Here is a 57,671-nt window from a genome sequence, read left to right on the forward strand (position 1 = left end):
TTAGCTATAGCAATTATTGATGGCATGGAAGCTAGAAGTTTAAAGGGTGGATATGACCTTGAGCGTCTTATATTTAATTGCGCCTAGCTACTTATCAGATGTTTCGGACAATAACTCAGATGCGATCGCCGACGGTAGGCAGAATGCCATTGCCGGAGAGTGCATTGTAGGCGATCGCTCTTATAAAATAATAAATTGACGAGCGGGATTTTCTCTTCTTCAAGCTTCTTGGAATAAAAATGATGAATCTCAATTAAAGATGAATTTTTGTAAATTATTTTTGAGAAAATTTTAATAGTTAATCGTTCTTAAGTATGTTTTTGATTAGTACAGGGTTGCAGGCTCAATGATATCTGATGTTACGTAAAAAATATGAACTTGATCAAGAATTTAGAATTTTGATTCAGTTAATAGGAGAGATGGATGATTTTATTTTTAAAACGGTGGCTTCATCCTCAACGGCTCTTTGGATATCGTAAATATCAATATAGTCACCAAATACTGCTGGTGTATTAATATCAGTTGATTCTATGGGAGTGCCAGTAAAGCCAATAAATGAGGTATTCGGTAAAGCATTTCTCAAGTGTTTAGCAAAGCCGTAAGCAATATAAGTGTCACTTTCATCTTGACTGGTGATTACTCGCGCTTCTAATCCATATTGGCTACACCCAAAGGTAAACCGTTGATAAATACCACAACATCAGGACGGCGGTCTTTTTTATTTTCAATAACAGTAAATTGATTGACTACCAGCCAGTCGTTATTATCTGGGTTAGTAAAATCAATTAATTGAACTTGGTCATAGACAATTATTTCTGATGTTTGATATTCGACATTTATGCCAACCAGCCACAGTAGCAGCAACAGCTTGAGTAAGAGTGTCACGATTAATAATATGGGTTAGCTCGTGGGCGATAACGCCTTCGAGTTCATCCTCTGGCAATATATTTAGAATACCTTCGGTGACAGCCACAGCAGCGTGTTCTGGATCGCGCCCTGTAGCGAAGGCGTTAGCACCTTGGCTGGGAACGATATAAACTTTAGGCATGGGAATGTTAGCGCGATCGCTCAATCTCTGCACCATCCGATAAAGTCCTGGTGCTTCCCTTTCACTCACGGGTTGCGCCTGGTATACTGCTAGGGCAATTTTATCTGATTGATACCAGGAAAACAGGTTGGTTGCTGCTGCCAAGCCAATCCCGATAATCAAGCCACTATAACCGCCAATTACCCAGTAACTAATTGCAATCAAAAGACCACTTAGTGCAGCTAGCAAAGCAGCCGTTTTCAATTGATTTGTCATATTTTTGCTCTCCTGCTAATGCTGTATAAATTTTCTAGAAAACAGCATTAATATAAGCCACGCTTTGATTGTATCCAGCTAAACTTAGATATATGGTACAGAAAACCTATCAGATAAGTACGGTTTTCCCACTTAACTTTTATCAATGATAATTTAGTTGTTTTTGATACTTTGTTTATTCAAAAATATGCTTATCTTTAATATATAAAAAATGCATCTATCTCTAGCAGTAAATTTGTAAAAGAATTGTTGATGCAGGCGGAACTCCACTCTTAGGAGCGTCACTTTTCAAGACAGGCATCGCTACTGTGTAATTGCTGATAACTCAGCGGAATAAATAGTAAAACTTTTAAAGCAATACAAAAGCAAAAATGGTATTGTTGAATTAATTAAATAGTATTTATGGCGATGGAGCTCGCCAAAACCGCCTTTCCAGTACAGGTTAAATTAATAATTGGAAGGCTGATGGCTCCTACTTTCCTGACTTACTGCGGGAGAGTAGGGCTTGGCTAAATGCATTACCTGACTCCCCTGTAGAAAGTGTAAGTCTACAAATCGCACCTCAAGGAGTCACGGTATGAAACACTTTCGTCAGTCTGAACCGTTTATAGCCTTACCCCACCTAATTAAGTGGTTGCCCATTTCCTTTGTAGTTGGCATTCTTGCTGGAACTGCCTCCGCATCTCTTTTAGCATCATTAGAATGGGCAACTGATTGGCGGGAATCGCATCGATGGATTATCGCTTTGCTTCCTCTTGGTGGCTTCTTGAGTGGCTGGATTTATCATCAATTTGGTCGGACTGTAGAAGCCGGAAATAATCTTTTACTGGAAGAAATTCATAACCCCAAAAAGGTTATTCCTTTTCGTATGGCTCCTCTTGTTTTACTAGGAACAGACCTTACCCATTTTTTTGGTGGTTCAGCCGGTCGTGAAGGTACAGCATTACAAATGGGTGCTTCTCTAGCAGACCAGTTAACTAAAATATTACATTTTCAAGAGGCTAATCGGCGAATTTTGTTAACGGCAGGTATCAGTGGGGGATTCGCTTCAGTTTTCGGTACTCCCCTAGCTGGAACTATATTTGGTTTGGAAGTTTTAGCGATTGGTAAAATTCATTATGATGCTCTTTTGCCTTCTTTAATTGCTGCGATCGTTGGAAATCAAGTAACTTTGTTATTGGGTTTGCATCATACTGCATACCGACACGCTCCCTCGATACCAACGCTGACAATTTGGGGGCTGATTTCTGCCATTATTGCAGGTGCAATTTTTGGAATTGTAGCGAGATTCTTTGCTCAAGTAACTCATAAAATTAGTCACTTCTTTAAAGCCAAGATATCTTATCCTCCAATGCGTCCTTTGATAGGTGGTGCGCTGATAGCAGCAATTGTTGGGTTGAGTGGAACAACCAAGTATATTGGGCTTGGTATCCCTACTATCATTGATTCTTTCTTTACTCAGCTACCTCCTTGGGATTTTGCAGCAAAATTTGGTCTGACTGCTCTAACTCTAGGAGCAGGTTTTAAAGGAGGAGAAGTTACCCCTTTGTTTTTTATTGGTGCAACTTTAGGTAATGCTTTATCGTTACTTTTAGCATTACCTGCACCACTATTAGCAGGAATGGGATTTGTGGGTGTGTTTGCAGGTGCAGCAAATACACCTTTGGCATCTACTTTAATGGGAGTTGAACTATTTGGTCTGGAATCAGGGGTATTTATTGGTATTAGCTGTGTAGTAAGCTATTTATTTTCAGGTCATTCAGGAATTTATACTTCACAACGTATTGGGTTGAGTAAATACTCTGCTGTATATCTAGAAGAAAGGGAAACTTTAGCTAATTATGGACGACCAAAAGTTGAGCCAAAAATTGATTTACCAGATGATAGCGAACAAGGAAGAAGTAATTCTCATGAGTAGTTTTTTGATGCAATTCATGGATAATTTGGAAAGTGCGTAGTTTATTGCCGTAGGCATCGCATAGTCAGAGTAGTCATGTATGTGCGATCGCTATTGTATAAAGGGAAGTAGCCACTCAATCAAAAAGAGAGGAGGAAATCGTACATAAATTTGCTGGGCAAAAGGTGTCTGAAATCGTAAAGTACAAGAAGGGTAGTATAAAACAGGCTCCACTCCCGGAAGAATCGCCCAGTTGGGATGAGTTTTGTGAAATGTTATGGGAAGAGATTGAAGCGGGAGCAGAAGTAAATCAACCGGGTTTTAAAGTTGTTCGCAAGTTATTAAGCGATAAGAGGTTTGACAAATGAAGAATCATGGATTTGGCAAACTAGTTACCTTTCTAAATCAATTAGAACAAGAGAAAATTAGTTATACTTTAGCTCATCATCGGGATGAAACAATTATGGTGAATGTGGCGGTGGCTGGGGAACGATGGGAAGTAGAATTTTTTGAGGATGGTTCGATTGAGGTAGAACGATTTGTTAGTAGTGGAGAGATTAATGGGGAAGAGGTTTTTAGTGAGTTATTTGCTATGTATTCAGAGCTAGAAACTAATTCTGCAAAATTTGCCCAAAATGCTAAGTTGACAACCACGACATGAAGGCGATAGCTCATGCCAAAATTGTGGATAAGTTAATTCAAGGCTATACTATACGATACTGGTATCCACAGCAGTACTGCTGCTGCAGTTTTGTTTTTAATCTAAGAGTGTAGCCACTTCGAGTTTGAAGCAGACAACTAAAAAAATATTTAGAGATAAAATTTATACATGAATAAGCTAAGGCAAATACTCAAAGAGCGAAACTTGTCTCACGCTTCTCTAGCTGAAATGCTCAAAATAACACAAGAGACAATTCAGCTTTGGGAAAAAGGTAAAATGGAAATTCCCTCTGCGGCACTGAAAGACCTCGCAATTATTTTTAATTGCTCAATTGACGAAATTATAGGAGTCTCTAAACAAAAGCGTTCTAGTTATCCTGGCTCATTTTTTGCTAAATCAGATAGAAATATAATTTATCATTTCGGAGGTATAAAATTTAATCTCCAAGGACTTCAAGAAGAACTTGATTATCCAATTGATAAGCAGGCAGCAAAGTCTGTTTATTGGTGTTTACAAAAGCCAGAAGATGAGCCAGTCCATCAGTTTCAGTGGATGGATATTGAGACAATGAATAACTATATAATTTTTGTTAATTTAAAAGCTTTAAAAAGATGTGATTTATATACTGATGCTAAAGAAGAATCTCCTATATTCTACCATCCTGAAATTTATCGAGTATTGACTGATTGGGATATTCTTGATGAGCCAAATGCAACTGTTGAAGATATTGCTGCAACATTTAATATTTCTGAGACTTTAGCTAAGGTAATTCAGTCTATTGAAAAGGAGTTACAAGCAAAATCTGATAATTGTGATTCATGGGAAGAATTTAGCTACCTTAAAGTCTACTGGCTCGATGGAACTCAAACATTTCATTATTTAAATGAAGACCTTTATTCAAACTTAGAAACTTTGCGAAATATTGCTGGAGATCCGAGTATATATCCTGAGGCACATCAAGGTACAAGATTTATACAAGAGTATGATGAGGAAGGTAGCACTATGTTTCTGAATCTTGAACATATAGCACTAATTGAAGTACCTGCTATTAAATTTTGGCAGATAGCTTGCGCGTCTGAACCTGAACTTTTGAATTTGAGAGACATTTCTCCTTATCTCCCTGTCAAAGAGTGACATACTTCCACATAACCTGGTATTTATCTAATTTTTATAGAAATGCGTAGACTAAAGCGGCTTGTTGTAAACATCACACTTTCCACCAGATGGAATGCTAATGCATATTTTACCAAAATTTATAGACCCAAATGTAGGAATAACTATGTACAATTTGTTTATATGCTTTACTGTGAAGTAAGTAAGTTTGCACTTAATTACTTGATCATTTACTAAATCATCGCTTGCAATTCTTCCAAAGCTTGAAAACTTCCTACTTGCCAACTACGTTCCACAGCAGCAGGGATAATCTGAGTAATAGCTATATCCTCAAAATTAGGACTGCTATTAGATTTTATGTATTTCCCATCTTTCAACAAATAAATGGAGAGACTCCCACTATCGTAAACCCATAGTTCTGGAACTCCAATCGCTTGATAAGCATCAAGAGTAGTTTTTGATGTGACATCAATCTCAATCGCTAAATCTGGCGATGGATCATCAGCTTGCAAGCGGCGACGACCAATCATTTGTTGATAATTCTGAATATAAAAGCAAGCATCAGGTTCAACTCCTGCAACACCAAGCCGTTTAAAGGTGGTGGAACCAAAAGGTTGATATCTAATACCTTTAGCCTTCAGCAATATTTTGACAATATCAGAAATTAAATCTTTAGGAATTTCATGTTCTGGTAAAGGAGCCATAATTTCTAAAGTACTCTGGCTGTAGGCAATTCGTGTAGTTCTTTTTTCTCCCAATTCTTCTAAAATAGATTCAAATTCTTCCCAGTTAACATTTGGAATAGTCACTGTGCTACCAGGTGCTAACTGCATCTGGCTAACAGGTTTGAAAATGGGAATAGCAGCAGTCATAACCAAAATATAAGTAAGCTGTATCTCAATAATTATCTATCAGGTTGCGGTGGATAATACAGCCCACCGTAACCTTTAGATTAATAGATTGAGTTTAACAAAAGCGGCAAAAAGCGATCGCTCTACACCTTAAACTTCTCGGTAATCCGTTTCATCGCCTCTTCCACATTCTCCCGGCTGTTAAACGCCGAAATGCGGAAGTAACCTTCACCCGCAGCACCAAAGCCAGAACCAGGTGTCCCGACAACGTTGACAGTTTGCAGCAGCTTATCAAAGAATTCCCAACTAGATAAATTATTAGGAGTTTTCACCCAGACGTAAGGTGCATTCACGCCACCATAAACTGATAATCCGGCGGCTGTGAGTTTCTCGCGGATAATTTTGGCATTCTCTAGATAGAAATTCACCAATCCCTTGATTTGTGCTTGTCCTTCTTCAGAGTAAACCGCTTCGGCTCCCCGTTGGACGATGTAAGAAACGCCGTTAAATTTGGTAGACTGGCGGCGATTCCATAGTTTCCACAGTTCCACATCGGAACCATCGGCGGCTTTTGCTGTGAGTGTCTTCGGGACTACAGTTAACGCGCAACGGGTTCCTGTAAAACCTGCATTCTTGGAGAAAGAACGAAATTCGATCGCAACTTCTCTTGCACCTTCAATTTCATAAATTGAGTGCGGAATCGACGGATCGGTAATGTAAGCTTCGTAGGCTGCATCAAAGAAAATAATCGAGTTATTAGCTTTGGCATAGTCCACCCATGCTTTGAGATATTCTTTGGTAGCAGTTGCGCCAGTGGGGTTATTGGGAAAGCAGAGATAAATTAAATCGACTTTCTTTGAGGGAATCTCAGCAGTAAAGTTGTTATCAGCTGTAATTGGCAGATAGACTAAACCCTCAAATTCGCCTTTATCGTTGGCATCCCCAGTATTTCCCACCATAACGTTAGTGTCTACATACACAGGGTAAACTGGGTCAGTAACGGCAATTAGATTGTCATGACCAAAGATTTCGAGAATGTTGCCTGTGTCGCACTTGGAACCGTCGGAGATAAAGATTTCTGAGGCATCTATCTCGGCTCCCCGTGCTTGGAAATCTTGAGTAGCAATTTTTTCCCGCAACCAAGCGTAGCCTTGCTCTGGGCCATAGCCTTTGAAGGTATTGCGATCGCCCATTTCTTCCACAGCTTTAATCATCGCTGTGCGGCAAGCCTCCGGCAGAGGTTCGGTAACATCGCCAATGCCCAGCCGGATGATTTTAGCATTACTGTTCGCTTCTGCAAAGGCATTCACCCGCCGAGCAATTTCTGGAAACAGATAACCCGCTTTCAACTTCAGGTAGTTGTCGTTAATAGTTGCCATAGTAAATATAAAAAACGCCCTCAAACAGCTTACTGCGTTACGGGGATTGGGGATTGGGGACTGGGGAATGGGAGAATAACTATACTAATGCCCAATGCCCCATGTCCAATTCCCAATTTAGACATTTACTGGTTGTTTATTATCGGCTGATGTGTAACTGTTGCGATCGCTAATTCCGAACTGCGTGATTGATTCTTGTCCTGTAATCAATCTTGCTCCACGATTACGGGTGAAATAGTTCCATGCCCACTGAATCATTACTACTAATTTGTTGTTAAATTCAATTAAGAAGTAGATGTGAATAAATAGCCAAAACAGCCATGCAACGAAACCTTTCAGCTTGATAAAGCCGAAATCGACCACAGCAGAATTGTGCCCAATCATTGCCAAACTACCATAATCGGTATAAGCAAAGGGTGGCAAATTGCTACCTACAAGCCGCTTTTGGACTAGTTCTGCTACATATTCACCTTCTTGCTTCGCTACAGGTGCAACACCAGGTAGCGGTTTACCATTTTGATGAGAAAAATTTGCTAAGTCACCAACTACAAAAATATTCGGATGTCCCTTAATACTCAAGTCAGGTTCAACGATAATCCGTCCAGCGCGATCGCATTCTGCACCTGTGCGTTCTGCTAGGACTTTTCCCATTGCGGAAGCTTTCACACCTGCTGCCCATAATACCGTTTTTGAGGCAATTTCTTTAACTTCATCGCCTTGTTTGAGGGTAACAATATCATTTTCAATATTTGTTACCAATGTTTTTGTCTGCACAACCACACCCAAGCGTCTTAGAGATGCTTCCGCTTCTTGTGATAACTCTGGTGCAAAGGGTGGCAAAATCCGCTCCAAACCTTCTAATAGCAAAATCTTGGCTTCTGATGTGTCGATGTTGCGGAAATCTTCTTTGAGAGTTTGATTTGCCAATTCTGCGATCGCGCCCGCTAACTCTACACCAGTTGGGCCACCACCCACAATTACAAAAGTTAACCAAGCGCGGCGTTTTTCTGGATCGGTTTCTTTTTCTGCGGCTTCAAACGCCGAAAAAATCCGGCTACGCATTTCTATAGCATCTTCTACTGTTTTCAAGCCTGGGGCGAATTCTTCCCAGTTGTCTTTGCCAAAGTAGGAATGCTTCGCACCTGTGGCGACAATTAACGTATCGTAAAGTATTGCTTCGTCGCCCACAATCACTTTTTGTGCTTCTGGATCGATATTATTCACCTCTCCCAGCAGCACTTTCGTATTCTTGCTCCTGCTGAGTACAGAACGCAACGGTGAAGAAATATCAGCGGGAGATAGCGCACCTGTGGCGACTTGATATAAAAGGGGTTGAAATAGATGAAAGTTACGTTTATCAATCAGAGTAACGTTTACTGCCGCTTTGGCCAGTGTTTTTGCTGCATAAAGTCCACCAAAACCACCGCCAACAATAACTACTTTATGGGGTGGATTATTGTCAAGTGAATTTACCATAAGAAATATTATCGTGTACGCCGACTATTGTAACTATTCTTAACAAATTTGTATCAAAATTGTCATCAGATATTTTGTATTGCTCTTTACATTTAAAAAAGTATTAAAGTAATCAAGACTACAGGATAAAGAAAATTTTTAGGTGAAAGGTATAGACAATAAGAGTTTGGAATATTTCAATCCCTCTTTATCTGTGTAGATTTATCAAAGGTAGATGTAGATTTATACAAGTTTAGTCAGAACTAGTTGACTCTGGTGTTTGTGTCAAACGTGGTGAATGAGTTCGCCGCCAACGGCTAAAGCCATAGACAAGAGCAGCAAAAATTAACAAATAGGGACTGTAAACAATTAACCAAATACCCAGCTTGAGTAAGCCAACAGAAAATGCCCTCAAAGAATGGGTAGAGTTGTTCCAAGTTTCCTGAACTTGCAAACCCAAGGCAGGTTGGGGACTGGTGCTAGAAACTGCTGCTTCTAGGTTGAGCGTAATAGTGGAATAAGCAACTTGATTTTGTAAGCTTTTGAGTCGGGCATCAATTTGTTCTATTGTTTGTCGGACATTACTCAGTTCTTGGGCAACACTAAGCACATCTCTAACAGAACCTGCCCGATCCATAATTTTTTGCAAATTGGCTTCAGTTTTTTGCAAATTAGTTAATCTGGCTTGAAAATCCACCAGGCGATCGCCCACATCTTCGGCAGTGATATTACGACTACCGACAGTGCCCAATTTAGCTAGTTGTTCTAGAGTAGGTTCTAGCCGATTCTCTGGTATCCGCAATTGGATTGTTGCTGTGTAACGCGGGTTATCGTTTTTGGGTTGTTGTTGTTTCAACCCGATTAAATCCCCTTGCTGTTGATTGATAATTTGCGAAACGGCATCAATAGTCCGATCTACAGAGTTGACAGTCAAAGAGATTGCTGCCTTTTTGATGAGTTGAGGACGAGAACGCGCTATTGGTGCAGCTTCTGCCTTTTGAGAAATACTGTTTTCACGAGCAGGTGCAGATGCTGGATTTACCGCGTCATTGGCTACAATTTGAGGTGCAGATTGAGGTGCAGACTTATTTGCCGTCTGTTCGGAAGAGGCGCAACTAGTGAAAATCACCCCTCCCAATAACGCACTTATAAATAAAGCAGATGTACGCGGTAATTTAGTCGAAGTATACATAATCTATCCCTAGATGGATGAAGTTAACCCCAGTATTACTGAAGAAAAACTCAAAATCTGGATTGTTGCGATTTATGTAACAGGGATAAAGTTTTGTCCAAAGTCTAATTATTCTTCAATTGATGTTTGTTGCTGAGAGAAACTTGCTAATTCGGATGCTAAAGTCTCTTCTAATACATCTATAATTGCGTGCGGATCAGTAGGGGACTTCATCATTTCAGCCTCCCGGTCAGAGCGATTTTTGACATTAGGAATATCCTGGCGTAATTCCTCAAGCAAATCGATGAGTTTAGCGATTTTCTGCTCAGAGAGCAGGTTAAGTTGAAGACTAAGCTGCGCCCGTTGCTCTGCTAACTTTTCTTGTCGCTCTTGTTTAATCAATACCCCAGCTGTCACCAACAATGAACCCGCAGTCAGTGAAAATTGTAACCAAGGAAATGGAAGAGGATCAAATCTTGGTATGCCCAAACGTCGTGGTAACACATTGGGTGTTACCCACAGAATAATCCCAAGCAGGATGCTATACAGGAATAGAGGACGACCAAAAAAGGCAGTTACCGTTTCTACAAACCGCTGGTGTTGTGGTACGTCTTTTTCAGAACGTCTGTGCAATGCGATGATAGTCTCAATATTTTTACTAATAGATTCCGGTAATGGGGCAGTGGGCAGAATGTTTTGACGACGTGTTTCGCACGATCCTTGCGGTGAATCTTTTGGATTTGGTTTATCTTGGGAGAGCATTGGTAGTCTGACTTGATTAATGATGACTTCAATTTACTAACTCAATTTAAACCGCAATTCAACTCTTATATGCTTAATTAATCAATCAAGTTTGAACTAAAATTGGAGGTAATAAGGTTATAGTGTCTACTGAAACCGTTAACGCAGGTAAGTTTCAAGGTGACATGCCAACCAGGATCGCACTCTCGCTAGGTCGAACATCTTAGAATGCTTTGCCTCTCAAGGAATCACCAGCTTTACTAACCCTATATTAGTGACATTATACTAGGGTAAAACTTCCGAATAATAGTCCTTAATAACGAAGCTTACCTGATGGGAAACACTATTATGACTGTGGGGGACGGTGCTGATGATTTTGGGTAATTTAAGTAAATTATCGCGCAACCTGTCAAATTGACTACTAAATTATTGCGTTGCCGTATACGTCCAGTTTTTTGAATATATTCCCGATTTGAAAATTAGCGATCGCATTAGGAATTTCCAACAAATAAATTATTCAATCTTGTGAGGTGGACACCGCCCATAGCCAAAGGGCGTGTCCACCTTACAAGAAGTAGTTGAGTATTTTTTTATTTGTCAGTCCCTTATTCATAACTTTTACTCAGAGTAACTTTTGGACATTTCTGACGGCTAAAAATTTTCATGCAGTCTGAAACTTATGAATCTAGGTTTTATAACGCTTTGAGCAATATTGTGAGAAATCCGGGTCAGAGTTCATCTGTGGTTACTCAATTTGGGGTACAATCGTAAGCCTGCCAATAAATGACGATGCTTGCTGACAGGAGATGCTTCTATGGCCCGGATGTATTATGACGAAGATGCCAATTTAGACCTTTTGGTTGGAAAAACTATTGCTATTATCGGCTATGGTTCCCAAGGTCATGCCCACGCTCTCAATCTCAAAGATAGTGGTTTGAATGTGATTGTGGGACTATATCCGGGTAGTAAGTCAGTCGCAAAAGCTGAAGCAGCTGGGTTAACTGTGAAGAATGTTGCAGATGCTGCCAATGCTGCTGACTTTATCATGATTTTGTTACCTGATGAAGTTCAAAAAACGATTTACAAAAACGAGATTGAACCCAATCTAGAAGAAGGGAATGTGTTAGCTTTTGCCCACGGCTTCAATATTCACTTTGGGCAAGTTGTACCACCGGCTAATGTAGATGTGGTGATGGTAGCACCAAAAGGGCCGGGGCATTTGGTACGCCGGACTTATGAAAGTGGGGAAGGCGTACCAGCGTTGTTTGCAGTTTATCAAGATGCTAGTGGTCAAGCACGCGATCGCGCCATGTCTTATGCTAAAGGTATTGGTGGTACTCGCGCTGGTGTTCTCGAAACGACTTTCCGTGAAGAAACCGAAACAGATTTATTTGGCGAACAAGCAGTATTGTGCGGTGGTTTGAGTGCTTTAATCAAAGCCGGATTTGAAACTTTGGTAGAAGCTGGTTATCAACCAGAATTGGCTTATTTTGAATGTCTGCATGAAGTTAAGCTGATTGTAGACTTGGTTGTAGAAGGTGGTTTAGCCAAAATGCGCGACAGCATTTCTAACACGGCTGAATATGGCGATTATACCCGTGGCCCGCGGATTGTCACCGAACAAACCAAAGCTGAAATGCAGAAGATTCTCAGCGAAATTCAATCTGGGCAATTTGCGCGGGAATTTGTTTTGGAAAACCAATCTGGTAAACCAGGATTTACCGCCATGCGTCGCAAAGAAGCTGAACACAAAATTGAGGAAGTTGGTAAAGATTTACGCGCTATGTTTAGCTGGTTGAAAAAGGCTTAAGCACTGAAGTTGTGCCTTTACTAGTCTAAACATAACAATGGCTTAGACTTCTTGTAAAAGTCGGGAAAAGGTTAAGGGGGAAAGGTGAAAATAATAAAATTTTCCCTTACCCTTTAATTACAAATTACGAATTACTTTAACCGTTTTCCGACCTCTTGCAAAATTGATTTTTGCAAGAGACTCAATGCACAGACAAATGCATTACCAAACATCATCTGCTTTAGGTTTTGAGATAATCTGCAATATACTCTCCATAAGTATCACGCAACATTTGTTCCCGGAATTTGAATCCTAATGTTTTCTCACGACAAGATAGAGATCCGCACAAGCAACGGTGGACAGAAATTGATTCATATTCTGAGAAATGCCTAACCCGCTGTGAGTATCCCACCGTTTGTCTTTTTTCGATTGAGCAGATTTTAGATGAGGATTTTTACGGGCTGTAGACGATTGCTCCTTGTCATATTGCTTTACATCTAGATGGATAGACAGCTTGACCAAAAGGTTCTACAATCTGACTGATTGTGGTAAATTTACCTATTGCCCAATCCATATAAACATAGTAAAGATTTTCTAGTGATTCCGTTTGATAGCGGAAGCACTAAATTAATATAGGAAGGTCTTTGATTAAAGGGCAGCAAACAAATGGATGTAAAGCTGATTCTAGCTGGATTAACAGTTATATTTACGCTTTCGTGCTTATTTTTTGGCACGAAGAATGGATTCTATGATTCAGATAACTATCATGGCAATGGCTCCGCACATTGAGATAAATCTGTAGACGCTCGATCGACTTCCCGGAGGGTGAGTTGGCTAAGAGCGCTCAAAACTTGTAAAGGGAAAAGAAACCAGAGGCAAACTCCTTGAATTAAGCTAATGCGCTTATATATTGCACAAACTCCGTATAGATCGTCATTAGTCATTAGTCATTAGTCATTTGTATTTCTAAGGACAAAGAACTTTTGACAAAGGACAACCCTGACTAGTTAATGTGCAATTTTCTTTGCGTAACAGCTTACTAGTTTGATAGCTTCTCGTTAGCCCACCTTTCCGAACAGTGCGGGTTCGGTGCAGGCGTCCTCCCCAATCAAAAATCCGTCCGTATTCTCAGGGTGTAGGGGCGCACGATAAAACTTACCCCTAAGTCACAAAAGCAAAATTTGTGTAACTTTTGGCTTTTGAGATATGTCCATGATGATGAGGTTTGAGGGGAGGAGAGCATGAGGGATAATCTATCGGCATCCTCTCGCGTAGATGCTGCAGAAGCGGGTAGTGAATTAGAATGTTTGCCCTATAGTGTCCAGCATGACAATGAGGGCGTGTGTTTATTGGTGAAAATGGGGCCACACCGCATTCTCTTAGACTGTGGTTTGGAGGATATTTCATCGCTGGCTAAGGGGCTTACTAAGTCGGTACGTGGAAGTAGTTCGCCCCTACCAGCAGATTTAGTTTTGATTAGTCATGCCCACCCAGATCACGCTAAAGGCTTACTGGCGCTGCATGAAGCTTTTCCAAAGTTACCTATTTATGGTAGTGAGGTAACTAGCAAGTTACTACCACTGAACTGGGTAGATGAAGACCCGAAAAAAATTTCCCAATTTTGTCATGCCTTGCCATTGCGATCGCCTGTGGAATTCCAAGATGGTTTGGTGGCAGAATTATTTCCCGCAGGGCATTTACCAGGAGCAGTAGCAATTCTCCTCACCTACACCACCCAGCAACGGACTTACAAGCTACTGTATACAGGGGACTTTTTCTTATCGAACTCTCGACTAGTAGAAGGTTTGCGTTTAGAGGAACTGCGGGGCTTAGACTTGGATGTCCTAATCATTGAAGGTAGTTATGGCACATCCCGTCATCCCCATCGCCGCAACCAAGAAAATCAATTAGCCGAGCGAATTAATCGAGCGATCGCTGACCATTGTTCTGTAATCCTTCCCACCCCGGCTTTAGGATTAGGTCAAGAATTATTAATGCTTTTGCGATCGCATCACCACTTCACCGGACGAGATTTAGATATCTGGGTAGATGGTACTGTCGCTACTGGGTGTGATGCATATCTTGAACTGCTACCCCATCTCCCCCCATCGGTGCAGAACTTCGCCCGCCATCAACCCTTGTTTTGGGATGAACGGGTACGTCCCCGCGTGCGTCGTCTACAACCAGAACATCGTCCCAGTGTAGGTAAGTCACCTTGTATTGTCCTCACCGACTCGACATCTGATTTAGGCGAACACTGCCAATTAGACACCGGGCCTTGGCTGATTCTCCTACCAGAAAAAATTGATATAAAAGTTAACAAAGAATATTTAGCACCCACCACTCTTGAAACTTATCTCTTAGCTCAACATAGCGATGGCCCTGGTACTACGCAGCTAATTCATAATTTGCGACCCCAGCACGTGATTTTTGTCCACGGTTCCCCTGCCTACTTGGCAGACCTGACTAGCTTAGAGGAGTTGCAAAACCGCTACCACGTACATTCCCCGGCGGCTGATACCTTAGTAGAACTGCCCATCGGCGACACATTTTTACAACCGGCAGCACCAGAGACTAACTATGAAGGCGAACTGACAGAGTTAGGAACAGTAATCACAATCACCCTACCCAATGTGATTACTGCCGATCAGCGTTGGCGACAATTTGCCGATACTGGTTTAATCGAAGCTCGTTGGCAAGGGGAAGAATTAGTATTAAGGGGATTGTCTCAACGAGAACTGCTCAACCAAAACAGCGATCGCTATACATGGGCAGATGTAGACTGTTGTGGTACTTGCCGACATCAAAGGGGGCAGCGGTGTTGGAACCCAGCTTCCCCGTTGTATAACTTTAAAGTAACTCTCGAAGGTTACTGTCCTGCTTTTGAAGGTTTATCTAGTCCTGAGTCCTGAGTTCTGAGTCCTGAGTTAGGATTTATTACTCAGCACTCGATACTCAGCACTCAGCACTGATTATTTATTCTGGATTCGAGTCAGTGTAACGGTTGTGAATGCGCTCTGCTTCGGGACAATCTTCAGTCATCAGAGGTTCTACATTACCGCGTGGTACTGAAGCCAATTTTTGCGTTACAGCACCAATGCTCTCGAGGCGAACCATTTCTTCCCAAGAACAAACTTCGTCCTCTTCTTCTGTTTCATAGCGTAGGGTCACTAAATCTCCCTCTATGTCTATGATGCGGGCGCGTTCAATCCAGCGTTGCTGGTCCCGCAAGAAAACACATACCTCGCGCCCATCGCAACACAGTTGATAAATCTTGCGGTGTAGCATGTACTGTTTCTGCCTTTTTAAACAACGTAGTTAAACCTGTCAAAATCTGGGTTCTACCCCATTACATTACACCTTTAAGAGGTTAATTTCACTGTTCAGAACAAGTACGCTTCATCACCCAATCCCAAGATTTGCTTCTAGTTGTCAAAATATCAGGATAATATTGGGTCATAAATCAGATGCTCTAACAATAAACTCAATCTCCCTCCGGCTTATTCTAGGGAATGTCTACTTCTATAGAAGTCAAACAATTCGGTACCTGTCCTAACCAGGTTTATATTTGTTGGTGAGTCATTCTTGCCATTATGTAATAAAGAATACTCGAAAACAATCGTTGATTGCGGTTGTTTAACTTGCCTACTTTTAATCATTGGCATTATTGGGAAGTCCGGGGACTTGGCTTTACTTTTACCCACTTGTATCTGATCTTAACTCATTCTCTTGCTGACCTTGATGCTTTTCAACAACAACACCCAAATAGTTTTGAGTTTTTCAGGTTTTTGCCTAAAAAAAGGCAACAGCGTAAGGGAAGAGGTAGAGGGAAAAGACCATGAGAAAATTCTACTCCAGAAGTCTCAAGAGGATTTATATGGTAAAGGAAATTCTATAAGCACGTTCGATGAGGATGCTTCTCGTTTAATTTTTCCGGCGCGAACTGCATCGTATAGGGCTGCAAGGTCTGGCAAATCCTCTGACTGATAGCATTTAGTGGCTAGCACCTGCTGGAGTAAACCCTCAGATTCAACACTAAGATATCCAGTTTGGAAAGCAGATGCAATAATTGTGCGAATCATCTTGATTAGGGCAGAGTGAGCAAATTATTAGGTCTAGTGTGGAACATTTTCCTCTTTTGCTAATTGATATGAAACATTAATACTGTGTGATTAGTATTACGCTCAATTAGTGATTTACATCACAAGATGATTTTTCGATACTCTAATATACACAGATAAAATAACACAGGAATTTTCAGCACCAATGTTGAAAAGCTGATACCTTAACAAAATTAAAATACAACAATTTTTTCAAAAAGTATCGACAAAATAGAATCAAACATCAGCAATCAAGCAAAAAACTGGCGGAAATCTTCATCTTTTTGACTTAATTGCACCCAGTCTAAGTTTAAAGACTGGAATTTTTGCACCAAGCGATCGCAAGCCGGACGTTCGGTAGCGTAATGTCCAGCATCGATTAAAATGAGATTGCGATCGCGGCTTTCTTGAAACTGATGGAATTTACAATCAGAAGTCAGATAAGCTTGCGCACCTGTTTTGGCGACGGCTGAAATGTAACTAGCCCCCGAACCACCCAAAACAGCAACTCGTGAAATTGTTTGCTGTAAATCAGCAGTTGGAGAAAAAATCAAATTAGGGGGAGAAAGTCGGGTTTGAATGATTGCGAGTAATTCCTGTAATGTCAGAAATGGCTCTAGTAAACCAACACGACCATATCCTAATCCTGCTTGTGTAACTTCTATGGGAGTAACTTCTTTGAGTTCTAAAATCTGAGCTAACACGTCAGCAGTCCCATCTTGCACTTGGTCAAAATTCGTGTGAGCAGTGTAAATACCAATATTGTGGGTAAAGGCTAACCGTACCATTTCGGCGATCGCTTCACCAGTGCGTAAAGATTTAAGAGGATTAAAAATCAAGGGGTGATGGGCGAATATCAGATTAGCATTTTCTGCGATCGCTTCCTGCATCACTGCCAAAGTCGGTGTCAAACACACCAAAACTCGTGTTTTTTCCTGCAAAATACCTGGCTCAATTTGCCAGCCACAATTATCCCAGCTTTCACACCAAGCGGGATTCGCCCATGCTTCAAACCAAGTAATTAAATCAGCAATTTTCATAATTATTTTCTTCAGCAATTTTTAATTGCTAATCAGCGTTTCTGTGGTTGAATATTTAATTTTAATGCTAATTGCTGGCGCATTTCCTGAAAAGGTTTGTTCCATACAGGGCTAGCATTCCAGTTCCATACTGCTACTGGAATTAGTTGCTCCTCAGCAAGATAAGTTAAGAGACGGTATTCATCTTCTGGTTCACGAGAAAAGGTGAAGGGGTTGCGGTAGCCCGTATCACACAGTTTATAAGATACGATCTGACCATGATTAATACGTTGTAAAAGTTCCTTACCTTTGGCGAGCAAATAATCCAAAAATAACAGACTAAAAGGCTCTATATGTGCGCGTTTTTGTGGCTCTTTTTGTACCCATCTTGCCCAGTCAAATCCATATATAAAATCATGAACATAACGGAAGCGTATTTCTGTTTTATTTCCGAACATCTCTGTTAGACAAACCATTTTTTCACCAAAAACCTTTAAGAAAGGAATAGCGCCCTCATCTGCGTTTAAAGCCTGCCGAAGCATACTACTTACCAGAAAATCAAAATCCCAGAAGATGTTTTCTGGGAAATTTTGCAACTGAGTACGGACTATGTTTTCGATAGTTGCTTGAATGGTTGTAATAATTTGAATGTCGGTGTTTTGTTCTGCAATCAAATTTTCTAATTCTGCAAAGCTGGTAATTAATGTTTTTTGGGGATTAAGTGACAATAAATTAACAGACTGCTGGGCAAGTATTTCATCAATAACTTGAAAAGTATGAGTTGGTGTTAGTTTTTGCTTCATAGTAATAGAAGTAGCCCAGACAGCTTACACAAAATATTAGTGTATATCGGCATAAGTAGATTATTTAATAATCACAAATAAACTTAACTTTTTGGTTTACAAATTTACATGAACTTTTGCTTGTGTATCTAGTTAGTTTTTAGCTCAATAATTTTGATAAAATTATCACAACCAAATTTATTTAATCCATCTCAATCAGCGCAAGTTTAAGAGATTATACCCAAAATGTAGGCGTATAACCAGAGTATTTAAACTCTACAAAACTGCACTTCAAATAAAACTTGAGAATCTGCTATCCAGATATGTGAACAACCAATTCTCTGGAATGACTGCGTTGGCGGTGTTCCCAAATATAAATTCCCTGCCAAGTTCCCAGTACCAAGTGACCGCGATTAATGGGGATATGTTCAGAAGTGTGAGTGAGTGCAGTACGGATGTGTGCCGGCATATCATCGGAACCTTCGGCATCATGAATGTATTTGCCTGATTCTGGCACAAGTTTTGCCATAAAGTTAGCTAAATCTACAAGTACATCAGGATCAGCATTTTCTTGGATTACTAAACTAGCTGAAGTGTGGCGCAAAAATAAAGTACAAAGGCCAGTTTCTACTGCCGATTCTGCAACTATAGCTTCAATTTTTGCGGTGATGTTTTGAAAAGATTTGCCAGTAGTAGAAATTCTGAGTAACTTTTGGTAGTGAGTCATGTGGAATACTGAAATTAAGGTATTATAAACATATTAAACAAATTGTTCTTGCGATCGCCTCCGGTAGTCGAGTACGCCATTGCATTCTGGCACTACGAAAACAGCGTCAATTGCCTACTATCCTTTAATGACAGCACTGTACTGAATGTGATTGACTTTAGTCTAAAGTCCAGTATAATTAATATCTACCTATAAGATTTATTCGCTTCAAATGCCGACTTTTACGAGGTTTATATGAATATATATGCCGACAGAGCAAACTATTATGATTTATTATTTCAATATATTTGCACTGACTACCACGATGAGGTCGTTAAATCTCTGTTTCCTATAATTAGAGACTCTAATAACATACTAGAGATAGGAGTAGGCACAGGTCTAGTAGCAGAAAGAGTCTTAAAACTAAAACCGAATTGTAACTTTACAGGAATTGACATTTCTAAACAAATGTTAGATTTAGCAAAAAAGCGACTAGAAAATAAAATTAAATTAGTCGAATCTGATGTTCTTGATATGCAACTAGAAGAGAGTTTTGATCTAGCTTATTCAAATAGCGGTGTTTGGTATTTTCTAGATACAAATACTGACAATGATACTGACAATGAATACTTACTATGTAGTCATATTAATAGTATTGAGAATAATGTAATAGCATTAAGGCGTGTTGCTGAACATCTCAAAATGAATGGTCTATTGGTTCTGAGTGCTCAAGGTATGCATATAGACAAGGTAGACAAATTGCCAGGAGACATAATCTATCAGGTCAAAGTTTCAAAAACAGATACAGGCATTAAGAGGCAGTATACAGTCATTGGGGAAAACAATGGTGAAATAATTAGCGATACAACTGCTGATTATTTAATTCTTGATAGCAATAAAACAAAACAATTGATGGAAGAGTCTGGATTTGAACAGATTGGTATAGAAGGGAATAAAAAACTTGGCAAAAACTTTTTTCTGTCAAAATTTCATGTTTACCAGAAACGTTAACAAATAATTGTTTTGTCCAAAATCTGCTTTTAGTTTTTATTAGTAAATTAAAATGCGTTTGCCCTGGGGGTAAGTCCTGTTAGTAATTCGCCAATCTCATCTATTCTGAGGAATATTATCTACTATCTTTAGTCTGGCAATAATTGAAAACAGCTTGAGCTATAGTTTCATTACCATCCTTAGCAATTGGTTGAGATTGCTTTGGTAGTTGAGGTAACTCATGGAGAAAATTCCAAGTCCCTTGAAAAAACTCAGATGGGGTGATAATTTGATGCTGATTATAATTAGTTATACCTTCTACTATAAAAGTTGCTTCGGCAAAGTCTTCACGCGGTATGGTGACAATTGGTACTCCTAATATCGTGGCTTCAGAAAAAGTACTGTAACCAGGTTTAGAAACGACTCGCCCACAAATAGGCATAAAATCTACAGGGCGGTATTTGTGGTCATTAATTTTCACTAAATTAGGTAAATCAGGGGCAGATTGATCGAATACGATAAATTGCCAATCTGGAAATCGCTGTAGGTTATCATAAGGAATTTGCTGTAAACCCAACCCGCCAAAGGTCAACAAAATGGTTTTTTCGACTGGTGCAGTTATTCCCCAAAGAGAACGTAAATCATCAGCAGAGTAACGGGGGGAACCGCCTGTTAAGCCGACATCTGTGATATTATTAAAAGCTGGCATTGGTTCGTGGAAAGGAAGACGAAACAGGCGATCGCACTTTGAATACCAATCACTAATCCAATCTGCAACTGCGGTAAATTCACCTCCCCAATCTCGGTAGATAAAGTCCCAGCCAAAGTTACTCATCATCCAGCAGGGAATATTTGCAGCTTTGGCAAACCCAGGAGCGAGGAAGGGAATATCTGCCAAAATAAGATTAACGCGATTTTGGCGGATAAAATTTACTTCTGAAGCAATCAGCGAATTTTGATGCTTCTTAATATACAGCAACTTTTCTAAAGTCGCTGCTTTATCCATTGTCAAACTATCCGTTTGCACCACACCCAAATCAAATGCACGGGGACGATAAATAAAATCGCCTTCTATATAGCACTCTAGCAACCAGCGTGGGGCAGTACTCACCAGAATTAGCAGAACTTCTGGACATAATTTTTGAATAGTTGCGGCTACAGAAGCCGTGCGGGTAGCATGACCAAAGCCGTGGTTTGTTATGGCTAAATATAAGATTGGGCGTTCCATTTTCAAGTTAGGAGTTAGGAGTTAGGAGTTAAAATCATAATTCCCAGACTGATAACTTATAACTCCTAATTTTTAATTAATTTTGCAAAAACTTTGAATCGTTTCAACCAATAAGTCAATTTCCGATTCTAAAGTAAAGTAATGGACGGTGGCGCGTATACAGCTAGGATCGGCAATTGTCCGAGTTAATATTCTTTGTGAATCTAAAAATTGCACCAACTTCAAATGAACTTGGGGCTGATTATTTGTGAGTTGGAACGAGACTATACCGCTTTCGGGTGGAGAAGTTGGCAAGCATTTAATATTGGGTAACACCGTCAATTGTCGCCAGAGGTACTCACTGTTATGGCAAATTTGCTCGTAACGTTCCTGTGACGTTCCCCATTGCTGATGAATTGCGATCGCTTCCTTTAACCCAAGATACAAAGGATAAGCTAATGTAGACACTTCGTATCGTCGCCCATCTGGAAGCCAATCTACAGGCTGAGATTGACTGTTTACAACAATGCCATTTAAACCAATAAACGTAGGTTTCAGGCTTTCTCGTGCTTCTGGTCGGACATACAAACCACCAGCACCCGCTGGGCCACATAACCATTTGTGACCAGTGAAAGCATAAAAATCTACTCCCAATTCAGTTAAGTTTAAAGGCAATAAACCAGCAGATTGGGCAGCATCTATTAATAGTGCAGAATGATTATTTCTGCATATTTCGGCAATTTGATCGAGAGGTAAAACTTGACCAGTATTCCAGAAAACATGACTCAATATTACTAAGCGGGTATTGGGGCGTAAGTGCTGGGCAATGATGGTTACAGGGTCGCCCTCATTTAAAGTCGCTTTTAGGGGACAAGTGGTAACTTCCACAGCGAATCTCCGCGAGATTTCCTGGGCTGTGGCAATTACGCCTGGATGTTCGCAGTCTGAGAGCAGTAGATGGTCGCCAGCACGCCATTCGATGCCCCACATGGCGATATTACAGCCAACAGTGACATTTTGCGTGAGAGTAATTGTTTGGCTTGGTGCATTTAACTCCAAAGCGATCGCTTCTCTTGCGGCTTGAGTCTGAGGTACTATCCAGCTAAATGCCTCATTACCGAAGGGGCCTATTTGCTGAACATAAGCTTGAGTTTGGGCGATCGCATCCATTGCCCTTTGGGGCATCGGCCCTTGTCCCCCATAGTTAAAATAAGCCTTATTCCCCAAAGCGGGAAATTGCTCTCGATGGTGATGCAACCTGGTTTGTGCGATAGAAGTATTGGTCATACCGATTTTAGATTAGTCATTAGTCATTGGTATTGGGCATGGTGCAGGAGGAAAGAGTGAAGTTTTAAACCTAGTTGATGAGTATTAGAGATTCATTAATGGAGTTCAAAAACTCATTGACAAAGCTCCGAGGTTCATTGACAAAGCTCCGAGGTTCATTGACGAAGCTCCGAGGTTCATTGACAAAGCTCCAAGGTTCATCGACGAAGCTCCAAGACTCGTGAACGAGTATTAAAGCCTCATTAACGAAGTTCATAGCTCGATTAACGAGTCCCATTTATACCAATTTGCTAAATTATAGCTACTGACCTCTGCTCCCCCATCTCCTTGATCTATTTCATTCTCCCACTTCATTATTAGTTGTAGTTGTCTGAATTACTCCAGAGTGCCGTAATTCTTGTTAACTTAAAAGGATGCTAATCAATGCTGAACTCCTACTGCAATACCAACGCTGTAAACGCCGACCTTTTCTAGATATCCACGGTGACAAAAGTCAGCGCGATGCTCCCAATGAGTTGCTACGGAAATTGCAACAGGACAAAATCGCTCATCAGTTGAGTGTTATAGCACAGATGACTTATCATCAACCAGATTATTCTTATGGAAACTGGGAAAAGGGAGAGAAAGCAACTTTAGAATTGATGCAGCGTGGGGTTGAGTACATCTATAAAGGAGTACTGTTAGCAACTTATTCTGAAGCAGACACCCTGCTAAGTCGTCCAGATTTACTCGTCAAACAACCGGGACAATCCCATTTTGGAGATTGGATCTACGTTCCGGCTAGTATTGAACTGGGTAAGCGCCCTAAGCAAGAATATCAGGTTGTCGCTGCATTTCATGCCCAAGTGTTGGCAACAGTGCAGGGAGTTGCACCTGAAACAGCTTTGCTCATATTGCGAACCAAAAATACAAATTATGCAGTGGATCTGTGCAAATGGATACCACGAATGCAGCAGATTTTGGATGAGTTTATTCAAGTTTTAGAGTTACCGAATCCGCCAGAGGTGTTTATCTCTCGCCAAAAGTGCAATTTTTGCCATTGGTATAGTGAATGTTATGCGATCGCTCAATCCGAAAAACATCTCTCACTGCTACCAGGTGTAACGCCCCTTCGCTACACTCAACTCCAAGCCTTAAACATTATCACACTGGAATCTCTTGCTAACACCAGTCCCAGCAGCTTAGAAAACCTACTTGGTTTTGACAGCCAAGTAGCGCCAAAATTGGTAATACAAGCTCAATCTGCACTAGAAAAACGACCGTTTATTCTACCCTACCCGCTACCAACAGAAGATATTACATTCACAGCGCCCATAGAGCTTTATTTTGATATTGAAGCCCAGCCAGACTTAGATTTAGATTATCTCTTAGGAGTTTTGGTCGTTAATAGACAAAATAATACAGAACAATTTTATTCTTTTTTAGCAGACAAACCAGAAGACGAAGAATTAGTTTGGCAGCAATTTTTGGATTTGGTTTGGCAATATCCCGAAGCACCAATTTATCATTTTTGTGTCTACGAGTTTGATACAGTCAAACGATTGGCAAAACTTTACGGCACTCCACACTCCTTAGTGCGTCCTGTACTGAATCGATTTGTGGATGTGTATGAACAATTAACCCAAAGTGTAGCATTGCCCGTAGAAAGCTATGCCTTGAAAGCGATCGCTCGTTGGATAGGATTTGAGTGGCGCGATCGAGAAGCCAGTGGTGCTAAGTGTATTTACTGGTACGATCGATGGTTAGAAACAGGCGATCGCACCTTACTAGAAACTATCCAACGTTACAATGAAGATGACTGCCGCGCCACCCACAGAGTCAAAGATTGGCTTGTCAACTTTTTCCAAGATGAATATGGTTTGCGACTTGCTTAATGAGTGCTGAGTACTCATACCATTTCTTTGTGAGACTGCGCCAAACTTTTTAACTTCATTTCTTTGTGTGCTTCTCTAACGAGACGTTGCGCGTAGCTTGCTTCTCCGTAGGAGTATGCGATTCGTTTCTCTTTCTTGTACTTAATTTATAACATGGTTTAGCACATCTTCATTTAGAACTAGTATCACCGAAACAGTGCTGAGTGCTGAGTAACGAGTGCTGAGTAAAAAAGTAATAATTGCACTCAGCACTTTATGTCTGAAGCCAAGGAAAAAGAAATAAATATTTATTTCGAGGAGAGTGCAACAAGAAATAATACGTCCAAGATCAATCCCCTAGATTTATCTATGGGGTTACTCTAAGCCGAGGCACTCCTGAATACTATTTCAGTGTTATCTTGTTTATGATTTTCAAAATTTAGCAATAGCTTTCCATGCAGTTCATGAAAAAAATATTTGTATTCCCACGAATTCTTTACTTTTTAATCCTGATTTTAATTATTAGCTTCGTATTTACAAACTTTCCGTCAAATGGTGTTGAAGTCAGTAGCATAGAATTTATCGGGGAAGCTACCTTACCGAAAGGTCTAATCTTTCAAAAAACTGAAGTTGGAGGTTTATCTGGAATTACATATAATGCAAAAAATAACCTTTATTACGCTATCTCCGACGATCGCGGACAAAAAGCTACTGCTCGTTTCTACACTTTGAAAATAGACTTGAGCAAAAGTTCCCTACAAAAAAGCGGAATTATTCCAGTCAGTGTTACCACATTATTAAATGAAAATGGTCAAACATTTCGTCCTGGTGAAACTGATACAGAAGGTATTGCATTAACTAACAAAGCAACTGTATTTATTTCTTCTGAAGGCAATGCTGAAAAATTAATTAATCCTTTTATTAAAGAATTTTCACTATCTTCTGGTAAAGAAATTGTTACACTCCCCATACCAAACAAATTTTTACCCAATAAAACTAATCAAAAAGGTATCCGCAACAATTTAGCTTTTGAAAGCCTCACCATCACACCCGATAACAAGAATCTATTCACAGCCACCGAAAATGCTCTAATTCAAGATGGTGTCGCCGCTAAACCTAATATCGGAAGTCCTTGCCGAATTTTGCAATACAACTTGCTCAACAATCAGCCAGAAAAGGAATTTCTTTACCAAACTGAACCAGTTACACCATTTTTGAATCTGATTGGCAAATTCGCTAGTGGATTACCCGATTTACTTGCTCTCGATAATCAAGGACACTTCTTAAGTTTAGAAAGGTCTTTTACTGGTTTAGGATTTGCTATTTCCCTGTTTCAAGTTTCTTTAGAAGGAGCCGATGATATTCATAATATTGATAGCCTTTTAGCAGTTGACTCCAAAAACATTAAACCAGTTAAGAAAAAACTGCTGTTAGATTTGAGAAAACTAGATGTACTGCTAGACAACATCGAAGGCTTAACTCTTGGCCCAAAACTACAGGATGGTCAACAATCATTAATTCTCATCAGCGATAATAATTTTAACTCCCTGCAACGCACCCAGATACTAGCCTTTAAAATTAAAATTGAAACTCCGCTAATTAGATTATTACGCCGTTTACTTCCGAATATTAACCTTTAAGCGTATAGAGGTAAAAGTGCGATCGCGGCTTGACTGCTATTTAGTTATTTCTGATTATTCCTGTGTATTCACGGAATCTACTAAGTAAGTTTATCTAGCTTATTTATAGTTTACGTGTAATTTCTCAACCGTACTCCTTAATAAATATGTTACACAATGTTTAGTAGCTTTTGCAGAGAGCTTAAAGATATTTACAGCATATAATTAATGTTCTCAAAATTCGGATGTTTCTTAGATTTAAATTTAATAATTAGCTAGACTTATTAAATTATTTTGCCAATAACATTTTTATAAATAATTTTTATGCCAGAAAATAAAATGGAGAGTATGGTAGGGCAAAAGGCAGAATTAGACGATTACATCGGACAATTTTTAAACAATCGCTATTTAATCAGAGATTTGATTGGTAAAGGGGGGATGGGTAGAGTTTATCTAGCTGAAGATACTGCTAAAGGCGGTATGTCGATCGCAGTCAAAATCTTATCACTCAGTTTGGCAAATCAACAGATGTCCCAACGCTTTGCTAGAGAGATTTTTATTGGCGCTCAATTGGGTCGCAAAAGTAAACATATTGTTCGCATTTTAAGTTATGGTGTCACTGAGGATAAAACTCCATTCTATGTAATGGAATACCTCCAAGGGAAAAATCTCAAACAAATTCTGAAAATTCAGCCTTTAACAATATCAAGGTTTTTAGAAATTTGTAATCAAATTTGTTTAGGCTTACAATGTGCCCACCAAGGTATCAGCCTTAAAGGAGAGATTTATCCGATTGTTCATAGGGATATTAAACCAGAAAATATATTTCTTACTGAAGATAGTAAAAAAGGTGAAATTGTTAAAATACTAGATTTTGGTATTGCCAAGTTTTTAACAGAGCGAAGTGGGATGACTCTAACAGATTCTTTTATTGGGAGTTTACCCTACTGTTCTCCAGAACACATGGAAGGGCGCAAACTGTTAGATGTCCGCTCTGATATTTATAGTTTGGGAGTACTAATGTTTGAGATGCTGACAGGGAAACATCCATTTCAAACTAAAAGTAATTCTTTTGGTACCTGGTATCAAGCCCATCGCTTTCAAATGCCACCGACAGTTGAAGAAGTAAATCCGCAAGTTAAAATACCAGAAATATTAGAAAAAATATTGATGAGTTGTTTAGCTAAAGAAGTAAGCGATCGCCCTCAGAATATCAACCAAATATTAGAAGGCTTAGAAAAAGTTAATACTCAACTTAATGATGTTATTCCTAGCACTAGTACTGACCTTATTAAAATCTCGCTTCCAGTTCAATTAGTACCCGCAACTTTATTATCAGAAAAAGAGTGTTTGCAGAAAAATTGGCCGAAAAATAAACCAATCGCATCAATTGGATTTCCCCATTTACTACAAACTCCTCAAAAACCTATACCAACTTTTTGGGCAATGTTGCCCAAGGAAGAGATTGCAAAATTTTTAGATAAAATACATAGTACTGAATTTATTAGTAAAATGAGTGTATACCCGATGCTCTTGTGGGTAACAGTACTATACGATCCTCAAGCTTCTACGACTAAGTGGCTACCTTATTTTCTGGATCTAAAAGATAATAAAGGTCAAAATATAGCACGTAGTTTAGCGGAAGTAGGTTACTATCATCTACTATTTTTTTCACTAGGAGATCCAACTCACTGCTCTCATGTAACAACTTTAAACCTCACGGCTAAACAGCGCCAACAACTTGTAGATTGGTTAGATATGAGTCAACAGTCAAATGAACTAATCTTACCTAATCAAGCCAAAAATATTCTCAGAACAGAGTACGAGAAGCTGAAGTTAGACATATTACAAAATTTAGCTACACATCAAAAAATTGAGAAAGAAGGTTTAAAAAATTGGATGACTAAATTCTTGGAGATGTTTTTGAAACTTCTATTACGTCCTTGAAAGGTTGCTGTCAAAATCAAAATCCTTGCCACCATTACCTAATAATATCTTTATGTGTGTATTGCTAACTTTAAATAGATTTAGTGCCAGAGGTGAACAAAGTGAATCAAAGCCCATTTACATCTTCAAGTAGTACGGGCTTGCTTGCCAATCGTTATCAACTCAAGCAATTAATTGGCAGCGGTGGCATGGGTGAAGTTTTTTTAGCAAATGATGTTTTGTTAGGAGGTATACCAGTTGCTATCAAATTTTTGACTCAAACTGTTGTTAATACCAAAATGCAACAAGACTTTGCTCGTGAAGCTTTAATGAGTGCAGCCTTGAGTCAAAAGAGCGTACATATAGTGCGGGCGTATGATTATGGTGTGAATGAGAAAGGAAAACCATACTACGTCATGGAATATCTATGTGGGAAGAGTTTAAAGGATTTAATTCCGCTAACTCTACCCATGTTTTTGACTCTCTCTCGTCAAATTTGTTTGGGCTTACAGTGTGCCCATCAAGGTATTAACATCGATGGCAAAATTTGTCCATTGGTTCATCGAGATATCAAGCCTGCCAATATATTAGTTATTCCCGATCCGATATTGGGTCAGTTAGTTAAAATTCTCGATTTTGGTATTGCTAGATTTTTGAATTATGCATCAACAGCTAGTACGAGTAGCGGATTTAATGGCACTTTGCCCTACTGTTCTCCAGAACAGCTAGATGGGGAAAAACTAGATAGTTGCTCTGATATTTATAGCCTGGGTGTGATGATGTTTGAGATGCTTACAGGCAAAAAACCTTGGCAACCAGAAACTGATTACTTTGGTGCTTGGTATAAAGCACATCACTTTGAAACAGCAAAAACGATCGCAGATGTTAAACCTACTCTTAAAATACCTCACAAGCTAAATAATTTAATTATGGCTTGTCTAGCTAAAAAAGCAAGCGATCGCCCTCAAAATATCGCTGAAATTTTACAAGTTTTAAACAGTTTAGAACAGTCTAATTGTCCCACTTTCCCTACAAATTTGGCCTCTAACTCCATCCTTGGCAGTCCCTTAAATTCTGCATTACCAATCACTGTAGAACAAAGCTATCGGCAACTTTTGTGGCCTGAAAATAAACCAATTCAAGAAATTGTTTTTCCCCAGCTTCTAGACACTCCACAGGGATCTATGACAGCGCTATGGTTGATGTTGTCTAAACAAGACATCAAAAACCATGCAGTTTCTACTCGTTATAACCAGTTTATCTTTGTCACATCCCCTCATCCAATGCTGTTATGGGTAACTGTACTCTACAATCGGCAATTGGCTCCTAAGTGGCTACCGTGCTACTTGGATATGCAAAATCCCCAAAATCTGAGGATGGTAAGTTTCTTGGCTGAAAATGAACAATATCCTTTGATTTTCTTTACTCTGGAAGCACCACATTCTTGCATCAAGGTTCTCAGCAGTCGTATTGAGTCAACTCAGCGGCAAATGTTGAAAACTTGGGTGCAACAAAGCCATAGGCTACCACCCGCTTCTCAACCCCAATTGAGCAAACAGCTATTGAAACAGCAGTATAAACAAATGCAATCCCGAATATTGCAGCATCTGGAATCAGAGCCACAGGTTGTATTATCACGGTCTTTTTAATGAATAATTCGCACTTTAGAGATACAGAGCAAAAACAATTCCTAATTCCTAACTCCAAAACACTTGACAAGTAGAAAAAAAATAGTGATAATAGCAAAGTTGCCAAACAAGGGACTGTAGTTCAATTGGTTAGAGCACCGCCCTGTCACGGCGGAAGTTGCGGGTTCGAGCCCCGTCAGTCCCGTTATAAATTTATAAGTAGCATATCACCGAACTTAAATGATATTGAATTTTGAATTACCCGAAGAGGCTGATTCAGGGTTTAAATATAAGCTACATTTATCATGCTTTGCGAAAGAGAGAATTAACTGTGACTGTTAGAGTCCGTATTGCGCCGAGTCCAACCGGAAATTTACATATTGGTACAGCAAGAACGGCTGTATTCAACTGGTTATTTGCCCGTCACCACGACGGTAAATTTATACTACGAATAGAAGATACAGATTTAGAGCGATCGCGTCCCGAATACACCGACAATATTCTTGAAGGATTGCGCTGGCTAGGACTTAACTGGGATGAAGGGCCATTTTTCCAATCCCAACGCCTGGATCTTTATAAAGGAGCAGTAGAAAAACTGCTAGATCGAGGATTAGCCTATCGCTGCTACACCACTTCCGAAGAACTAGAAGCACTCCGAGAAGCTCAAAAAGCTAGAGGTGAAGCACCTCGCTATGACAACCGTCACCGCAACCTCACCCCAGAACAACGCGCCGCTTTTGAAGCAGAAGGTCGCTCCTCTGTGATTCGCTTCAAAATCGAAGATGGGCGGGAAATTGTCTGGAACGATCTAGTCAGGGGAAAAATGTCTTGGCGAGGTAGCGATTTAGGTGGTGATATGGTCATCGCCCGTGCCTCAGAAGAGGGTAGCGGTCAACCTTTATACAACTTTGTCGTTGTAGTGGATGACATCGATATGCAAATCACCCATGTCATTCGTGGAGAAGACCACATCGCCAATACCGCCAAGCAAATTCTGCTGTATGAAGCAATGGGTGCAAAAATTCCAGACTTTTCCCACACGCCGCTGATTTTGAATATGGAAGGGCGCAAGCTTTCTAAGCGAGATGGCGTCACTTCCATTTCTGACTTTCAGAAAATGGGCTTTACTGCTGAAGGCTTGGTGAATTACATGACATTGCTGGGTTGGTCGCCACCAGACTCGACGCAAGAAATATTTACTTTAGAAACAGCAGCTAAAGAATTTGGTTTTGAGCGTGTAAATAAAGCAGGTGCAAAGTTTGACTGGGACAAGCTGGATTGGTTGAACAGTCAGTATATCCACAAGACGCCAGTAGATAAACTCACAGATTTACTCATCCCCTATTGGGAAGCGGCTGGGTATAAATTTGATGGTGGAAGAGAACGCCCCTGGTTAGAACAGCTAGTAACTCTAATTAGCCAGAGTTTGACTCGTCTGCTAGATGCAGTACCTCAAAGCCAACTGTTTTTTAGCGATACAGTTGAATTTAGCGAGGAAGGCAGTACACAACTAAAGCAAGAAGGTTCTACTGCTGTTCTTGAGGGGATTGTCACAGCTTTAGAAAATCAGCCGCAACTGTCAGAAGCCGCCGCCCAAGAGATTATTAAACAAGTGGTGAAAGAGCAAAAAGTCAAAAAAGGCTTAGTGATGCGATCGCTCCGAGCAGCTTTAACTGGAGATGTTCATGGCCCAGACTTAATCCAATCTTGGTTACTACTAAATCAGATTGGTTTAGATAAACCGCGCTTGAGTCGGGCTATAACGGAAGCTAAGTAGCGATTACTTGCAGATTTTAGAAATATCTCAGATTTTAGGGGCGCACAAACGTGTGCCCCTATCCATAAGGTAGAGCAACTATAAGAACAAGAAATCATTGACTAATTACTAATGAATTATCCCCAATTTCACATCTAAAATAGTTAGTCAATTCTCCTCATGTTGGGAACTTGGTGTGTAAAATTAATGTCTTCAAAAACACTTAGAAGCAAACGTAATTACAATGCCGACAAAAGCGCTCAATAGAGGGATGAGATTATCGTTTATAATAGCTACGATCTTCATCACATCCACAGTTAATGCTGCGGTTGATGCTCAGGAAGCGCCAACGATATTTGGAGATGTCACCATTAGCCCTCAGTTTTCACCAGACCCCCTAACAGTTCGCGGGATGAGTGGTGGCTCAATATCTGGGAGTCAAGTAGGTGGGAGAAGCGAAACAGCCACTGGCCCTTGTACCGGATTTGTTGATGAAACACCAGACCACACATTAGCGTTAACAAGTAAATTTGACTACCTGAAATTGCAAGTGCAAAGTCCTGAAGACACCACTATGATTATCAAAGGGCCTGGTGGTACTTGGTGTAATGACGATTTTGATGGCAAAAATGCTGGCATTATTGGTGAATGGCTACCTGGAAGTTACCAAATTTGGGTTGGTTCCTACGAAAAAGGCAAGTATCTTCCTTACACTCTAAAAATTACAGAAGTAAAGTAGGGCATTGGGCATGGAGAAGAGACAAGGTAGACAAGGAAGAGGGGGGAGACAAAGGAGAGGCTGTGTTCAATAATTCCCCCTTGTCCCCTTGTCTCCCTAGTCCCCAGTCCACAGTCCCCAGTCTCCACAACCATCATTGAGAGTGGCTTAAACGATACCAGGAGCATTCTGGAGAAATTCTCTCTGTCTTTGCATTCCGTTGCGCTCTCTTTTCTCGTGCGATATTGTATTAAAATTAAGTTAACTTTGATTAAGATTCTTGTTGGCATCGCCATAATGCTCTAATTGCTTTATGGCAGTGTATGTAAGAGATCAAATTAAACAAAATGGATTTATAAACATCCGTTTAACAGCTTAAAGTGACGGAGTGATGAACTTAGGTTACTAGAGCTAACGAGTTGTATAGGCATCTAGAGGCAAATTAAAATGAAATTCTCTTGGAAAGTCGTAGCACTCTGGACGTTGCCGGCTTTGGTAATTGGCTTTTTCTTCTGGCAAGGGGCGTTTGCAGGCGCTCCTGCCGACATGAGTAAAAATGCAGCCAATACTCGCATGACTTACGGTCGCTTTCTAGAATACTTGAACAGCGATCGCGTCAGCAGTGTGGATCTTTACGAAGGCGGTAGGACAGCAATTATAGAAGCCCGCGATCCAGACCTGGAAAATCGTGTCCAAAGGTGGCGTGTAGATTTGCCTGTTAACGCTCCTGAGTTAATTAGCAAGCTCAAAGAAAAAGATATTAGTTTTGATGCTCACCCCATGCGGAATGATGGCGCAATTTGGGGATTGTTGGGCAATCTCATCTTTCCAGTTTTATTGATTACTGGGCTGTTCTTTTTGTTCCGGCGTTCTAGCAACCTCCCCGGCGGCCCAGGTCAAGCAATGAACTTCGGCAAATCCAAAGCACGTTTCCAAATGGAGGCAAAAACCGGCGTCAAATTTGACGACGTAGCCGGAATCGAAGAAGCTAAGGAAGAACTGCAAGAAGTCGTCACCTTCCTGAAGCAGCCAGAAAGATTTACCGCTGTGGGCGCACGGATTCCCAAGGGAGTGCTGTTAGTTGGGCCTCCTGGAACTGGTAAAACTTTATTAGCAAAAGCGATCGCAGGCGAAGCAGGCGTACCTTTCTTCAGTATTTCTGGTTCGGAATTTGTGGAAATGTTCGTTGGTGTAGGTGCATCCCGCGTCCGCGATTTGTTCAAGAAAGCCAAAGACAACGCCCCCTGTATCATTTTCATCGATGAAATCGACGCTGTAGGACGGCAACGGGGTGCTGGTATCGGTGGTGGTAACGACGAGAGAGAGCAAACCCTCAACCAATTGCTCACCGAAATGGACGGGTTTGAAGGGAATACAGGCATCATTATTATTGCTGCTACCAACCGTCCTGACGTACTAGACTCAGCCTTGTTGCGTCCGGGTCGCTTTGATAGACAAGTAACAGTCGATGCACCTGATATCAAAGGGCGTTTGGAAATCTTGCAAGTCCATGCGCGGAATAAGAAACTAGACGTTAGTGTATCTTTAGATGCGATCGCTCGCCGCACTCCTGGATTTACTGGTGCTGATTTAGCCAATTTACTCAACGAAGCAGCTATTCTCACTGCTAGAAGACGCAAAGAAGCGATCACCCTCCGCGAAATTGATGATGCAGTGGATCGGGTAGTAGCTGGGATGGAAGGTACTCCCTTGGTAGATAGCAAGAGCAAGCGTTTGATTGCTTACCACGAAATTGGACACGCCTTAGTTGGGACTTTGTTAAAAGACCATGATCCAGTACAGAAAGTTACCCTGATTCCACGCGGACAAGCACAGGGTTTAACTTGGTTTACGCCCAACGAAGAACAGGGGTTAATTTCTCGTTCTCAGTTGAAAGCCAGAATTACTGGTGCTTTGGGTGGTCGCGCCGCTGAAGAGGTGATTTTTGGGGCTGCGGAAGTCACAACTGGTGCTGGTGGAGACTTGCAGCAGCTATCGGGAATGGCACGGCAAATGGTGACTCGGTTCGGGATGTCCGACTTAGGGCCACTGTCGTTAGAAAGCCAGCAGGGAGAAGTATTCTTGGGTCGTGACTGGACAACCCGATCTGAGTATTCCGAATCCATTGCTTCCCGCATTGATGGACAAGTTAGGGAAATTGTTGAGCAGTGCTACGACAATGCTAAGAAGATCATCCGTGACCATCGCACTGTTACAGATCGCTTAGTAGATTTGCTCATTGAAAAGGAAACCATTGACGGCGAAGAATTCCGCCAGATTGTAGCTGAGTACGCTGAAGTCCCTGAGAAGCAGCAGTACGTACCACAACTGTAATAGTTGACTTTTTTCTAGATACCATCTGGAAATGAGTAAAGTAACAAAAATAGGACTTACGCACAAGTAACGGAAAACGAACCACAGAGGACGCAGAGTTCACGGAGAAATGAGAGTTTGAGAGGGTTTTTGCGTAAGTCCTAAAAAAGTAAAATGGGGATGGCGTATACCATCCTCATTTTTTTGAGGTTTTTCAGTGTTAGGAAGCTTCTAATTTTAAAATTATCAAAATTTATGAACCCATAAACTCTATAACAAACCTTGTTTTTTCAACTTAGCTAGCGCATCTTCAGCAGCAGCTTTTTCTGCATCTTTTTTATTACGTCCCTTACCTTCTCCGTAAATTTTTTCATCGACCAATACTTTAGCTATGAATTCTGGCGCATGAGAAGGGCCTCCTATTTGGTCTGTGAAATATTTGGGGGGATTTGGAGTAACGTTGCGTTGCACCCATTCTTGAAAGCGGTTTTTTGAATCTACATTAGAACGAGATACAATTATATGCTTAGGATCAACAGAATCAAATAGTGGTTCTATAATTGCGCGAACTGTTTCGATATTGGAATCATTATCTAAATAGTAAGCACCAAAAACTGCTTCAAAGGTACTACTGAGCAAATTAGGATTTTGGTAGCCTCCATCTCGAATTGCGCCTTTTCCTAACCGCATCCTAAAGTCTAAACCTACCTCTTCAGCAAACTTTGCTAATTGCTTCTCATCTACCAGCGCTGAACGCCGCCGTGTTAATTCATCTTCTCCCATTTCTGCATGACAACTATATAGATATTCGCCACTTAAGAAGTTTAGCAAAGCATCACCCAGAAATTCTAGACGTTCATTGTGTTCGCCTTCTCCAGGATTTTCATGGACATAAGAACGGTGGGTAAGCGCTTGCCGCAGAAGTTTTTCATTTTTGAAAATCAAAAGTTTGTGCATTTTATACTTTTTTATTTGTCAATCAAATGGAAGGGTGGGCGGGATGCCCAGCCCATAAGAAAATAACTGAGAAATTCAGGTATTATTTAGACACAATTACCTTTATTCCAGCCAGGTGGAAACAGACTATTTCCACGAGAACGGTTGCAAGTTAAACAAGCGAGTCTTAGATTTTCTAAACAATTGGAACCGCCACGGCTTTTAGGAAAAAGATGTTCAATGGTCAGTTTATCTGTTGTTATACAATGACCACACCACCAACAGTTAGGGCCATACAAATCAATGAGTTGCTGTTTCTTGTTGTACTTCTGCTTAGAATTCATTTGCTTTAGTTTCCTTTTGCTTTTTGTTTGTAAAAGCAATGGAACATCAGCTATCCAGTATAAATCTAGAGTTTTAAATAGGAATTCATAACTAGAAATTCCCATAACAACACTTATGCTTACAATCAGCAAAAACTTTATGAGTTTCACCGATTGAAAGTTAAAGGGCGCGTACAGCACAAAAATCGTTAGCCGTAAAATTAGCGTAAATAACAATGACTATTACGCTCGTTAAACGGTTGGTGAGTTTTATAGACGCGGCCACTAACTTTATCTGTTAGCTTAGTTCTTATTTGCCTTGATAGCGAATATAAACTAAAAATTTACGTAATGTCAAGGGATTAGGGCCAAATTTTTTACTTACCACCTTGAAAAAGCTTACTCCTTTGGCAAAAATACACGATCTCAATCGAAAGACAAATCAGGAAAACAAGATCAGCGTATCACCTGATTTATCTAGAAAAATATTATTTGAATATCCGTATTTATCCTGGTTATTCTGAAAGGGCTTACTGTAAATTTTTTATATTTAAATAATATTATAGTTAATAAATAATTTACGGCTTACTTTGCGCGATCGCACTAGATAAAATACCTAAAATTTTCTTAATATCCTTAATATAATATTCACTCAAATCAATCGAAACTACATTTCCCTCAAGCTTGAGAAATTGCCAGAGCGTACCGATAGTAACAGCACCATATATAGCTTTGACTTGATTTCCACCTCTCTCGTTAAATAACTGAGCAGCTACCATTTCAGCAATACATTGCGCTAAACCAGACCTCAAATTTTCATTTTTACTTTCTACTAAAACAACCACCGGACTACGTATAAACAACTGCTCTGAAGAAAGACTCAAAATAAAATCACAAAAGCCATTTAGTCCTCTTTGATTATCAACAGTAAAATCGACTCCTGAAAATAAACTGATTTCATAATTAAATTTGCGTCTAATTTCTAACAATATTGGACTAATTATCATTTCACTTCGAGCTTTTTCTGTACTGATAGCTACTGCTAAATCGACATTCTCTTTAAGAATTGTAGATAATAAATCACTACATTCTTGCTCTTGTACGCTTGCAAATAGTCCAGATAACTCGTGGATAACTAAACCAAAAAAATCAATGATTTCAATAAGTTTAAAATCACTATAAGCCATAAAATTTACACCTTTATCTTATGACTGAATCCTATCTCATTCGTATAACAAAGTTTAAAAATTCAGCTTTGGCGGAAACACCCTAGCTAAATTAAGAGATAACTCAGGAAAACAAGGAAAATTTATCACCTGATTTGACAAGAAAATTCGCTTATTTAAATAAACAAACTTACCTTGATTATCCCGATATGGTTCACTATAACATTCCAAATAATTATCGAATAAATTGAAAATCCAATAATCAGCAATACCTGCTTGAGCATAGAGAGGGATTTTCACATCTTGGTCATAAGCTAAAGAAGAATCTGAAACTTCCATCACCAATAAAACATCAGCAGGTTTAGGGTGAGCCGACAGATAATCATCAGCACGGTTTTGAACAATCGCAAAATCTGGTTCAGGTTCGCTATTAGGCGGCAAAGCAATCGGGGCTTGAGATTGCAAAGTAGCTTTGTCTCCCAGTATTTTGGGGAGTTCCTTCAACAGTTTTCTTAAACAAGTTTCATGGGCTGTACCTTTGGCTACCATTTGAATAATTTCTCCATTAATTAATTCAATGTGGTCATCTTCATGGAAAAAGCCCAATTCTCCAAGCCTGTGGTATTCATTCAGTGTGAAGCGTTTAGCTTGAGCAATACTCATAACCTTACCTTTGTCTCATTGCCATAATACTTATTCTAAATGTGTCAGAAATTGGTATGCTAAAGGCCGAGACTCGCTATGAAAGCAAACAATGCCTGCGCCTACTATCAATCCCACCATCACTGCTTTTCCCTTGACAGCCGTAGTCGGTCAAGAAGCAATAAAATTAGCCTTGCTGTTAGCCGCAGTCGATCCTGGTTTGGGGGGAGTAGCGATCGCAGGCCGTCGCGGTACGGCAAAATCTGTAATGGCTCGTGCTATCCACGCTCTACTACCGCCCATTGAAGTTGTCAAAGGTTCAATCAGTAATTGCGACCCCAACTACCCAGAAGAATGGGACGATCAACTTTTAGCGGAGTACGCAGACAAAGATATTCAAGATGTTCCCGTCGAAATCATTCCCGCACCTTTTTTGCAAATTCCTCTAGGTATCACAGAAGACCGACTCCTCGGTTCCGTGGATGTTGAAAAGTCAGTAAAACAAGGTGATACTATTTTTCAGCCCGGTTTACTCGCTACAGCTAACCGAGGTGTACTGTACGTAGATGAAATTAATTTACTAGATGATCAAATATCAAATCAGCTTTTAACAGTATTATCTGAGGGACGCAACCAGATTGAACGGGAAGGGATTAGTTTTCAGCATCCGTGCAAATCCCTATTTATAGCCACCTATAATCCAGAAGAAGGCGGATTACGGGAGCATTTGCTAGATAGAATTGCGATCGCACTCTCTGCTGACGGTGTACTCGGCTTAGATCAAAGAGTAGCAGCAGTAGAGGTTGCGATCGCCTATTCTAAATCTCCCCAAGATTTTCTCCAACAGTACAACGAAGATTTAGACTCACTCAAAACCCAAATCATCTTGGCGCGGGAATGGTTGAAAGAAGTAACCATCACCCATGAACAAATTGCCTACTTAGTAGATGAGGCAATTCGCGGCGGAGTTCAGGGACATCGCGCCGAGTTATTCGCCACGCGGGTTGCCAAGGCGGCGGCGGCTTTAGAGGGACGAACAACAGTGAATGCCGAAGATTTGCGCCGTGCTGTGGAATTGGTGATTGTACCACGCGCCACAATTGTGCAGACACCACCACCAGAACAACAAGCACCACCTCCGCCTCCGCCTCCACCAGAGAATCAAGAAGAACCTCCAGATGAATCAGAAGAGGAAGAACAAGAAGAACAGGAAGAAAATCAAGAGCAAGAACCCCCCAGCATCCCGGAAGAGTTTATCTTTGATCCGGAAGGGGTAATTCTTGATGACAGCGTGCTTTACTTTACTCAAATGGCGAAGCGGCAAGGTAAATCTGGTAGTCGCAGTGTCATCTTTTCTGATGACAGAGGACGCTACATTAAGCCAATGTTGCCCAAGGGGAAAGCGCGACGCATTGCAGTAGATGCCACCCTGAGAGCTGCGGCTCCTTATCAAAAAGCACGAAGAGAAAGACACCCAGATAGAAAAGTTATTGTCGAACAGGCTGATATTCGCTCGAAACGCCTGGTACGCAAAGCAGGGGCGTTGGTAGTATTTGTGGTAGATGCTTCTGGCTCAATGGCCTTGAATCGAATGCAATCGGCTAAAGGTGCGGTGATGCAACTGTTGACAGAAGCTTATCAAAACCGCGACCAAATAGCATTAATTCCCTTCCGAGGAGAACAGGCAGAGGTATTATTGCCTCCAACACGTTCTATTGCTTTGGCGCGTAACCGTTTGGAAAGGTTGCCCTGTGGTGGGGGTTCGCCCTTAGCGCATGGTTTAACCCAAGCTGTGCGCGTCGGCTTAAATGCTCAGATGAGTGGAGATATTGGGCAAGTTGTCCTTGTCGCAATCACCGATGGGCGAGGTAATATTCCCTTAGCGCGTTCTTTGGGTGAAGAGCTAGAACCAGGAGAAAAGCCAGATATCAAAGGAGAATTATTAGAAATTGCTGCGAGAATCCGGGCTTTAGGTATGCAACTATTAGTAATTGATACAGAAAGTAAATTTGTGTCCACGGGCTTTGCTAAGGAATTATCGCAAACAGCAGGCGGTAAATATTATCATTTGCCGAAAGCGACAGACCAAGCTATTGCTGCCATGACCAAAGGTGCGATCGCTGATTTAAAATCTAGATAATTAGTCATTAGTCATTAGTCATTAGTCATTAGTCATTAGTCATTTGTCATTGAGTCATTGGATTTTTGACTCAGCACGACTACGATCCGGTGGGCATTACTTGTGGTTGTAAATAGCAAATCAAATCTTGGATTCCCTTTTGCAGATAGCGCGTTACTGTCATTGGACTGGTGCCAATATTTTTAGCAGCATCCTTGCGAGAAAGTTCCTTCAAGAATACCATTTCAACTGCCATACGGGGCTTTTCTTCCAACATATTTATTGCGCCTTGGAGTTGTTGGCGTTCTTCTTCTTGTTGCAGAAGTACATGAGAACGAGGACAAGGAAGTGCCTCACCCAAGGTTATTTGGCAATCAACATAGTTAACTGCGGTTGCATCTAAACTCAAGGGCATCCGGTTTTGAGCAGCTAACTTGGTTTCTTGCCACTCTTGTACAGATACCCGAAGTTGGCTGGCAATTTCAGCATCCTTGGGCGGGCGACCTAAAGAGATTGATAAGTCCTTGCGAATCTTTTGTCCTTCATTATATAATTCTTGCCAACGACGAGGAATTTTTAATAGAGTACTGCGATCGCGCAAAAAGTGCAGCATCTCACCGCGAATATATGGCACAGCAAAGGAACTAAAAGCATATCCTTGGCTAGGGTCGAAGCGCTCAATTGCCCTAATCAAACCAAAATAACCGATTTGTTCTAAATCTTCATAAGGTTCATTACATTGATGGCTGAATTTATGAGCCATCTTCCGTACTAAGCCAGTATGTAACTGTACAAGTTTATTACGAAGTTTAATAGAAGGATTCTGGTGGTACAAGTGTAATAATTCGATACCATCAGTTCGTAAAGAGGACTCACTTGTTGCCATATACATTCCTTTGTTGTAACTCCTATTTATGAGAAAATGGAGTTGCGTATATTTTCTTCTAAGCTGTCATTATTTTCGTTAGTCAAGGCAGAATAAGCCATCGTCGTTTCACTGAACTTATCAGGAGTCGAACTCTACAATTCAGTATTTGTACGCATGATTTTGTGAACCTCTCTGTTACAGGTTATTTTTGCTTTTTATATAACTGTTGAATGGTAAATAATCTTGAGCTTTTGCAACAAAAACTAGCTATTTATGCCGAAAAATGCATGACTGACCTAATACCTATCAGTCATACTGAGTGCAAGTAGATCGGTACTGAATTAATCGCAAAAGAGACTGGGCAATTTTATCTCTTACTACGCACCGTCATTAAAAAAGGTCAAAAATCCAAATGGCAGTTGGATTTAAGAACAAAACCCAAGGTACAAAAAACAGAATTACGATTCATTTTTATGGAGATTTGTACTTAATATCATGTCCGTTTGATTAGTTATTATTCCGGGCATCTATGCAAAAATCTTAAAACCCTCTTTCCCACAGCTAAGAGCCCCCAGCAAGAACTGCGCTCTTAATGATAAGTCTTTTACCGAACATGATATAACTGGGCATTGGGAAACATTTCCATTCAATAGACTTCTTGCATAAATTGCAGGCGACAAGCTACCCAGTTTGTTCATTCTCTAAGGAGTCGCTGACCTGATTTTGCAAATGATGTTGTTCTACCATTGCTTTTCCCCTTTGCAATTAAGGCTAAAGAGTATGCTGTCAGTATTAAAGATCCTCTGGAATCCTTAGAGACTGACGACTCAAACTTTTAACCATAAAGCACCCTTCAGATTTGGTAACAAAACTAAATCCGTGGCTGTTAACCCCAAAGATTGGTAAGAATAGGAATAAGCAGAACGTTTTCCTAAAAAACAGTTTTTCAATATGAGCAATACTAGTAATTTTCGTGAAGCTATCCGTGAGGCTAAATCTCACGCCCTCGTCGGCCCAAACGTGATTGCCAACGCCCTCCCCTACGTCGGTGGTGGATTAGTGCTAACGGCATTAGGAACCTACGGCGGTTTGGGAGTTATCCGTACTAACCCCGAAATATTCTTTCCCACCTTCATTGGTGCGGTGATTTTGGAGTTAATTTTGTTCTTTGTTGCCCAAAATGTTGCCCAAAAAGGTAATAAGGGGCTTGCACTACCCCTGTTAGCAACCTACAGCCTCTTATCTGGATATACTCTCAGTGGCTTAGTATTTGTCGCTTTGAGATCCCAAGGTGTTGGCATTCAAGGTATTGGGTTGGCTGCCCTTGGTTGTGGCGTCACCTTTATTGTTGCCCGTCAAATAGGTTCAAATCTTTCTGAACAAGATGGCATGGCTTTGACGAAAACCATCAATCTCGGCGTTATTGCCTTGGTGGTTGTGTGCCTTGCTCAATTCGGGTTTGCCATGTTTGGGGTTTATACGCCAAATTGGTTAGAAATCGCCATCTCTGGTTTGGGGGTGTTTCTGTTTGTTGGGGTTTCTGTTGTCGATTTCTACATCTTGCCTCGCACTTACAGCGATGACCAATATCTGCCTGCTGCTTTGTCGATGTACCTTACTTACATCAATTTGTTTGTCTTTATCTTGCGGTTGCTAATTGCCATAAATGGCCGCGATTAAGTATCTGTAGGCACTAACAAAAGTAAAGTTTTACAAAGTAAAAACCGTGGTTGAATTTTTAGCAACCACGGTTTTTTCATCGTTTTAATAGTAAAATATTTAGATAAGTTCAGCCTCAAACGAGCAAAACTATGCTAGAACTCTTAAACATCAAACGCGAAGTAGAAAGGTTGTCTAATATCTTGACCAAGGCTGAAGGCTGTCTTTGACCTGATAGAACTGAGTGCAAGAATTGAAGACTTGAATCAATTAATTTCTCAAGCTACTTTCTGGGATAATTCTGTCACTTTCTATCAGACACTTCAAGAAATTGAAGACCTCAACGCTAAAAAGAAACAATATCAGCGATCGCACTTCATTCTAGAAGATATCAAGGCTGCACTAGAACTACTAGAATTATCTGCTGATGAGGAATTGTTGCAAGAGGCACAAACCAACCTTACCCAACTCCAGCAAGAACTCGAAATAGTAAAAATACAACAATTACTGTCCAGTCCCTGCGACCAAAAGGGCGCATTTTTAACTATTACTGCTGAGGTTGGAAGTATAGATGCCCAAGACTGGGCAGCGATGTTATTGCGGCTATACCATCGTTGGGCAGTAAATCATAACCATAAAGTATATCTAGTGCAAGAGTCAGAAGGTGATTTAGGAGGGGTAAAACATACGACCGTAGAAATTACAGGGCGTTATGCTTATGGCTGACTAAAATCGGAACAAGGAACTCATGCAAGAATAGAGCGAATTTCTCCTGTTCGTGGTAATGGCAAACGGCATACTTGCCTAGCCACTGTAAAAGTCAGCCCGATTTTAGATGAGTTTGTTGATTTTGAGATTCCAGAAAAGGATTTGGAAATTACTTATTATCGCCATCGGGGGAATGTCAACCGAATAGAAACATGGGTAAAGATGGTTCACATTCCGACTGGGATTAGTGTATCTTGTAACCAAGAGCGTAGCCAGATGCAAAACAAAGAGAAAGCCTTAGCTATTCTCAAGAGTAAACTGTTTGCGATCGCATTAGCCCAAAATGTCGAGCAAATTGACGAAATTCAACTCCGGCAGATAAAGTCTCTATCCAACAAGCTCATCCGGGAATATATCTTATATCCTTACACTAAGGTGAAAGATTTACGCACTAATGTAGAAACACCTAATGCGACAGAGGTATTAGACGGTAAAATTGATTTGTTTATCAAAGCCTATCTGCAACAGCTAAATCTCACTACTTCAGTGGGGAAAGAAGTGCTTGATAATTTCAAGTAACTTTTGTAACCTATACAAGTTGTGCGTAAAAAATTTGCCCAACTACAGCTAAAATCAAGAAACATAAAAAGAGCAATTTTCCGATCAAAAGCGCTCTATCTATCATTCAGCAAGCACTATGGAAGTTTTAGAACTCAAACGCGAAATCGAAACGTTGTCTAACCGCCTGGGTAAAACCCAGGACTATCTTTGACGTACCTGCACTGACAGCCAAAATTCAAGACCTCGAAAAAATATCAGCACAGCCAGAATTCTGGAATGACCAAACCCAGGCCCAACAAACGCTGCAAGAACTTAACGACCTGAAAGCCCATCTCCAGCAATACGATCGCTGGCACGCCAATCTAGAAGATACTAAGGCAGTTGTTGAATTATTGGAGTTAGAAACCGATGAGGCACTACTCCAAGAAGCAGAATCTACCATCACTAAACTGAATCGTGACCTGGATCAGTGGGAGTTACAACAGTTACTTTCTGGGCCCTATGATGCGGAAGGTGCTGTACTGACGATTAGTGCTGGTGCTGGTGGCACAGATGCTCAAGACTGGGCATTTATGCTGATGCGAATGTACACCCGTTGGGGCGAAGCTCATGGTTACAAGGTAACTTTAGCTGAAGAGTCGGAGGGTGATGAAGCCGGAATAAAATCCGCAACCCTAGAAATTACTGGTCGCTATGCTTATGGTTACTTGCGATCGGAAATGGGTACACATCGTTTAGTGCGGATTTCACCTTTTAATGCCAACGGTAAGCGGCAAACCAGTTTTGCAGGGGTGGAAGTAATGCCACAGATAGATAACTCTGTGCAATTGGATATTCCAGACAAGGATTTGGAAATCACCACAACTCGCTCTGGCGGTAAAGGTGGGCAAAATGTCAACAAAGTAGAAACTGCGGTACGGATTGTTCACCTTCCTACAGGTCTTGCCGTGCGCTGTACAGAAGAGCGATCGCAGCTGCAAAATAAAGAAAAAGCCTTAAATCGCCTCAAAGCAAAGCTCTTGGTCATAGCTAAAGAGCAACGTGCCCAAGAAATTGCCGAAATTCGTGGTGATATGGTGGAAGCCTCTTGGGGGAACCAAATCCGTAACTATGTGTTTCACCCTTATCAAATGGTGAAGGATTTGCGTACAAACACGGAAACAACAGCGATTGGCGATATAATGAATGGCGAACTTGATACATTCATCCAAGCTTATCTGCGCCAAGAAAATAAACTAGTAGAAAACACTCCGGCATAGAGGCGCTCATTGCATAATACCCCGATTGCTAAGGCGTTTCACACAGAAACGCCTTAGCAATATATGGGCGATCGCCATTCTATCCCAGACCAACTGTTACAGTTATAAAAGAGTCTGTAGATAAATAACTATGAGCAACTCTCCTTCAACAGAACCTCAACCTAGCTACGTCAAACTCGCCATGCGAAACATGGTGCGGAAGGGTGGAACTTCCCTAAAGCATTTTGCGTTGACTGCTGTAGGGCTTTTAGCTCTGCTTGTTGGTCTTGCTTACCTCACTCACTAAGCTATTACGCTTTTAAGTTGTATCTTTACTGGTGAGGGTTGTCATTAGTCATTAGTTATTAGTCATTTATATTTCAAAGGACAAATGACCAATGACAAAGGACAGTCTTAACGACAAATCGTAAACCTCAGACAAGGAGACTATGTGCCCCTGAGAGTTGAACTATATGTGGAGGAGTATTTTTATGAGTTGTCTCCGACAATATCTGTAAAGATTGACGATACTAATGCCCGAATTACTCCTGAAACTTGGGAAAACTGGTTTAATCACTGGTTGGAAATACTTCAGCCTCAGATTCCACCAGCGCCAAGTTATGAAATCGGGCTGCGTTTGACAGATGACTCGCAAATTCAAGAACTGAATGCTCAATATCGTCAGCAAAATAAGCCGACAGACGTTTTAGCTTTTGCTGCTTTGGAGGTGGATTTTCCTCAAAGCAAAGAAATGCTTGCCTCTGTACCATTATATTTAGGTGATATTATTGTGTCTGTAGATACAGCACAACGCCAAGCTCAACAACAGGAACATAGCTTACCAACCGAACTAGCCTGGTTAGCTGCTCACGGTTTATTGCATCTGTTGGGCTGGGATCATCCTGATGAAAAAAGTTTGGAGCGAATGTTAAAACAGCAAGTGGGATTGCTGAATGCAATAGGTATTGCTATTGACATGGAATAGCTGTAGCTGATGTATCTCTTAATGTCAATTTTGGGTAATACTTTTATAATACTTCTGTGGAAAATTGCCTAAAGATTGCCTCAAACTTAATTCTGCCATTAAGATCGGCGAATATTCCCACTGTAGCAACTCTGTTCTTGTGTTTTTAAGTCTATGTCCCAAAAAATTTCTCCCTCACCAACGCCTACCTCGTTACAAACACTAGTGTCTAACGAACGGGAATTATCCTGGAAAGTAGCCTCTAATTTATTTATTAGTTTTAAATATGCCTGGGCTGGAATCAGCTATAGTTTTCAAACTCAACGTAACTTTCGTATCCACGTAAGTGTTTGTGCAATGGCTATAGCTTTAAGCGTTTTTTTGCATCTCGAAGCAGTGGAAATTGCGGTAATTGGTATAACTAGTGGTTTAGTTTTGGCATTAGAGTTACTAAATACAGCGATCGAGTCTGTTGTAGACTTAACCGTTAAGCAGACATACCATGAGTTGGCAAAAATTGCTAAAGATTGTGCGGCTGGTGCAGTGCTTGTCTCTGCTTTCGTAGCGATGTTAGTAGCAGGTACGCTATTGCTGCCTCCTCTGGTAAGGTTAATTATATCGGCTTTGTAGAGGTGATTTGCTCCGACGTAGCCCGCACTTCTCTACGAGACGCTGCGCGTAGCTTGCTTCCACGAAGTGGTACGACAAAGCTCAGTGACCACCGCAAGCATCGCCAAGTGAGCCGATAAGAGGATCGTCCGATCCCCTGGAGAACACATTATAAGCAATTTAGAATTGAACAAGTGGCTTATCGTAGAGTAGCCGCTTCATATTTACGTGTCCACTTTAGCGTTATTTTTACATCTAGCGAACAAATAAATAAGTAGGCAAGAATAAATCAAACTATGTTATGCAATGTGAAATTAATTAAATGGGTTCGTAGTAACCCACTGTAACTCTATTTTAAGCCCTAAAGTCACTTACTACAAACCTTTAATTATTCACGCCCACTCACTTAGTATGAGATATTTGTCTATGCTGTTGCAACTGATGAGTGATAAAAGCTAGGAGTTATAAACTTTGATTATAGTTATCGACAATTACGACAGTTTTACATATAACTTAGTGCAGTACCTGGGAGAATTGGCTTCAGAGTTCCCAGTGGCGAATGATATTAAAGTTTTTCGTAACGACAAGATATCCATAGATGAGATTCAGGCATTAAAGCCGGAAGCCGTAGTTATTTCTCCTGGGCCTGGTCGCCCGGAAGATGCTGGTATTTCTTTAGAATTGATTGAACAGCTAGGACAAGAGTTACCAATTTTGGGTGTCTGTTTGGGACATCAAAGCATTGGTCAAGTGTTCGGTGGTAAAATAATTTCTGCTCCAGAGTTGATGCATGGCAAAACCTCTCAAGTGTCTCACACTGGAGTGGGGGTTTTCCGGGGATTAGAAAATCCTTTAACCGCCACCAGGTATCATAGTTTGGTAATCGAACGTGAGACTTGCCCAGATGTGTTAGAAATCACCGCTTGGGTTGAAGATAACACCATTATGGGAGTGCGACACCGGAACTATCCTCACATTCAGGGCGTCCAGTTTCACCCAGAGAGTGTCCTGACATCTTCAGGAAAACAGTTATTGCGAAATTTTCTGGAACAGTTACAGTCAAGAGCATAATTAATGAAACGACGACAGTTGATGGGCTATGCTGGGGCGGGGTTGGTAACAGCTTTAGTTACTACCTTGGGTTCTGAATCTCAAGCTGACGCACAATCTAGCGGTTTATCAGTTCAGTGGTTGGGTCATACTTGCTTTCTTTTTACTGGTGGTGGTGCGAAAGTTCTCGTCAATCCATTTCGCTCAATCGGCTGTACAGCTGGGTATCGTCCCCCAAAAGTTGCAGCAGATTTGGTACTGATTAGCAGCCAACTGCTAGATGAAGGTGCTGTGGATGTACTACCGGGAAATGCAAAACTCATCTACGAACCAGGAGTTTATGAGTTTAAAGGTATTAAATTCCAAGGAATTGCCATAGACCACGATCGCAAAAGTGGTAAGCAGTTTGGCTCAAATACCGCTTGGAGTTGGAAGCAAGGCGGAATTAATATCCTACACTTAGGCGGAGCCGCTGCACCTATTTCCATTGAGCAAAAAATCTTGATGGGGCGTCCCGATGTAGCATTTATTCCAGTGGGAGGCAGTGCAAAAGCCTACAATGCTGAGGAAGCAAAGCAGGCTGTTCAAGTGTTAAATCCCAAGTTGGTGATTCCGACTCATTACCGCACACAAGCGGCTGATGCTGCTAAGTGCGATCTTTCGCCACTGGATAATTTTCTGACCTTGATGCAAGGTATGACAGTGCGGCGTAGTAATGGAGATAGTATTTCCATTAGTCCTGGTAAATTGCCGGAAAAAGGGGAAATTCAGGTTTTGAGTTATAAGTTTTGAGCAGTAGGGAAATGAAGGAATCAGGGAGCAGAGGGAGCAGGGGAGGCAGAATAAGAACTACTGATTATTCAGCTATGCCCAATGCCCCATGCCCCATGCCCCTAACTTTTAGAACGTATACCACTCTCCAGGCAGCTTATCTGCGTCGCTGATGGGAGTCTCAACTGCTGTCGTTTCATTTATAGTCCAAATGTTGTCTGTACCTGCTGTCTGATCGCGCCAGTAGATATCAGTCTTGCCATCACCGTTGAAATCGCCAAGGGATGGTGTCAAGGCCGCGTTATTAGCTGGTAAGAAAGCTTCAGTCGCAACTGTTGTGCCATCCATCAACCAAGCGGTGTTCGCACCTGTGGTTCCATTGTGCCAGAAGATATCAGTCTTGCCATCACCGTTGAAGTCACCAATTTTGGAAGTCCAGGATGAGTCAAGTGTGCCCAAAGCACCTTCTGTGACTAAGATGCCATTCATCGTCCAAACCTTGTTCTCACCTGTTTGAGCGTTTCTCCACAGAATATCAGTCTTATAGTCGCCGTTGAAATCACCAAGGGTAGGAGTCCAGGCGGGATCTTGGGATTGCAGAGCAAAGTCAGTCTTTTGCGTACCATCCATAAACCAAGCGACGTTATCGCCAGTTGTCTGATTGCGCCAGAAGATGTCACTCTTGCCATTGCCGTCGAAATCAACAATGGTAGGAGTATACGCCGCGTCTGTAGTGTCTAGAACAGTTGCATTCAGAACAGTAGTGCCATCCATCTCCCAGATAGCGTTCTCGCCAGTTGTGCCATTATGCCAGAAGATATCGGTTTTGCGATCGCCGTTGAAATCTCCAATCTGAGGAGTCCAGGCTGGATCGACGCTACTTAGAGCAGTTGCATTAGCAACTTTAGTTCCATCCATCAGGACAACGCTATTCTCACCGGTTGTCTTATTGCGTAACAAGAAGTCGGTTTTGCCATCAGCATTGAAGTCAGCAATTTTGTAATCATAGGCGGATAGGTCAAATTGACCCAAAGAACCCTGTTCCAAAACTGTTGTTCCATCCATCAACCGAATGATAATCTCACCAGTTGAAGAATTGACCCAAACTTTGTCTGTCTTACCATCACCGTTAAAGTCAGGAGTAATCGCCGCACTAGTTAAGTAAGGATTAGGATTGGGATTTGCTGATATTTTAACAGGCGCAGTCACCGATTCACTTTCTAGTGCTAGTGAAGAACTCTTACTTCTAAACCCAAAATCATAATTTAAACTCTTAAGAGAAGTTGTCAATATTTCTGATTTTGCAAAAGAATCTGATACTAATCGAGATGTATTCAAAGCTAAAGATGAGGAATTTTGATTTCCAGACATGGTTTATTTTTATGATTGGTTGTTATATTCTTTTAACTTTTTTTGCCAATCTTTTTCTGTAACGAAATAACATTTACCAGAGTTTCAATTTTTCTTTATAACTATTTTTTTTATTAATGTCAATATCTGAAGATAAATATCTGTTTATTTTAAACTATTATTCTAAGGTTTTCAAGTTCTATAAAAACAATTAAAAAATATTATTTTGTATTTTATCTATGATATTTTATAGATAAAATTTGATTGTTTTATTTATTTTCTTTGACATTTAAATGTTGTATCAAAAATTTACTTGTATATTTAAGACACTATTTATAAAATAAATCTTAACTAGTGTGTGTTACGGCTTTAGCCTAAGAGGATGTCTGAGAAATATCAAATATTTGTTGATCCCCCCTAACCCACGCCAGTCGCTCATAGGGGAAACCCCCTTGGCGTTAGCCTCTCCCTTTGGGAGAAGACCGCGCTGGCTCCCCTTAAAAAGGAAGGAATAAAAGTCTTAAAGTCCCCCAATTTATCGGGGGATTTAGGGGGATCTGCAAGGGTTAAGTGTATACAAAAAAACTTTTCAGACATCCTCTAACGCCCCATATTATCTGGCGGTGCGTTAGGCGCTTAATCTCAAGTATTGGCTGAATCTCCACTATTTTTTGTTTTGTCAACAAGCTTAGATAAAAAATAACCTTGACCACCAGCTAGACCTAAATCTGAGCCATCCAATCTAACCCAATAAAAATCAAAAGATATAGAGTTTTTGCTCGTACTTGGATGTATTTCCCAATGCCGCCAAGTAGATGGTGTAGGCTGAGTTAATTCGAGATAATAAACATAACGTTCTTGAATTTCATTCCGATAGGGAGTCATATTGTATTGATAAATACCCAATAGCTCAATGATACGAACTCCTTTAACACCTGATTCTTCATAAATTTCTCGCAGTACAGTTTCAGATGGCTCCTCACTTTCTTCAATACCAGCAGGTACTTACACGCCAGTTCAGGAAACTCAGTATGTGTAAATACCATTAATTTATCTTTGTTGGTTACGTAAGCGATCGCTTTTTTTGTTGTATGTTGAGCGAACATATTTTTTACTGTGTGTTGTGAGATTTATTAAATACCAGAAATTAGATAAAATAAAGGGTTATAAATTATTTCATGAATATCCTAAATCATTTGATAACAACAAGATTTCCGAGTTGTTTAAAAACTAGAAAATCTAAGTGTTTCGAGATAATTAATTCTTCTCTAATGATTTATAACTTAAGTGGAAACAAATATTGGTTAGAATAACTTAGATTAGCAACTATTAAGAGGCATAATCTGTGCATCTGCTATTTGCTAAAAGTGTCAAATAATACAATACTTTTAAAAGTACATCAACTATGCAAGCAGAATATCGGCAGCGTCGCGAGCAGTTAATGGCAAAAATTGGTGATGGTACAGCCATTTTTCGCAGTGCGCCAATGGCAGTAATGCACAATGATGTCGAGTATGTTTATCGTCAAGACAGTGATTTTTTTTACTTAACTGGTTTTAATGAACCACAAGCAGTAGCAGTGTTAGCGCCGCATCATTCAGAACATCGGTTTGTGCTGTTTGTCCAACCAAAGGATCGCGAAAAGGAAGTATGGACTGGTTATCTTTGTGGGGTAGATGCAGCAAAAGAAATTTATGGTGCTGATGAAGCGTACCCTATTAGTGAGTTAGATGAAAAGTTGCCGCAGTATTTGGAAAAAGCTAGCCGGATTTACTATCACTTAGGACGCGATCGCACTTTTAACGACCAAATCCTGGGACATTATCAAAGTTTACTGCGGACTTACCCTAAACGCGGTACTGGGCCGATCGCTATTGAAGATACTGGCCCTGTCCTCAACAGCATGAGATTGATCAAAAGCGAAGCTGAGTTGGAATTGATGCGTCAAGCAGCTGCGATCGCAACTGAAGCACACAATTATGCTCAAGAAATCGCCGCACCCGGACGTTATGAGTACGAAATACAGGCGGAGATGGAACGGATCTTTCGAGTGCGGGGTGGCTTAGGGCCTGCTTATCCTTCGATTGTGGCTTCTGGTGTAAATGCTTGTGTACTCCACTACATTGAAAATAATCGTCAAATGCAGGATGGAGAATTACTGCTAATTGATGCCGGTTGTGCTTACGGTTATTACAACTCGGATATTACCCGGACATTTCCTGTGGGGGGTAAGTTTACGCCAGAACAAAAGACGCTGTATGAGATTGTTTTGGAGGCGCAAAAACAAGCGATCGCTCAAGTCCAACCAGGTAATCCCTTCAAATTAGTTCATGATACAGCAGTGCGCGTTCTCACAGAAGGTTTAGTCGAAGTTGGCATTCTCAAAGGTGAAATTGATAAGTTAATTGAAGAAGAGAAATATAAACCATATTATATGCATCGTACCAGTCATTGGTTAGGTTTAGATGTCCATGATGTCGGTGCTTATCAGCATGGTGAAGACAAACCACAGATTTTACAACCAGGTCAAATTTTGACAGTGGAACCGGGACTATATATTGTACCGGATACCAAACTAGCAGAAGACCAGCCACAGACCGATCCTCGATGGGTTGGGATTGGTATTCGGATTGAAGATGATGTGTTAGTTACACCTGGGGGACATGAGGTATTAACTGCGGGGGTTCCCAAAGCTGTAGATGAAATCGAAAGATAGAAAATGGGGATGGTAGACATCATCCCTAAGCCGGGACTTCCAGTCGCTTTTAAAATCCCACTTCTAAGGGAAAAATTACGGTAAAAGTAGAACCAACGCCTACCTGCGAGGCTAGGTTAATTTGACCTTGCAATAGTTTTACTAAACGCGAGACGATCGCTAATCCCAATCCGGTACTATCAGGAAGATAGGGACGATCGCTATAACTCACGCGAAAGTAGGGTTCAAATATCTGGGCTTGGTTTTCAGGCGCAATGCCAACTCCAGTGTCAGAAACTGCGAGCACCCATCTCTGGTTCTCCAACACCTGACACATGATAATCACAGTCCCCAACTCTGTATAACGAATCGCATTACTAATAAGATTTGTAATAATTTGTTGCAACTGAAAAGAATCTGTAATTAATTTTTCGGGAATGCGATCGCAATCGACTACGATTTGTAAATTTTTTCCCATAGCTAAAGGTTGCAACATTTCACACACACTATCGATTAATTCACGCACATCGGTAGGTGCTGATTGGAGTTTTATCTGCCCTGCCTCATAGCGCGAAAGTTCTAGTACATCATTAATTAGATGGAGTAACTGTCTACCATTGCGTAGTACCCGCTCAATATGTTCTAAATTGCTAAAGCTGTCTTTGATACCAGTCTTTCGGCGTTGTTGGCGTAAAAACAGATCCGAATAACCAATAATGGAAGTTAGGGGATGTTTCAATTCGTGGGCTAGTTGGGAAAGATACTCTTGATTAGCGCTAATTAGCCGCGTGAGTTCATCATTATGGAGCGTTAGTGATGCTTGCAACTTCTGTAATTCCCGTAAGCGTTCCTCAACATAACTCTTGAAACATCGAGCGATCGCTTCGTCTACAATAGCGTCAATCAAACGCATAGAACGAATTATCTCTGACGGGATTCCCTTTAATAAATCTGGTTGTAGAACATCAAATATTACTGTTCGCAGCAGATGATATTCTCTGGCAATTTCTGCTGGATCAAAACCTTGTTCGGCTCGAATCGCTCCATGCTGAAAACTGGCAGTAACCATTGATTGAATATCATTCTCTTGAGATTTTGAAAGCACTGTCACCATAGCTTTCAAAACATCAGGAATGTGATCTTTTACCGCTGTATAAGATAAGTCATCTGCACTTTCAATCCGTCTATCCTTACGAACTGCTAAAATCCACTTATCAAGGATGGTATCCGTTTTTTCAGCCAGTACTTGACTAAAATCCATTATGTTAAATTCATCTAGAAGATAGATGAGTAAACTTCCATATCCAAATAGTTTAGCGACTAAAGTGGTGCTATACCACAATTAGTAATATCTTTCATCTACCAAAAGAAATATATTTTACAGGATTCGGTTGTTGATTAGCATTAATACCCGTACATCAAAATCAAGAAGTATAATATATATCTTGATTTTATCAATATAAGTCTAGCAGTTAACAGCCTTGTGACTTGACTTAACATTATTTAGCTCACTGTGCGAACTATTCGCTGTTACCTTGGTTAACAGTGCGAGAAAATATCCGTTTAGCCGTAGATGAAGTGTTAAAAAATGCTAATCGCTCCGAAAAAATCAGCATTGTAAATCAACACTTGGCAATGGTAAACTTGACGGCGGCGGCTGACAAATATCCCGATGAAATTTCTGGAGGTATGAAACAACGAGTAGGTATTGCCAGAGCCTTAGCAATTCGTCCCAAAATGTTGCTGATGGATGAACCTTTTGGGGCGCTAGATGCACTAACTCGTGGCAAATTAGAGCAGCAGGTATTGGATCTTTGGGAAAATAATCGTCAAGCAGTGATGATGATTACCCACGATGTAGACGAAGCTATTTATATGTCCGATCGCATCGTCTTGATGACCAATGGCCCAGCTGCTAGTATCGGGGAAATTTTAGAAGTTCCTTTTGAGCGTCCGCGCGTTAGCGTTCGCAAAGCGTCTCCGTCAGGAGAAGCTCCTTTGAAAGAGGCTCGCGCCGCCATGCGAAACTCAAAAGAGTATTTTGAACTCCGCAACCATGCCTTAAATTTCCTCGATCGATATTTTACCCAAGATGAGTAAATTAGATTATCATTTTTTTAGTGGGTAGCCTAATTCAAATTCATGAAAGCTGAATTTGGAACGGAGGAACCAATGTTTGGGGCTAATCTTGCAGAGAGCGGCAATTTAAGAGTAAAAAGTGAAGAATAATTAATCTTTAACTCAACACTCAACACTCAGCACTCAACACGGGCTAAACGCCCCGTTGGCGCAGCCTCTCGTAGAGAAGAGAGCTAACAGCACTCCTAAAAGAGAGACACCTTCCAGTCTTAGCCCGTCAGCTAACTCCGTAGGCAATGGAAGGAACCCCCAAGACTTTGGCTGTAATACAGTTATTATTGGGGTTTCCTTAACTGATTTAAGATTTGAGATTTTGGTTATCGTCACTCAATCTAAAATCCAAAATCCTTCGACTGAGCGTAGCCGAAGTCCAAAATCTCAAATTGGTTGCCCTGCTTCTCATTGCTAATTCATTTCATTAGGAGAAGTAAAGCTGTGCAAATCAAGCCAATGTTAGCACGTCTGCAAAGTGCCACAGGTCGAGATGATTTAATTGAACAAATGGTACTGCTGCCAGAACCAAAAAAACCTTTTTCAAAAAACCCTGAAATCTCAAAAGCAGTTAATCTAATTGTTGCCTATAACGCATCTCCTAACAGTCATACGGCATTAGATATTGCCTTTTGGATTGCCCATCAAACACGTTTAGCCACTAATGCACAAGTTACAGTTCAAGCCGTTTATGTGGTAGAAAATAATCCAGGCAGTCAGTATCCAAATATCTTAAGCTTTCCACAACAACAGCCTTCATTGGAATGTCAAGTCAGTGAAGTATCAAAGTCTGTCACACAGGTATTAACTCAACCCAAATTACAGACAGTGGTAACTCCCCTGCAACAAGCAGATATAATTCTCTGGCAAGCTCGAAGTCTAGCTGAAGAATGGCAAGGTTCCTTCAAATCTCATCTGCGGTTTGGCTCCATTTCCACAGAACTTAACAAAGTTATTGAATCAGAAGCTGCCGATATTCTGTTTCTAGGTTGCAACTCTGTTAATCATCCGATGATTGAGGCTTTAGGTTCTAATTTCCCCTGTGCCGTTTTGGGTATTCCCAGTTGTATTGATGAATAATCGCTGTTTGAAATTCCAGTAATTTTAATCATAGATAAGTCACCTAAAACTAGGTGGCTTTTTTAGCTACAATACAACCAGTTTAACTAAGTTGACAAAAATATTTACAGTTATTGCGAACGTCAGCAAATGAAGCGTTCACAGAGTCTCTCGAAGAGAAGCAATCGCAAGGCTTTGCGATTGCTTCTCTTTATTCGCAATGACGTTGTGTAATTAATTCTGTCCGACTACTTACTAGTAGCCAATTACTCGCAATACGTCACGCAGAACACTATAACCTGCTAAATCCCACAGAAAATATGCAAGAAAGCCAATAGCTGCCAAGCGACCATTCCAAATTTCGGCTTGAGGAGTCCAGCCAAACAGAAATGTATTACGATCTATGCCGTTGTAAGCTTTAGCAACAGGTGGTAAATCGGTAGAAGAACGAGTTTCTTTAGATTGCATTGTTTTTTCTCCAATATTCAGTAGATTTTCAAATGTTTAGTCTTTAATAGCCAATTAGGCGCAGTACGTCGCGTAAAACGCTATAACCTGCTAAATCCCAAAGCAAATAGGCAAGAAAGCCAATAGCTGCCAAGCGTCCATTCCAAATTTCGGCTTGAGGAGTCCAGCCAAACAGAAAAGCGTTACGATCTATGCCGTTGTATTCTGGTGCAACAGGTGGTAAATCAGTAGAAGGCCGAGTTTCTTGAGTTGCCATTTTTTACTCCAATATTTGGTAGTTTTTTAGGTGTTTAATTTCTAGTAGCCAATCAGATGTAAAACATCGCGCAGAATGCCATAACAAGCTAAGTCCCAAACTAAATAGGCAAAAAGCAAAACCCAACAATTACAAACTCACTGTTCCACATTTACAATTAAAGAGTCTATGCAAACAGACAGAAAATAATTGCGATCGCAGTTATTATATTCTGTTGTAATTCCTTGGCAAATCTCTGTTTTTAAGAACAATTTGCCATCTTTTTGCCTTCAACTATTTGTTTGTTAACTTTAATGTAGCTATTAATAGCTAGACTGATTTCTGCCTGTAGGTACAAACCACAAGCACTTCTTATGGACGATTATCAAAAACGTATTATTGTAAACAAATCCATCTTGAGAGGGTAATAAAAAATAAATTTGTAACAAAATGTAAAGTATTGGCAAGTAAACGAGTATTTCGACAGAATTGTTCGCTATAAATTAAGCTAATAAAATTAAAAAGTAGCGGTAAATAATTAATCACAAGTACCGATTTGATTAATTTTTTCATCAAGCGATATTAAAAGTTATATCTTTCGCTGTATGAAAGTTTAAGCCTTTGGAGAGATGCTTTAAATAGCTAAATTCTACGATTCTGATCTAACAAGTTAGGTATTGCCATAGGTACAAACATAATAAATACTAAGAGTTACTTCTCAAGAAATTCTTAATCCCCCCAAATTTAAACTTAGTAGAAGGAAATCCAATGTTCCAAAGTACGGAAATCATGGTGGGACTCCATAAACCACTATTGTGGTTAGCACAGGTTCCATTAGAACGCTCAAACGTCACACCAGAACAAGCATCGGTTCTCATTTCTGGGCCGCGCTTTTTTGTGGCTTTAATCTCCGGCGTGATTCTTGCCTTTGCTTTCCAATTAGTTCTAACTAATCTCTCCCTTGCAGCCGGTATTTCCTACCTGGGGCACTCATCTGATTCGGATTCAGATAATGGAGAAGTCGGAAGTTTGGGCGGCAGCATTCGCAAAATCGGCACAGCAGTAGGGATTTGGACATTACTCACTGTGACGGTCGCCTTATTAATCGCTTCTTACCTGGCAGTAAAATTGAGCCTTGTCATCTCAGACCGAGGATTGGGAGCGATTCTCGGGTTGGTGATTTGGGGTGCTTACTTTTTGCTCCTAGTTTGGGTAAGTTCCACCACCGTAGGCTCCTTAATTGGCTCAGTTGTGAATACGGCAACATCTGGGTTTCAGGCGATTATGGGCACTGCTACCGCCGCACTAGGCGCTAAAGCTGTGAATAGCCAAGTGGTAGCCACGGCTGAAGCCGCCGCCGCCGCCGTTCGTCGAGAACTAGGAAGCGCCATCGACCCCGTGAGTATCCGGGAAAACATAGAAGATTATTTAGAAAAGATCCGTCCTCCAGAGCTAGATGTGTCAAAGATTCGGAGTGATTTTGAAAATTTACTCAACGATCCGCAATTAAAAGCGATCGCCGGGACTCCAGATATCCGCAACATCGACCGCCAAAAGTTTATCGAGTTAGTCAGCAGCCGCACCGATCTTTCTAAAAAAGACGTTAGCCGCATTGCTGATACTTTGTATAAAGTTTGGCAGCAAGTTGTAAGTCAACAACCACCCACCGAAGACCGTTTGGGTGAGTTAATGGATTATCTGAAATCACTTCCAGCAGGACAAAGCAAAACAGATGAACTCAACACCAAGCTAGATCGGTTATTAGCAGAAAAGCGTGATTCCAAAGAATCTGACCAAAAGCCAGCTAGCGGGCCAATTCAAAGTACACTCCAGCAAGGACTCTCTGCCTTAAGCGC

The 57,671-nt window shown here is 40.7% G+C and carries 51 protein-coding genes, 1 tRNA gene, 3 pseudogenes and 2 riboswitches (1 of these 57 running past the window's edge); of the genes and pseudogenes, 29 read left to right on the top strand and 26 right to left on the bottom strand.

From position 1 onward, the window contains the following. The first annotated feature begins 52 nt into the window (after window positions 1–52). Window positions 53–199 carry a hypothetical protein gene (locus V7K41_RS18445; RefSeq protein WP_334850438.1) on the top strand — a complete coding sequence of 49 codons (147 nt, stop codon included), beginning with the start codon at window positions 53–55 and terminating at the stop codon, window positions 197–199. A gap of 204 nt (window positions 200–403) precedes the next feature. On the opposite strand, the gene V7K41_RS18450 is transcribed toward V7K41_RS18445, so the two are convergent. The 3 genes and pseudogenes from V7K41_RS18450 to V7K41_RS18460 form a co-directional block, all read right to left on the bottom strand. Next, complete coding sequence (locus V7K41_RS18450) at window positions 404–583, bottom strand: hypothetical protein (protein ID WP_334850439.1); 180 nt, start codon at window positions 581–583, stop codon at window positions 404–406. A gap of 65 nt (window positions 584–648) precedes the next feature. Beyond that, window positions 649–885, bottom strand: a complete 237-nt coding sequence (locus tag V7K41_RS18455; RefSeq protein WP_334850441.1) for a type I restriction endonuclease — start codon at window positions 883–885, stop codon at window positions 649–651. Continuing rightward, window positions 845–1,303, bottom strand: a pseudogene (locus V7K41_RS18460) (M48 family metalloprotease); the annotation flags it as partial. The gene V7K41_RS18455 and the pseudogene V7K41_RS18460, both read right to left, overlap by 41 nt. 395 nt (window positions 1,304–1,698) lie before the next feature. Then, window positions 1,699–1,785, top strand: a riboswitch (Fluoride riboswitch). A gap of 95 nt (window positions 1,786–1,880) precedes the next feature. On the opposite strand from V7K41_RS18460, the gene V7K41_RS18465 reads away from it, so the two are divergent. The 4 genes from V7K41_RS18465 (at window position 1,881) to V7K41_RS18480 (ending at window position 4,995) form a co-directional block, all read left to right on the top strand. Beyond that, entirely contained in the window at window positions 1,881–3,221 is a 1,341-nt protein-coding gene (locus V7K41_RS18465; protein WP_334850443.1) for a voltage-gated chloride channel family protein, read from the top strand. Between the two features lie 164 nt (window positions 3,222–3,385). Further along, window positions 3,386–3,568, top strand: a complete 183-nt coding sequence (locus V7K41_RS18470; RefSeq protein ID WP_334850445.1) for a hypothetical protein — start codon at window positions 3,386–3,388, stop codon at window positions 3,566–3,568. Continuing rightward, on the top strand, window positions 3,565–3,861 hold the full coding sequence (locus V7K41_RS18475; RefSeq protein WP_334850447.1) for a hypothetical protein: 297 nt from the start codon (window positions 3,565–3,567) through the stop codon (window positions 3,859–3,861). The genes V7K41_RS18470 and V7K41_RS18475 overlap by 4 nt, the downstream gene beginning before the upstream one ends. 168 nt (window positions 3,862–4,029) lie before the next feature. Next, on the top strand, window positions 4,030–4,995 hold the full coding sequence (locus V7K41_RS18480; RefSeq protein WP_334850448.1) for a helix-turn-helix transcriptional regulator: 966 nt from the start codon (window positions 4,030–4,032) through the stop codon (window positions 4,993–4,995). A 212-nt stretch (window positions 4,996–5,207) separates the two neighbouring features. Here V7K41_RS18480 and V7K41_RS18485 read toward each other — a convergent pair whose 3' ends face one another. The 5 genes from V7K41_RS18485 to V7K41_RS18505 all read right to left on the bottom strand — a co-directional run bounded on the left by V7K41_RS18485 (window position 5,208) and on the right by V7K41_RS18505 (window position 10,592). Next, window positions 5,208–5,846, bottom strand: a complete 639-nt coding sequence (locus V7K41_RS18485; protein WP_334850450.1) for a Uma2 family endonuclease — start codon at window positions 5,844–5,846, stop codon at window positions 5,208–5,210. Between the two features lie 122 nt (window positions 5,847–5,968). After that, window positions 5,969–7,204, bottom strand: a complete 1,236-nt coding sequence (locus V7K41_RS18490; RefSeq protein WP_334850452.1) for an LL-diaminopimelate aminotransferase — start codon at window positions 7,202–7,204, stop codon at window positions 5,969–5,971. 117 nt (window positions 7,205–7,321) lie between these two features. Beyond that, entirely contained in the window at window positions 7,322–8,680 is a 1,359-nt protein-coding gene (locus V7K41_RS18495; RefSeq protein ID WP_334850454.1) for an NAD(P)/FAD-dependent oxidoreductase, read from the bottom strand. 232 nt (window positions 8,681–8,912) lie between these two features. Further along, on the bottom strand, window positions 8,913–9,851 hold the full coding sequence (locus V7K41_RS18500; protein ID WP_334850456.1) for a DUF4349 domain-containing protein: 939 nt from the start codon (window positions 9,849–9,851) through the stop codon (window positions 8,913–8,915). Between the two features lie 108 nt (window positions 9,852–9,959). Next, complete coding sequence (locus V7K41_RS18505; protein WP_334850458.1) at window positions 9,960–10,592, bottom strand: DUF1003 domain-containing protein; 633 nt, start codon at window positions 10,590–10,592, stop codon at window positions 9,960–9,962. A 793-nt stretch (window positions 10,593–11,385) separates the two neighbouring features. Here V7K41_RS18505 and ilvC point away from each other — a divergent pair. Continuing rightward, complete coding sequence (gene ilvC / locus V7K41_RS18510; RefSeq protein ID WP_334850459.1) at window positions 11,386–12,381, top strand: ketol-acid reductoisomerase; 996 nt, start codon at window positions 11,386–11,388, stop codon at window positions 12,379–12,381. A 743-nt stretch (window positions 12,382–13,124) separates the two neighbouring features. On the opposite strand, the gene V7K41_RS18515 is transcribed toward ilvC, so the two are convergent. Beyond that, window positions 13,125–13,304 (bottom strand): hypothetical protein, encoded by a 180-nt coding sequence (locus tag V7K41_RS18515; protein ID WP_334850461.1) that lies wholly within the window; start codon window positions 13,302–13,304, stop codon window positions 13,125–13,127. 297 nt (window positions 13,305–13,601) lie between these two features. Here V7K41_RS18515 and V7K41_RS18520 point away from each other — a divergent pair, with 297 nt between their 5' ends. Next, window positions 13,602–15,272, top strand: coding sequence for an MBL fold metallo-hydrolase (locus V7K41_RS18520; RefSeq protein WP_334850462.1), 1,671 nt, complete (start codon window positions 13,602–13,604; stop codon window positions 15,270–15,272). A gap of 64 nt (window positions 15,273–15,336) precedes the next feature. Here the strand turns inward: V7K41_RS18520 and V7K41_RS18525 are convergent, their stop codons facing one another. From V7K41_RS18525 to V7K41_RS18545, 5 genes are all read right to left on the bottom strand, one after another. Then, complete coding sequence (locus V7K41_RS18525) at window positions 15,337–15,648, bottom strand: DUF6679 family protein (RefSeq protein ID WP_012408115.1); 312 nt, start codon at window positions 15,646–15,648, stop codon at window positions 15,337–15,339. Between the two features lie 575 nt (window positions 15,649–16,223). Continuing rightward, complete coding sequence (locus V7K41_RS18530; RefSeq protein ID WP_292872416.1) at window positions 16,224–16,442, bottom strand: hypothetical protein; 219 nt, start codon at window positions 16,440–16,442, stop codon at window positions 16,224–16,226. 269 nt (window positions 16,443–16,711) lie between these two features. After that, on the bottom strand, window positions 16,712–17,500 hold the full coding sequence (locus V7K41_RS18535; RefSeq protein ID WP_334850465.1) for a Nif3-like dinuclear metal center hexameric protein: 789 nt from the start codon (window positions 17,498–17,500) through the stop codon (window positions 16,712–16,714). Between the two features lie 32 nt (window positions 17,501–17,532). After that, window positions 17,533–18,282, bottom strand: coding sequence for a hypothetical protein (locus V7K41_RS18540; RefSeq protein ID WP_334850467.1), 750 nt, complete (start codon window positions 18,280–18,282; stop codon window positions 17,533–17,535). A 292-nt stretch (window positions 18,283–18,574) separates the two neighbouring features. Continuing rightward, window positions 18,575–18,988 (bottom strand): secondary thiamine-phosphate synthase enzyme YjbQ, encoded by a 414-nt coding sequence (locus V7K41_RS18545; RefSeq protein ID WP_334850469.1) that lies wholly within the window; start codon window positions 18,986–18,988, stop codon window positions 18,575–18,577. Between the two features lie 234 nt (window positions 18,989–19,222). Here V7K41_RS18545 and V7K41_RS18550 point away from each other — a divergent pair, with 234 nt between their 5' ends. Then, on the top strand, window positions 19,223–19,978 hold the full coding sequence (locus tag V7K41_RS18550) for a class I SAM-dependent methyltransferase (protein WP_334850470.1): 756 nt from the start codon (window positions 19,223–19,225) through the stop codon (window positions 19,976–19,978). A 115-nt stretch (window positions 19,979–20,093) separates the two neighbouring features. Here V7K41_RS18550 and V7K41_RS18555 read toward each other — a convergent pair whose 3' ends face one another. Together V7K41_RS18555 and V7K41_RS18560 are read right to left on the bottom strand one after the other, a co-directional pair. After that, window positions 20,094–21,185: a glycosyl transferase gene (locus tag V7K41_RS18555; protein ID WP_334850472.1), complete on the bottom strand. Its 1,092-nt coding sequence runs from the start codon at window positions 21,183–21,185 to the stop codon at window positions 20,094–20,096. A gap of 72 nt (window positions 21,186–21,257) precedes the next feature. Continuing rightward, the gene (locus V7K41_RS18560; protein ID WP_334850474.1) at window positions 21,258–22,451 is read right to left on the bottom strand and encodes an aminotransferase class V-fold PLP-dependent enzyme; all 1,194 of its coding nucleotides are present in this window, start codon (window positions 22,449–22,451) and stop codon (window positions 21,258–21,260) included. 413 nt (window positions 22,452–22,864) lie between these two features. Here V7K41_RS18560 and V7K41_RS18565 point away from each other — a divergent pair, with 413 nt between their 5' ends. The 8 genes from V7K41_RS18565 to ftsH2 all read left to right on the top strand — a co-directional run bounded on the left by V7K41_RS18565 (window position 22,865) and on the right by ftsH2 (window position 34,285). After that, window positions 22,865–24,325: a TM0106 family RecB-like putative nuclease gene (locus V7K41_RS18565; RefSeq protein ID WP_334850475.1), complete on the top strand. Its 1,461-nt coding sequence runs from the start codon at window positions 22,865–22,867 to the stop codon at window positions 24,323–24,325. A 434-nt stretch (window positions 24,326–24,759) separates the two neighbouring features. Then, window positions 24,760–25,944 carry an esterase-like activity of phytase family protein gene (locus V7K41_RS18570; RefSeq protein ID WP_334850477.1) on the top strand — a complete coding sequence of 395 codons (1,185 nt, stop codon included), beginning with the start codon at window positions 24,760–24,762 and terminating at the stop codon, window positions 25,942–25,944. Between the two features lie 303 nt (window positions 25,945–26,247). Then, window positions 26,248–27,870 (top strand): serine/threonine protein kinase, encoded by a 1,623-nt coding sequence (locus tag V7K41_RS18575; RefSeq protein WP_334850479.1) that lies wholly within the window; start codon window positions 26,248–26,250, stop codon window positions 27,868–27,870. Window positions 27,871–27,971: 101 nt separating this feature from the next. Beyond that, a complete protein-coding gene (locus tag V7K41_RS18580; protein WP_334850481.1) occupies window positions 27,972–29,498 on the top strand; it encodes a serine/threonine protein kinase in 1,527 nt (508 codons plus the stop codon). Window positions 29,499–29,608: 110 nt separating this feature from the next. Next, window positions 29,609–29,682: transfer RNA gene (locus V7K41_RS18585), tRNA-Asp, on the top strand. Between the two features lie 126 nt (window positions 29,683–29,808). Further along, window positions 29,809–31,254 (top strand): glutamate--tRNA ligase, encoded by a 1,446-nt coding sequence (gene gltX, locus V7K41_RS18590; protein ID WP_334850483.1) that lies wholly within the window; start codon window positions 29,809–29,811, stop codon window positions 31,252–31,254. 223 nt (window positions 31,255–31,477) lie between these two features. After that, window positions 31,478–31,972, top strand: a complete 495-nt coding sequence (locus V7K41_RS18595; RefSeq protein WP_334850485.1) for a hypothetical protein — start codon at window positions 31,478–31,480, stop codon at window positions 31,970–31,972. Window positions 31,973–32,398: 426 nt separating this feature from the next. Then, window positions 32,399–34,285: an ATP-dependent zinc metalloprotease FtsH2 gene (gene ftsH2, locus V7K41_RS18600; RefSeq protein WP_334850487.1), complete on the top strand. Its 1,887-nt coding sequence runs from the start codon at window positions 32,399–32,401 to the stop codon at window positions 34,283–34,285. 249 nt (window positions 34,286–34,534) lie between these two features. Here the strand turns inward: ftsH2 and rnc are convergent, their stop codons facing one another. The 4 genes from rnc to V7K41_RS18620 form a co-directional block, all read right to left on the bottom strand. After that, window positions 34,535–35,221, bottom strand: a complete 687-nt coding sequence (gene rnc / locus V7K41_RS18605) for a ribonuclease III (protein ID WP_334850489.1) — start codon at window positions 35,219–35,221, stop codon at window positions 34,535–34,537. 86 nt (window positions 35,222–35,307) lie between these two features. Further along, window positions 35,308–35,544, bottom strand: coding sequence for an HNH endonuclease (locus V7K41_RS18610; protein ID WP_334850491.1), 237 nt, complete (start codon window positions 35,542–35,544; stop codon window positions 35,308–35,310). Window positions 35,545–36,101: 557 nt separating this feature from the next. Then, on the bottom strand, window positions 36,102–36,710 hold the full coding sequence (locus V7K41_RS18615; protein WP_334850493.1) for a hypothetical protein: 609 nt from the start codon (window positions 36,708–36,710) through the stop codon (window positions 36,102–36,104). Between the two features lie 54 nt (window positions 36,711–36,764). After that, window positions 36,765–37,352 (bottom strand): Uma2 family endonuclease, encoded by a 588-nt coding sequence (locus V7K41_RS18620; protein WP_334850494.1) that lies wholly within the window; start codon window positions 37,350–37,352, stop codon window positions 36,765–36,767. A gap of 91 nt (window positions 37,353–37,443) precedes the next feature. Here V7K41_RS18620 and bchD point away from each other — a divergent pair, with 91 nt between their 5' ends. After that, entirely contained in the window at window positions 37,444–39,471 is a 2,028-nt protein-coding gene (bchD, locus tag V7K41_RS18625; RefSeq protein WP_334850496.1) for a magnesium chelatase ATPase subunit D, read from the top strand. Window positions 39,472–39,550: 79 nt separating this feature from the next. Here the strand turns inward: bchD and V7K41_RS18630 are convergent, their stop codons facing one another. Next, complete coding sequence (locus V7K41_RS18630) at window positions 39,551–40,336, bottom strand: RNA polymerase sigma factor SigF (protein ID WP_229498888.1); 786 nt, start codon at window positions 40,334–40,336, stop codon at window positions 39,551–39,553. A gap of 933 nt (window positions 40,337–41,269) precedes the next feature. On the opposite strand from V7K41_RS18630, the gene V7K41_RS18635 reads away from it, so the two are divergent. The 8 genes and pseudogenes from V7K41_RS18635 to V7K41_RS18670 all read left to right on the top strand — a co-directional run bounded on the left by V7K41_RS18635 (window position 41,270) and on the right by V7K41_RS18670 (window position 47,899). After that, on the top strand, window positions 41,270–41,998 hold the full coding sequence (locus V7K41_RS18635) for a Bax inhibitor-1/YccA family protein (protein ID WP_334850498.1): 729 nt from the start codon (window positions 41,270–41,272) through the stop codon (window positions 41,996–41,998). Between the two features lie 131 nt (window positions 41,999–42,129). Next, a pseudogene (locus tag V7K41_RS18640) lies at window positions 42,130–43,264 on the top strand (PCRF domain-containing protein). Window positions 43,265–43,382: 118 nt separating this feature from the next. Next, window positions 43,383–44,505 (top strand): peptide chain release factor 2 gene (gene prfB / locus V7K41_RS18645; RefSeq protein WP_334850500.1). Its coding sequence is split into 2 segments (ribosomal slippage): window positions 43,383–43,454 and window positions 43,456–44,505, totalling 1,122 coding nucleotides; the frame shifts between segments, so codons are not numbered across the junction. Window positions 44,506–44,635: 130 nt separating this feature from the next. Next, window positions 44,636–44,791, top strand: a complete 156-nt coding sequence (locus V7K41_RS18650; protein ID WP_104904774.1) for a DUF3285 domain-containing protein — start codon at window positions 44,636–44,638, stop codon at window positions 44,789–44,791. A 150-nt stretch (window positions 44,792–44,941) separates the two neighbouring features. Then, the gene (ybeY, locus tag V7K41_RS18655; RefSeq protein ID WP_334850596.1) at window positions 44,942–45,469 is read left to right on the top strand and encodes an rRNA maturation RNase YbeY; all 528 of its coding nucleotides are present in this window, start codon (window positions 44,942–44,944) and stop codon (window positions 45,467–45,469) included. Window positions 45,470–45,622: 153 nt separating this feature from the next. Continuing rightward, window positions 45,623–46,078 (top strand): diacylglycerol kinase family protein, encoded by a 456-nt coding sequence (locus V7K41_RS18660; RefSeq protein ID WP_334850502.1) that lies wholly within the window; start codon window positions 45,623–45,625, stop codon window positions 46,076–46,078. A gap of 450 nt (window positions 46,079–46,528) precedes the next feature. Beyond that, a complete protein-coding gene (locus V7K41_RS18665) occupies window positions 46,529–47,128 on the top strand; it encodes an anthranilate synthase component II (RefSeq protein ID WP_334850504.1) in 600 nt (199 codons plus the stop codon). Between the two features lie 3 nt (window positions 47,129–47,131). Then, window positions 47,132–47,899, top strand: a complete 768-nt coding sequence (locus V7K41_RS18670; protein WP_334850505.1) for an MBL fold metallo-hydrolase — start codon at window positions 47,132–47,134, stop codon at window positions 47,897–47,899. A gap of 108 nt (window positions 47,900–48,007) precedes the next feature. Here the strand turns inward: V7K41_RS18670 and V7K41_RS18675 are convergent, their stop codons facing one another. Both V7K41_RS18675 and V7K41_RS18680 read right to left on the bottom strand, forming a co-directional pair. Beyond that, on the bottom strand, window positions 48,008–49,249 hold the full coding sequence (locus tag V7K41_RS18675) for an FG-GAP repeat domain-containing protein (protein ID WP_334850508.1): 1,242 nt from the start codon (window positions 49,247–49,249) through the stop codon (window positions 48,008–48,010). 621 nt (window positions 49,250–49,870) lie between these two features. Then, window positions 49,871–50,221 (bottom strand): NUDIX domain-containing protein, encoded by a 351-nt coding sequence (locus V7K41_RS18680; protein ID WP_334850597.1) that lies wholly within the window; start codon window positions 50,219–50,221, stop codon window positions 49,871–49,873. A gap of 412 nt (window positions 50,222–50,633) precedes the next feature. On the opposite strand from V7K41_RS18680, the gene V7K41_RS18685 reads away from it, so the two are divergent. Then, entirely contained in the window at window positions 50,634–51,944 is a 1,311-nt protein-coding gene (locus tag V7K41_RS18685; protein WP_334850509.1) for an aminopeptidase P N-terminal domain-containing protein, read from the top strand. Between the two features lie 49 nt (window positions 51,945–51,993). Here the strand turns inward: V7K41_RS18685 and V7K41_RS18690 are convergent, their stop codons facing one another. After that, window positions 51,994–53,184 (bottom strand): sensor histidine kinase, encoded by a 1,191-nt coding sequence (locus tag V7K41_RS18690; protein ID WP_334850511.1) that lies wholly within the window; start codon window positions 53,182–53,184, stop codon window positions 51,994–51,996. A gap of 257 nt (window positions 53,185–53,441) precedes the next feature. Between V7K41_RS18690 and V7K41_RS18695 the strand changes: the two are divergent. Together V7K41_RS18695 and V7K41_RS18700 are read left to right on the top strand one after the other, a co-directional pair. Next, window positions 53,442–54,023 (top strand): annotated as a pseudogene (locus V7K41_RS18695) (ATP-binding cassette domain-containing protein); the annotation flags it as partial. 37 nt (window positions 54,024–54,060) lie between these two features. Then, a riboswitch (cyclic di-AMP (ydaO/yuaA leader) is annotated at window positions 54,061–54,313 on the top strand. 199 nt (window positions 54,314–54,512) lie between these two features. After that, complete coding sequence (locus V7K41_RS18700) at window positions 54,513–55,133, top strand: universal stress protein (RefSeq protein ID WP_334850598.1); 621 nt, start codon at window positions 54,513–54,515, stop codon at window positions 55,131–55,133. A gap of 234 nt (window positions 55,134–55,367) precedes the next feature. On the opposite strand, the gene V7K41_RS18705 is transcribed toward V7K41_RS18700, so the two are convergent. Beyond that, on the bottom strand, window positions 55,368–55,580 hold the full coding sequence (locus V7K41_RS18705; RefSeq protein WP_334850513.1) for a high light inducible protein: 213 nt from the start codon (window positions 55,578–55,580) through the stop codon (window positions 55,368–55,370). 43 nt (window positions 55,581–55,623) lie between these two features. Next, window positions 55,624–55,836 carry a high light inducible protein gene (locus V7K41_RS18710; RefSeq protein ID WP_334850514.1) on the bottom strand — a complete coding sequence of 71 codons (213 nt, stop codon included), beginning with the start codon at window positions 55,834–55,836 and terminating at the stop codon, window positions 55,624–55,626. Window positions 55,837–56,583: 747 nt separating this feature from the next. Between V7K41_RS18710 and V7K41_RS18715 the strand changes: the two genes are divergently transcribed. Next, window positions 56,584–57,671, top strand: partial view of an MFS transporter gene (locus V7K41_RS18715; RefSeq protein WP_334850516.1) — the start only. Its footprint extends 2,026 nt past the window's final position; 1,088 of the gene's 3,114 nt are visible here — the first part of the coding sequence; its start codon is at window positions 56,584–56,586; its stop codon lies off the right edge, out of view.

It is taken from the genome of Nostoc sp. (genome assembly GCF_036917415.1).
Taxonomy (GTDB): domain Bacteria; phylum Cyanobacteriota; class Cyanobacteriia; order Cyanobacteriales; family Nostocaceae; genus Nostoc.

Bases quoted from the DNA above. Each gene is read 5' to 3' on its own strand.
- V7K41_RS18445 (WP_334850438.1), top strand. From the start codon at position 53: ATGACCTTGAGCGTCTTATATTTAATTGCGCCTAGCTACTTATCAGAT.
- V7K41_RS18465 (WP_334850443.1), top strand. From the start codon at position 1,881: ATGAAACACTTTCGTCAGTCTGAACCGTTTATAGCCTTACCCCACCTA.
- V7K41_RS18475 (WP_334850447.1), top strand. From the start codon at position 3,565: ATGAAGAATCATGGATTTGGCAAACTAGTTACCTTTCTAAATCAATTA.
- V7K41_RS18480 (WP_334850448.1), top strand. From the start codon at position 4,030: ATGAATAAGCTAAGGCAAATACTCAAAGAGCGAAACTTGTCTCACGCT.
- V7K41_RS18485 (WP_334850450.1), bottom strand. From the start codon at position 5,846: ATGACTGCTGCTATTCCCATTTTCAAACCTGTTAGCCAGATGCAGTTA.
- V7K41_RS18490 (WP_334850452.1), bottom strand. From the start codon at position 7,204: ATGGCAACTATTAACGACAACTACCTGAAGTTGAAAGCGGGTTATCTG.
- V7K41_RS18495 (WP_334850454.1), bottom strand. From the start codon at position 8,680: ATGGTAAATTCACTTGACAATAATCCACCCCATAAAGTAGTTATTGTT.
- V7K41_RS18500 (WP_334850456.1), bottom strand. From the start codon at position 9,851: ATGTATACTTCGACTAAATTACCGCGTACATCTGCTTTATTTATAAGT.
- V7K41_RS18505 (WP_334850458.1), bottom strand. From the start codon at position 10,592: ATGCTCTCCCAAGATAAACCAAATCCAAAAGATTCACCGCAAGGATCG.
- ilvC (WP_334850459.1), top strand. From the start codon at position 11,386: ATGGCCCGGATGTATTATGACGAAGATGCCAATTTAGACCTTTTGGTT.
- V7K41_RS18515 (WP_334850461.1), bottom strand. From the start codon at position 13,304: ATGACTAATGACGATCTATACGGAGTTTGTGCAATATATAAGCGCATT.
- V7K41_RS18520 (WP_334850462.1), top strand. From the start codon at position 13,602: ATGAGGGATAATCTATCGGCATCCTCTCGCGTAGATGCTGCAGAAGCG.
- V7K41_RS18525 (WP_012408115.1), bottom strand. From the start codon at position 15,648: ATGCTACACCGCAAGATTTATCAACTGTGTTGCGATGGGCGCGAGGTA.
- V7K41_RS18530 (WP_292872416.1), bottom strand. From the start codon at position 16,442: ATGATTCGCACAATTATTGCATCTGCTTTCCAAACTGGATATCTTAGT.
- V7K41_RS18535 (WP_334850465.1), bottom strand. From the start codon at position 17,500: ATGAAAATTGCTGATTTAATTACTTGGTTTGAAGCATGGGCGAATCCC.
- V7K41_RS18540 (WP_334850467.1), bottom strand. From the start codon at position 18,282: ATGAAGCAAAAACTAACACCAACTCATACTTTTCAAGTTATTGATGAA.
- V7K41_RS18545 (WP_334850469.1), bottom strand. From the start codon at position 18,988: ATGACTCACTACCAAAAGTTACTCAGAATTTCTACTACTGGCAAATCT.
- V7K41_RS18550 (WP_334850470.1), top strand. From the start codon at position 19,223: ATGAATATATATGCCGACAGAGCAAACTATTATGATTTATTATTTCAA.
- V7K41_RS18555 (WP_334850472.1), bottom strand. From the start codon at position 21,185: ATGGAACGCCCAATCTTATATTTAGCCATAACAAACCACGGCTTTGGT.
- V7K41_RS18560 (WP_334850474.1), bottom strand. From the start codon at position 22,451: ATGACCAATACTTCTATCGCACAAACCAGGTTGCATCACCATCGAGAG.
- V7K41_RS18565 (WP_334850475.1), top strand. From the start codon at position 22,865: ATGCTAATCAATGCTGAACTCCTACTGCAATACCAACGCTGTAAACGC.
- V7K41_RS18570 (WP_334850477.1), top strand. From the start codon at position 24,760: ATGCAGTTCATGAAAAAAATATTTGTATTCCCACGAATTCTTTACTTT.
- V7K41_RS18575 (WP_334850479.1), top strand. From the start codon at position 26,248: ATGCCAGAAAATAAAATGGAGAGTATGGTAGGGCAAAAGGCAGAATTA.
- V7K41_RS18595 (WP_334850485.1), top strand. From the start codon at position 31,478: ATGCCGACAAAAGCGCTCAATAGAGGGATGAGATTATCGTTTATAATA.
- ftsH2 (WP_334850487.1), top strand. From the start codon at position 32,399: ATGAAATTCTCTTGGAAAGTCGTAGCACTCTGGACGTTGCCGGCTTTG.
- rnc (WP_334850489.1), bottom strand. From the start codon at position 35,221: ATGCACAAACTTTTGATTTTCAAAAATGAAAAACTTCTGCGGCAAGCG.
- V7K41_RS18610 (WP_334850491.1), bottom strand. From the start codon at position 35,544: ATGAATTCTAAGCAGAAGTACAACAAGAAACAGCAACTCATTGATTTG.
- V7K41_RS18615 (WP_334850493.1), bottom strand. From the start codon at position 36,710: ATGGCTTATAGTGATTTTAAACTTATTGAAATCATTGATTTTTTTGGT.
- V7K41_RS18620 (WP_334850494.1), bottom strand. From the start codon at position 37,352: ATGAGTATTGCTCAAGCTAAACGCTTCACACTGAATGAATACCACAGG.
- bchD (WP_334850496.1), top strand. From the start codon at position 37,444: ATGCCTGCGCCTACTATCAATCCCACCATCACTGCTTTTCCCTTGACA.
- V7K41_RS18630 (WP_229498888.1), bottom strand. From the start codon at position 40,336: ATGGCAACAAGTGAGTCCTCTTTACGAACTGATGGTATCGAATTATTA.
- V7K41_RS18635 (WP_334850498.1), top strand. From the start codon at position 41,270: ATGAGCAATACTAGTAATTTTCGTGAAGCTATCCGTGAGGCTAAATCT.
- V7K41_RS18650 (WP_104904774.1), top strand. From the start codon at position 44,636: ATGAGCAACTCTCCTTCAACAGAACCTCAACCTAGCTACGTCAAACTC.
- V7K41_RS18660 (WP_334850502.1), top strand. From the start codon at position 45,623: ATGTCCCAAAAAATTTCTCCCTCACCAACGCCTACCTCGTTACAAACA.
- V7K41_RS18670 (WP_334850505.1), top strand. From the start codon at position 47,132: ATGAAACGACGACAGTTGATGGGCTATGCTGGGGCGGGGTTGGTAACA.
- V7K41_RS18675 (WP_334850508.1), bottom strand. From the start codon at position 49,249: ATGTCTGGAAATCAAAATTCCTCATCTTTAGCTTTGAATACATCTCGA.
- V7K41_RS18685 (WP_334850509.1), top strand. From the start codon at position 50,634: ATGCAAGCAGAATATCGGCAGCGTCGCGAGCAGTTAATGGCAAAAATT.
- V7K41_RS18690 (WP_334850511.1), bottom strand. From the start codon at position 53,184: ATGGATTTTAGTCAAGTACTGGCTGAAAAAACGGATACCATCCTTGAT.
- V7K41_RS18700 (WP_334850598.1), top strand. From the start codon at position 54,513: ATGTTAGCACGTCTGCAAAGTGCCACAGGTCGAGATGATTTAATTGAA.
- V7K41_RS18705 (WP_334850513.1), bottom strand. From the start codon at position 55,580: ATGCAATCTAAAGAAACTCGTTCTTCTACCGATTTACCACCTGTTGCT.
- V7K41_RS18710 (WP_334850514.1), bottom strand. From the start codon at position 55,836: ATGGCAACTCAAGAAACTCGGCCTTCTACTGATTTACCACCTGTTGCA.